Source organism: Sphingomonas fuzhouensis (assembly GCF_034659795.1).
In the GTDB taxonomy this organism is placed as follows: Bacteria; Pseudomonadota; Alphaproteobacteria; order Sphingomonadales; family Sphingomonadaceae; genus Sphingomonas; species Sphingomonas fuzhouensis.
This window is the reverse complement of sequence record NZ_JAXSQY010000009.1, coordinates 57,672-115,342: the sequence shown is the minus strand read 5'-3', so window position 1 is coordinate 115,342 and position 57,671 is coordinate 57,672. Positions and strand designations below refer to the sequence as shown.

The 57,671-nt window shown below is 61.4% G+C and carries 52 protein-coding genes and 4 pseudogenes (2 of these 56 cut by a window edge); 25 read left to right on the top strand and 31 right to left on the bottom strand.

Translation table 11 applies throughout. The features are described from left to right. From U1H82_RS16950 to U1H82_RS16940, 3 genes are all read right to left on the bottom strand, one after another. Nucleotides 1-2,253, bottom strand: partial view of an autotransporter outer membrane beta-barrel domain-containing protein gene (locus U1H82_RS16950; RefSeq protein ID WP_322966143.1) — the 5' end (the start) only. It extends 5,232 nt beyond the left edge of the window; only the first 2,253 of its 7,485 coding nucleotides appear in the window; it begins with the start codon at nucleotides 2,251-2,253; the stop codon falls past the left edge of the window. Between the two features lie 175 nt (nucleotides 2,254-2,428). Continuing rightward, the gene (locus U1H82_RS16945; RefSeq protein WP_322966142.1) at nucleotides 2,429-2,947 is read right to left on the bottom strand and encodes an RES family NAD+ phosphorylase; all 519 of its coding nucleotides are present in this window, start codon (nucleotides 2,945-2,947) and stop codon (nucleotides 2,429-2,431) included. Nucleotides 2,948-2,965: 18 nt separating this feature from the next. Next, complete coding sequence (locus U1H82_RS16940; protein WP_294204366.1) at nucleotides 2,966-3,316, bottom strand: antitoxin Xre/MbcA/ParS toxin-binding domain-containing protein; 351 nt, start codon at nucleotides 3,314-3,316, stop codon at nucleotides 2,966-2,968. Nucleotides 3,317-3,478: 162 nt separating this feature from the next. Between U1H82_RS16940 and U1H82_RS16935 the strand changes: the two genes are divergently transcribed. Further along, entirely contained in the window at nucleotides 3,479-4,465 is a 987-nt protein-coding gene (locus U1H82_RS16935) for a helix-turn-helix domain-containing protein (protein ID WP_322966141.1), read from the top strand. A gap of 34 nt (nucleotides 4,466-4,499) precedes the next feature. Here the strand turns inward: U1H82_RS16935 and U1H82_RS16930 are convergent, their stop codons facing one another. From U1H82_RS16930 to U1H82_RS16915, 5 genes and pseudogenes are all read right to left on the bottom strand, one after another. After that, nucleotides 4,500-5,120, bottom strand: a complete 621-nt coding sequence (locus tag U1H82_RS16930; RefSeq protein ID WP_322966140.1) for an MFS transporter — start codon at nucleotides 5,118-5,120, stop codon at nucleotides 4,500-4,502. 16 nt (nucleotides 5,121-5,136) lie between these two features. Next, a pseudogene (locus U1H82_RS18335) lies at nucleotides 5,137-5,640 on the bottom strand (MFS transporter); the annotation flags it as partial. Nucleotides 5,641-5,725: 85 nt separating this feature from the next. After that, on the bottom strand, nucleotides 5,726-6,424 hold the full coding sequence (locus U1H82_RS16925; protein ID WP_322966139.1) for an SOS response-associated peptidase family protein: 699 nt from the start codon (nucleotides 6,422-6,424) through the stop codon (nucleotides 5,726-5,728). Then, nucleotides 6,421-6,612, bottom strand: a complete 192-nt coding sequence (locus U1H82_RS16920; RefSeq protein WP_322966137.1) for a hypothetical protein — start codon at nucleotides 6,610-6,612, stop codon at nucleotides 6,421-6,423. Before U1H82_RS16920 ends, U1H82_RS16925 begins: the two co-directional genes overlap by 4 nt. A 165-nt stretch (nucleotides 6,613-6,777) precedes the next feature. Beyond that, complete coding sequence (locus tag U1H82_RS16915) at nucleotides 6,778-8,115, bottom strand: ABC1 kinase family protein (RefSeq protein WP_322966136.1); 1,338 nt, start codon at nucleotides 8,113-8,115, stop codon at nucleotides 6,778-6,780. A gap of 153 nt (nucleotides 8,116-8,268) precedes the next feature. Here U1H82_RS16915 and U1H82_RS16910 point away from each other — a divergent pair, with 153 nt between their 5' ends. Together U1H82_RS16910 and U1H82_RS16905 are read left to right on the top strand one after the other, a co-directional pair. Next, a complete protein-coding gene (locus tag U1H82_RS16910; RefSeq protein ID WP_322966135.1) occupies nucleotides 8,269-8,982 on the top strand; it encodes a tetratricopeptide repeat protein in 714 nt (237 codons plus the stop codon). A gap of 125 nt (nucleotides 8,983-9,107) precedes the next feature. After that, entirely contained in the window at nucleotides 9,108-9,944 is an 837-nt protein-coding gene (locus U1H82_RS16905; RefSeq protein ID WP_322966134.1) for a hypothetical protein, read from the top strand. 128 nt (nucleotides 9,945-10,072) lie between these two features. Here U1H82_RS16905 and U1H82_RS16900 read toward each other — a convergent pair whose 3' ends face one another. Continuing rightward, entirely contained in the window at nucleotides 10,073-10,513 is a 441-nt protein-coding gene (locus U1H82_RS16900; RefSeq protein WP_322966133.1) for a MerR family transcriptional regulator, read from the bottom strand. A 45-nt stretch (nucleotides 10,514-10,558) separates the two neighbouring features. Between U1H82_RS16900 and U1H82_RS16895 the strand changes: the two genes are divergently transcribed. The 8 genes from U1H82_RS16895 to U1H82_RS16860 all read left to right on the top strand — a co-directional run bounded on the left by U1H82_RS16895 (nucleotide 10,559) and on the right by U1H82_RS16860 (nucleotide 18,150). Further along, complete coding sequence (locus tag U1H82_RS16895) at nucleotides 10,559-11,296, top strand: MauE/DoxX family redox-associated membrane protein (protein WP_322966132.1); 738 nt, start codon at nucleotides 10,559-10,561, stop codon at nucleotides 11,294-11,296. A gap of 130 nt (nucleotides 11,297-11,426) precedes the next feature. Beyond that, nucleotides 11,427-12,617 (top strand): AAA family ATPase, encoded by a 1,191-nt coding sequence (locus U1H82_RS16890; protein WP_322966155.1) that lies wholly within the window; start codon nucleotides 11,427-11,429, stop codon nucleotides 12,615-12,617. Nucleotides 12,618-12,676: 59 nt separating this feature from the next. Next, nucleotides 12,677-13,720 (top strand): ParB/RepB/Spo0J family partition protein, encoded by a 1,044-nt coding sequence (locus tag U1H82_RS16885; RefSeq protein WP_322966131.1) that lies wholly within the window; start codon nucleotides 12,677-12,679, stop codon nucleotides 13,718-13,720. A 112-nt stretch (nucleotides 13,721-13,832) separates the two neighbouring features. Then, nucleotides 13,833-15,044, top strand: a complete 1,212-nt coding sequence (locus tag U1H82_RS16880) for a replication initiator protein A (protein ID WP_322966130.1) — start codon at nucleotides 13,833-13,835, stop codon at nucleotides 15,042-15,044. Between the two features lie 519 nt (nucleotides 15,045-15,563). After that, a complete protein-coding gene (locus U1H82_RS16875; RefSeq protein ID WP_322966129.1) occupies nucleotides 15,564-16,016 on the top strand; it encodes a hypothetical protein in 453 nt (150 codons plus the stop codon). A gap of 293 nt (nucleotides 16,017-16,309) precedes the next feature. After that, on the top strand, nucleotides 16,310-16,765 hold the full coding sequence (locus tag U1H82_RS16870; RefSeq protein WP_322966128.1) for a replication initiator protein A: 456 nt from the start codon (nucleotides 16,310-16,312) through the stop codon (nucleotides 16,763-16,765). Between the two features lie 605 nt (nucleotides 16,766-17,370). After that, a complete protein-coding gene (locus U1H82_RS16865) occupies nucleotides 17,371-17,598 on the top strand; it encodes a hypothetical protein (protein ID WP_322966127.1) in 228 nt (75 codons plus the stop codon). Between the two features lie 72 nt (nucleotides 17,599-17,670). Continuing rightward, nucleotides 17,671-18,150 (top strand): hypothetical protein, encoded by a 480-nt coding sequence (locus U1H82_RS16860; protein WP_322966126.1) that lies wholly within the window; start codon nucleotides 17,671-17,673, stop codon nucleotides 18,148-18,150. Nucleotides 18,151-18,335: 185 nt separating this feature from the next. On the opposite strand, the gene U1H82_RS16855 is transcribed toward U1H82_RS16860, so the two are convergent. Then, on the bottom strand, nucleotides 18,336-18,653 hold the full coding sequence (locus tag U1H82_RS16855) for a hypothetical protein (protein WP_322966124.1): 318 nt from the start codon (nucleotides 18,651-18,653) through the stop codon (nucleotides 18,336-18,338). A gap of 72 nt (nucleotides 18,654-18,725) precedes the next feature. Further along, nucleotides 18,726-19,817: pseudogene (locus U1H82_RS16850) on the bottom strand (IS3 family transposase). Between the two features lie 141 nt (nucleotides 19,818-19,958). Between U1H82_RS16850 and U1H82_RS16845 the strand changes: the two are divergent. Then, a complete protein-coding gene (locus U1H82_RS16845; RefSeq protein WP_322966123.1) occupies nucleotides 19,959-20,135 on the top strand; it encodes a hypothetical protein in 177 nt (58 codons plus the stop codon). 317 nt (nucleotides 20,136-20,452) lie between these two features. On the opposite strand, the gene rfbH is transcribed toward U1H82_RS16845, so the two are convergent. Genes rfbH through U1H82_RS16825 form a run of 4 tightly spaced genes read right to left on the bottom strand, consistent with a single transcriptional unit; the run spans nucleotide 20,453 to nucleotide 24,642 of the window. Further along, a complete protein-coding gene (gene rfbH / locus U1H82_RS16840) occupies nucleotides 20,453-21,766 on the bottom strand; it encodes a lipopolysaccharide biosynthesis protein RfbH (RefSeq protein WP_322966122.1) in 1,314 nt (437 codons plus the stop codon). A 15-nt stretch (nucleotides 21,767-21,781) separates the two neighbouring features. Beyond that, the gene (gene rfbG, locus U1H82_RS16835) at nucleotides 21,782-22,882 is read right to left on the bottom strand and encodes a CDP-glucose 4,6-dehydratase (protein ID WP_322966120.1); all 1,101 of its coding nucleotides are present in this window, start codon (nucleotides 22,880-22,882) and stop codon (nucleotides 21,782-21,784) included. Next, the gene (gene rfbF, locus U1H82_RS16830) at nucleotides 22,867-23,640 is read right to left on the bottom strand and encodes a glucose-1-phosphate cytidylyltransferase (RefSeq protein WP_322966119.1); all 774 of its coding nucleotides are present in this window, start codon (nucleotides 23,638-23,640) and stop codon (nucleotides 22,867-22,869) included. The genes rfbG and rfbF overlap by 16 nt, the downstream gene beginning before the upstream one ends. 12 nt (nucleotides 23,641-23,652) lie before the next feature. Then, complete coding sequence (locus U1H82_RS16825) at nucleotides 23,653-24,642, bottom strand: FAD-binding oxidoreductase (protein WP_322966118.1); 990 nt, start codon at nucleotides 24,640-24,642, stop codon at nucleotides 23,653-23,655. A 405-nt stretch (nucleotides 24,643-25,047) separates the two neighbouring features. Between U1H82_RS16825 and U1H82_RS16820 the strand changes: the two genes are divergently transcribed. The 13 genes and pseudogenes from U1H82_RS16820 to U1H82_RS18345 form a co-directional block, all read left to right on the top strand. Further along, nucleotides 25,048-25,830 carry an aldolase/citrate lyase family protein gene (locus tag U1H82_RS16820; RefSeq protein WP_322966117.1) on the top strand — a complete coding sequence of 261 codons (783 nt, stop codon included), beginning with the start codon at nucleotides 25,048-25,050 and terminating at the stop codon, nucleotides 25,828-25,830. Nucleotides 25,831-25,834: 4 nt separating this feature from the next. Continuing rightward, entirely contained in the window at nucleotides 25,835-27,691 is a 1,857-nt protein-coding gene (locus U1H82_RS16815; protein WP_322966115.1) for a thiamine pyrophosphate-binding protein, read from the top strand. Beyond that, nucleotides 27,673-28,380 (top strand): HAD family hydrolase, encoded by a 708-nt coding sequence (locus U1H82_RS16810; protein WP_322966113.1) that lies wholly within the window; start codon nucleotides 27,673-27,675, stop codon nucleotides 28,378-28,380. Before U1H82_RS16815 ends, U1H82_RS16810 begins: the two co-directional genes overlap by 19 nt. After that, nucleotides 28,373-29,314 carry an NAD-dependent epimerase/dehydratase family protein gene (locus U1H82_RS16805; protein ID WP_322966112.1) on the top strand — a complete coding sequence of 314 codons (942 nt, stop codon included), beginning with the start codon at nucleotides 28,373-28,375 and terminating at the stop codon, nucleotides 29,312-29,314. The genes U1H82_RS16810 and U1H82_RS16805 overlap by 8 nt, the downstream gene beginning before the upstream one ends. 144 nt (nucleotides 29,315-29,458) lie before the next feature. After that, nucleotides 29,459-30,418, top strand: a complete 960-nt coding sequence (locus U1H82_RS16800; protein WP_322966111.1) for a glycosyltransferase — start codon at nucleotides 29,459-29,461, stop codon at nucleotides 30,416-30,418. Beyond that, a complete protein-coding gene (locus U1H82_RS16795) occupies nucleotides 30,393-30,803 on the top strand; it encodes a GtrA family protein (RefSeq protein WP_322966110.1) in 411 nt (136 codons plus the stop codon). The genes U1H82_RS16800 and U1H82_RS16795 overlap by 26 nt, the downstream gene beginning before the upstream one ends. A 306-nt stretch (nucleotides 30,804-31,109) precedes the next feature. Next, a complete protein-coding gene (locus U1H82_RS16790) occupies nucleotides 31,110-32,789 on the top strand; it encodes a hypothetical protein (RefSeq protein WP_322966109.1) in 1,680 nt (559 codons plus the stop codon). A 59-nt stretch (nucleotides 32,790-32,848) separates the two neighbouring features. Beyond that, nucleotides 32,849-34,423, top strand: coding sequence for an ArnT family glycosyltransferase (locus tag U1H82_RS16785; RefSeq protein ID WP_322966108.1), 1,575 nt, complete (start codon nucleotides 32,849-32,851; stop codon nucleotides 34,421-34,423). Between the two features lie 133 nt (nucleotides 34,424-34,556). After that, nucleotides 34,557-35,431: pseudogene (locus U1H82_RS16780) on the top strand (integrase core domain-containing protein). A 149-nt stretch (nucleotides 35,432-35,580) separates the two neighbouring features. After that, nucleotides 35,581-37,497, top strand: coding sequence for an SLBB domain-containing protein (locus U1H82_RS16775; protein ID WP_322966107.1), 1,917 nt, complete (start codon nucleotides 35,581-35,583; stop codon nucleotides 37,495-37,497). A 5-nt stretch (nucleotides 37,498-37,502) separates the two neighbouring features. Beyond that, a complete protein-coding gene (locus U1H82_RS16770; protein ID WP_322966106.1) occupies nucleotides 37,503-38,618 on the top strand; it encodes a capsule biosynthesis protein in 1,116 nt (371 codons plus the stop codon). A 316-nt stretch (nucleotides 38,619-38,934) separates the two neighbouring features. Then, nucleotides 38,935-40,200: a hypothetical protein gene (locus U1H82_RS16765; RefSeq protein WP_322966105.1), complete on the top strand. Its 1,266-nt coding sequence runs from the start codon at nucleotides 38,935-38,937 to the stop codon at nucleotides 40,198-40,200. 258 nt (nucleotides 40,201-40,458) lie between these two features. Further along, nucleotides 40,459-40,635 (top strand): annotated as a pseudogene (locus U1H82_RS18345) (IS66 family transposase); the annotation flags it as partial. Between the two features lie 130 nt (nucleotides 40,636-40,765). On the opposite strand, the gene U1H82_RS16760 reads toward U1H82_RS18345, so the two are convergent. The 16 genes from U1H82_RS16760 to U1H82_RS16685 all read right to left on the bottom strand — a co-directional run. Beyond that, nucleotides 40,766-42,229, bottom strand: coding sequence for an oligosaccharide flippase family protein (locus U1H82_RS16760; RefSeq protein WP_322966104.1), 1,464 nt, complete (start codon nucleotides 42,227-42,229; stop codon nucleotides 40,766-40,768). Next, a complete protein-coding gene (locus U1H82_RS16755; protein WP_322966103.1) occupies nucleotides 42,230-43,276 on the bottom strand; it encodes a rhamnan synthesis F family protein in 1,047 nt (348 codons plus the stop codon). A gap of 3 nt (nucleotides 43,277-43,279) precedes the next feature. After that, entirely contained in the window at nucleotides 43,280-44,524 is a 1,245-nt protein-coding gene (locus U1H82_RS16750; RefSeq protein WP_322966101.1) for a rhamnosyltransferase WsaF family glycosyltransferase, read from the bottom strand. A 98-nt stretch (nucleotides 44,525-44,622) separates the two neighbouring features. Further along, the gene (gene rfbA, locus U1H82_RS16745) at nucleotides 44,623-45,492 is read right to left on the bottom strand and encodes a glucose-1-phosphate thymidylyltransferase RfbA (RefSeq protein ID WP_322966100.1); all 870 of its coding nucleotides are present in this window, start codon (nucleotides 45,490-45,492) and stop codon (nucleotides 44,623-44,625) included. Beyond that, complete coding sequence (gene rfbD / locus U1H82_RS16740; RefSeq protein ID WP_322966099.1) at nucleotides 45,489-46,376, bottom strand: dTDP-4-dehydrorhamnose reductase; 888 nt, start codon at nucleotides 46,374-46,376, stop codon at nucleotides 45,489-45,491. The genes rfbA and rfbD overlap by 4 nt, the downstream gene beginning before the upstream one ends. Next, nucleotides 46,376-47,425 carry a dTDP-glucose 4,6-dehydratase gene (gene rfbB / locus U1H82_RS16735; RefSeq protein WP_322966098.1) on the bottom strand — a complete coding sequence of 350 codons (1,050 nt, stop codon included), beginning with the start codon at nucleotides 47,423-47,425 and terminating at the stop codon, nucleotides 46,376-46,378. The genes rfbD and rfbB overlap by 1 nt, the downstream gene beginning before the upstream one ends. An 11-nt stretch (nucleotides 47,426-47,436) precedes the next feature. Then, nucleotides 47,437-48,003 carry a dTDP-4-dehydrorhamnose 3,5-epimerase gene (gene rfbC, locus U1H82_RS16730; protein ID WP_322966096.1) on the bottom strand — a complete coding sequence of 189 codons (567 nt, stop codon included), beginning with the start codon at nucleotides 48,001-48,003 and terminating at the stop codon, nucleotides 47,437-47,439. A gap of 59 nt (nucleotides 48,004-48,062) precedes the next feature. After that, nucleotides 48,063-48,896 carry a glycosyltransferase gene (locus tag U1H82_RS16725; protein ID WP_322966095.1) on the bottom strand — a complete coding sequence of 278 codons (834 nt, stop codon included), beginning with the start codon at nucleotides 48,894-48,896 and terminating at the stop codon, nucleotides 48,063-48,065. Further along, complete coding sequence (locus tag U1H82_RS16720; RefSeq protein ID WP_322966094.1) at nucleotides 48,893-50,017, bottom strand: glycosyltransferase family 4 protein; 1,125 nt, start codon at nucleotides 50,015-50,017, stop codon at nucleotides 48,893-48,895. The genes U1H82_RS16725 and U1H82_RS16720 overlap by 4 nt, the downstream gene beginning before the upstream one ends. After that, a complete protein-coding gene (locus tag U1H82_RS16715) occupies nucleotides 50,007-51,293 on the bottom strand; it encodes a hypothetical protein (protein ID WP_322966093.1) in 1,287 nt (428 codons plus the stop codon). The genes U1H82_RS16720 and U1H82_RS16715 overlap by 11 nt, the downstream gene beginning before the upstream one ends. Before the next feature lie 66 nt (nucleotides 51,294-51,359). Next, the gene (locus U1H82_RS16710) at nucleotides 51,360-52,286 is read right to left on the bottom strand and encodes a glycosyltransferase family 2 protein (protein WP_322966092.1); all 927 of its coding nucleotides are present in this window, start codon (nucleotides 52,284-52,286) and stop codon (nucleotides 51,360-51,362) included. After that, on the bottom strand, nucleotides 52,283-54,232 hold the full coding sequence (locus tag U1H82_RS16705; RefSeq protein ID WP_322966091.1) for a hypothetical protein: 1,950 nt from the start codon (nucleotides 54,230-54,232) through the stop codon (nucleotides 52,283-52,285). The genes U1H82_RS16710 and U1H82_RS16705 overlap by 4 nt, the downstream gene beginning before the upstream one ends. Further along, a complete protein-coding gene (locus U1H82_RS16700) occupies nucleotides 54,229-55,155 on the bottom strand; it encodes a rhamnan synthesis F family protein (RefSeq protein WP_322966090.1) in 927 nt (308 codons plus the stop codon). The genes U1H82_RS16705 and U1H82_RS16700 overlap by 4 nt, the downstream gene beginning before the upstream one ends. Nucleotides 55,156-55,160: 5 nt before the next feature. Then, nucleotides 55,161-56,474 (bottom strand): exopolysaccharide biosynthesis polyprenyl glycosylphosphotransferase, encoded by a 1,314-nt coding sequence (locus tag U1H82_RS16695; protein ID WP_322966089.1) that lies wholly within the window; start codon nucleotides 56,472-56,474, stop codon nucleotides 55,161-55,163. Between the two features lie 143 nt (nucleotides 56,475-56,617). Continuing rightward, a complete protein-coding gene (locus tag U1H82_RS16690) occupies nucleotides 56,618-56,920 on the bottom strand; it encodes a hypothetical protein (RefSeq protein ID WP_322966088.1) in 303 nt (100 codons plus the stop codon). Nucleotides 56,921-56,927: 7 nt separating this feature from the next. Next, nucleotides 56,928-57,671: the 3' portion of a tetratricopeptide repeat protein gene (locus tag U1H82_RS16685; protein ID WP_322966087.1), read on the bottom strand. It continues 519 nt past the right edge of the window; only the last 744 of its 1,263 coding nucleotides appear in the window; its start codon lies beyond the right edge, outside the window; the stop codon is at nucleotides 56,928-56,930.

Below are 57,671 nucleotides of genomic sequence, written 5' to 3'. Positions count from 1 at the left end.
CAGGTCTACCGTGCCCTGTCCAGCCAGGGTCAGCGGACGGCTGGCGCCCGTGCCGGTCAGGGTCAGCGTCGCCTTGTCGAACAGCTCGTAACCGACCGTGGTGAACTGGGTCGCGGTTGGAAGCGTCGCGGTCGTGTCGGTACGCACCCGCAAGCGCAGACCGGCCTGCGCGCCCGACACGGTGCCGGTGATACCCGCAAAGCGGTCGCCGCTGCTGCCTGCCAGTTCGGCAACCAGCAAGTCACCGTTCGACAGCGTCAGATTACCGTTCAGGACACCGCCCGACAGCGCGTAATAGATGTTGTTGTTGCCATAAAAGCTACCCGAAGAGGACGGGCCGAAGGTCACATCGCCGTTGATCGTACCCGCATTGGCGATGCGGGCATTGAACACTGCGAAATTGCCGTTCGGCCCGATGGCGCGGGTGCCCCCGGTGATGACGCCGCCCGCCTGGTTGGTCAGATTGCCGTAATAGCTGATGAACACGCCGGTGCCGGTCGCGGTAATCGTGCCGCTGTTGGTCAGGCTGCTCGATAGCTGGAGCCCGGCGGTCGCCCCCTCGATCCGGCCGCTATTGGTCCAGGTCGATCCCGACGAACCCGACAGGGTCACGCCGATCCCACCGGTGGAGCGGATCGTGCCCGAATTGGCAAAGCTCGGCCCGAACAGCGATACGGCGGTGCCGGTCGCGGTGATCGTCCCCGAATTGACGAAGGCGCCTTGCGAACTGAACGAGACGCCGTTCCCGGTCGCGGTGACCGTCCCGCTGTTATCGAACCGGTTCACCGAGCCCAGCTGGACGATGAAACCGCTGTTCTGGGACGTGGTACCAGTGATGCTGCCCGTGTTGGTAATACTGGGCGAGCCGGACGAGCCGGACTCGTCGGACAGGACAGTGCCGGTGCCAGCGCCGACGCCGCTACTGTTCAGGGCCGCGGCATTGACCACCGTACCGCTACCCGTAACACGGATGGCACCCGCAACCGTGAAGCCGTTGGCCAGCGTGACGGTCTTGCCAGCGTCCGGGGACAGGCTGAGTTGTTCAAATCCCGTCGGCAATGCCAGCGCCGAAGACAGTGCCGCATCGCTGTTGAACCGGACGCGCAACGTGTCGGTGCCTGAGCTGCCGTCAATCGTACCGCTGATCCCGGTACGGATGGCACCATCGACATAACTGACAACTAGGACGTCATCGCCCGAGCCAAAACTAAAGTTTCTAGGTCCGAAACTGACGTTGCCAATGATCGTGCCCGCGCTGTTGTCGATCACCGTGTTGCCGAACGTAACGGGATTGCCAGTGGAGATAATGTCACCCACGATTGTACCGGCGTTGGTCAACCGCGAACCGGCGGCCATCTGAATGGCGGTCGCCCCGGTGGTGGATATCCTTCCAGTGGCGGCGTTGGTCACATTTACAACCGAACCCGCAATAGCCGTGCCCGTCCCGCTATTGCTGATCGTGCCGCTGTTCGTCAGTGTGGTGGAGCGCAGGTTCGCCAGCGTCGCTGCGGTGCCGTTGTTGCTGATCGTCCCATTGTTCGTCCAGCTGCCGCTATAAACGGCCGAGCTGTAGGTCGCGCCCGCATCGATCGCGCTGCGGCTACCGCCATCGATGGTGCCCGCATTGGTCAGCGTGCCGACGGCGCCGCTGATCGCGCCGATCGTGCCGCCCGTGCGGTTGGTGATCGACTGGAACCCGGCATAGGACGGATCGGTCGACAGCAGCGCATAGCCATTCGTGCCGGTGCCCGTTCCACTGATCGTGCCGCTATTGTCGATCGTGGCGGTCGTGCTGCCATAGCTGGTGCCGGTCTGACCGACGACGATGCCGTTCGTGCCGCTGACGCTGCCGCCCGCCGCGACGGTCATGGTCAGGTCGAGGCTGGAATAGCTGTTGTTGCTCGTCTGGCGGGTCAACTGCACGCCCGCCTGGGTGCCACCATCGACGCGGCCGCCTACCGTCAGGGTGGAATAGGCATAGCTGCTGTTCGACACCGGAATGGCATAGCGAATCGCCGGGCCGCCGCTGTTCGACACGGTCGCGCCCGAAGCCACGTTGACCGTGCTGCCCGAGGTCGTGACGGTCAGGCCGTTGCTGTCGGTGCCGGTGCAGGTGGTGGTCGTGTTCGCCTGTGTCGGGTCGGGGGTGCATTGGGCGAAGGCGGGGCCTGCCACCATGACTGCGAGCAGAATCGCGCTCGACTGCAACGCGCGTGCCTTTACCTGCCGACCACGCGACAACGCCTTCACCATGTTTGACATCCCCCTGTTTGAGGGGCGACATCTAAGATGAAATCCCTTTCATGTCACGCGAAATCATGACGCCCATGTCATGACGAAATAGAGACAAGTCCGTGATTTCGTCATGTTCGGGATGACGTCATAGTCATGCTTTGACGGCCAAAGTATAGACCCCGCGCCAAAGGATTTAATGGCGGAAACTCAAGGCCCCATCCGGATCGAGCAAGTCCAGCGCGGCCCCTTCGCCCTCCTCGCCTTTGCGATGCCAGTGCCACAGGACCAGCGCGGTGCCGCCCGGATTTTGCGCGGAAGGAACCAGGGCGCCTTGCGCGCCGCCCGCGATCAGCGATGTCGCCAGCGCCCAGCTTGGCGGGATACCGGCTTCGATCCCGGCGATGCGTTTCCAGGGGGCGGCCATGGCCTGCGCCACATTGTTGTCGGCCGCCCGCCCCTGCCCATCGGTCAGGTCGGCGATCGCCTGTGCCTCCAGCCGATAGGGCGCGAGCGTACCGGGCTTGGCGAGGCCCTGATAGAATTCGGCGATGGCGGTGGCGTGGTCGGTGCCGAGATACAGCGCCGCCTGCCCCGGCGCGTTCCAGCGGCCGCCATGGAGCCGCGCGCCCTCCCCCGACCAGGGATCGCGCTGGTACCGGATGGTCAGCATCCGCCAGACCGGGCAGCATAAAGGGCGCAAGGGATAGGTCATGCGCCGTCCCTTCCGCGATCAGGAATAGACGCCCTCGGCCATGCGATCCAGGTCGCTGAGGACGAGCGCGGCATGGCCTTCCTCGACCAGTTGTTCGGGCGTCTTGCCGAAACCGGGCAGCGGCTGGTGCCGGAACCAGATAATCGCACGCCCCTCGTCGCCCGACAGCTCGGCCGCGCGGGCGATGATGCGGGCGATCTCGCCCAGCCGCGCCTGGACCGCCGGGCTGCCCGGCTTGGCGGCCATGGTGTTGCGATTGATCTGGGCGAGCTTGGCCAGCCGGGTCAGCGGCAGGCGCAACCGCTCGGCCATGCGGCGCGGTGCGATCATGTCGTGATCGCGGATATCGTCCAGAAAGGCAGCGATCATGTGCAGGCTCCCAACCGCAAACTTGGTGCCCATAATATGCCTGTTTTTTGCACGATCTTCAAGATGCGTCACAAAATGGGAGCCATTAGGGCCATGACGGATTGATCCAGATCACCCTATTCGGCGTCATAAACCGAGGGGCAGGCAGGGCGGGAGCAGGGTTTGAAGGAAGCGATCGGCTTTTCCAGCGAGGGCATGGATCAGGACCGCGCCTTTGCGGACTATCGCCAGCTTTACGCCAACGGTGCTGATGTCGAGCGGCTGGACGGGCCGTTCCACGCCCGCCTCACCGGCTGGCGGTTTCGCCATATGCTGTTGTTCGACCGGCATTTGTCGGGCGTGGCGCATGCCCGTGAGGAGCGGGTGCAGGCGGACGGGTTCGACCATATCGTGCTCCACCATGTCCTGTCGGGGCGACTGGTCGGCCAGGCGCGCAGCGGGTTCGATCAGGCCGGGCCCGGCGACATCGTCTTTCTCGACATGCGGCGCGGCCACCGGACCGAGGCCTATGACGTGCATATCATCACCGCCAGCCTCGCGCGCGATCTGGTGCTGGCGGCGCTGGGGAGCCTGGGGGCGCTACACGGGCTGGTCGTGCAGGCGCCCGAGACGGCGATGCTGAGCGATTTCCTGCAATCGCTGGTCCGCCATGCGCCGACACTGGACGACCGGCATGACGGGGCCTTGGCGCGTGCGCTGATCGAGCTGCTGCCGACCGCCTTGGGCGGCCCGCGCGATGTGGCCGTGGAGGCGCGGCGGCAGGACCATCTGCGGCGCGAGGCGGTCGAGCAGCTGATCGACCGCGAGATCGCCAACCGCCATCTGACCGGCGCGGCGATCGCCGAGCGGGTGGGGGTGTCGCGCGCGACGCTCTACCGGCTGTACGAGCGGACCGGCGGGATCGCGCGGCATGTCCGGCGTCGCCGCATCGATGCGGTCCGCCGCGCGCTGGAGGGGGCGGCCGAGCCCGATCTGGGGGCGCTGGCCAAGGCCTATGGGCTGGGCGATACGGCGACGCTGGTCCGGGCGTTTCAGGCGGACCAGGGGATGGACCCGGCCGCCTATCGCGCCCGCGTCCGCCAGGATCACGGCGACCCGGTCGAGACCGGCACGCGCCGGTGGAACGGCTGGATGCACGAGTTGGATTGAGGGGCTTCCATTCCTCCGCTGGAAGGGGAAGAATTTACACTGTGCGCCGCCCCGCGACCCAAGCCGCGGCGCAGCCCAGCAGGCAGGTCGCGCCCAGCACCCGGCCGATCGCCTCGGCCAGCCCGGTGGGGCCTGCGATCGCCTGGCTCGCCAGGCCGACCGCCCAGGGGCCGAGCGCGGTGCCCAGCAGCGTGACGATGGTCAGGAAGATCGCCGTCCCCTCGACCCTGAGCGCAGGCGGGATGCGTGCCTGGAGCCCGATCATGCCGTTGGCGAGGGCGATCGACAGCCCGGTCACCGCCACGACCAGCGCCGCGAGCGCCACCATCAGGCTGTCCGTCCGGGTCAGCGGCCAGAGCGCCAGCGTACACAGCGCCAGCCCGATCAGCATCAGCAGGGGTGCAGGCTCGCGCCCTCCCCTTGCCCGGCGATCGGCGAGCAGGCCGCCCAGCGCATGGCCCCCTGCCCCCGCCAGCATCATCGCGATGCCGACCCGGTAGCCCGCCTGGGGCGGGGTCAGCGCGTGCATCCGGATCAGCAGGCTGGCCGACCAACTCGTCAGCGATTGCAGCACCAGCACCCCGCACAAAGCCGCCAGGATCAGGGGCAACAACCGGGCGCGCGCGGCGAGCATATGGCGGAGCGCCGCGCCCATCCGCCCGCGCCAGCAGCGCGAGCGGCAGGCCAAGCAGCCCGGCGCCAGCGAAGGTCAGCCGCCACGGCGCGACCGGCAACGCCAGTGCCCCGAACAGCGCCAGCAGCCCCCCGCCCCCGATCATCGCCAGCCCCCGGCCGAGCGACGCGCCCCCGGTGAACAGGCTGATCCCGCGCCCGCGATGCGCCGGGTCCATGGCGGCGACGATCAGCCCCAGCGCGGCGGGCCCGATCGCGCCCTGCGCCAGGCCGAGCAGCATCCGCGCGGGGATCAGCGCCGCGAGCGATCCGGCAAATGCGCAGGCGCTCGTCGCCACGCTCGACCCGATGAGCGCGACCGCGAGCAGCCGGGCGAGCGGCCAGCGCCGCGCCAGCAGGACCATCGGCACCACCGCCGCGCCGTTGACGAAGGCGAAGGCAGGCCCCTGCAACAGCCCGATCGCACCGTCGCCCAGTCCCAGATCGGCCTTGATCGGCTCGACCAGGATCGCCAGCAACAGCCGGTCGCCCACCGCCAGCATATGGACCAGCGCCATCAGGATCGCGACGCGATACCCCGTCATGCGCGGCGATGGGGTCAAAGCGGCATCCTGTCCTTCTCTCGCTTCAGTTGCCCGCAGCGGTCCGGGGTCGGGGCCACAGGCTGTCATGATCGGCCAGGGCATAGGGCGCGGCGGGCATGTCGCAAAGCCCGATCCGGATCGGCAGCGCAGGCGACGGCACCTGCAATGCGGTCACATCCGCCCAGTCGCCCTCCAGCCAACGCGATCGGTCGCGCGGGGCCACGATCATCGGCAGGGTCGACCAGGGCCCCTCGCCCCCCGGACAGCCGAGCATCGCAAAGCAATGCGCGCCCGCATTGCGCCGCCACAGCCCCGCCACGGTGAAGACCGGCTGATCCTCGAGGGTGAACCACACCGACCGGTCCGCCCGCCCGTCCGGCGAGGACAGCCCCCCGCGCGCCGCGGTCATCGGGATCAGGCAGCGTTGCGCGGGTACCGCCGCCAGCCGTCGCCACCAGGGCAGCGACAGGCTGAAGATCTGGGTGGTCGGCCAGCACGCCTCACCCCCGTTGATGTCCCAGCGCTGGGTGTCGAGGCCCAGGCCCTGCGGCCCCTGGCGCAGGACGAAGGCGGGATGACCGGGCAGGAGATCGCGCAGATGCGGCCACGCGCCCCAGGATGCCGCCTGATGCGTCCAGGCGACGCCGAAGGCGGCGCGCAGCTCGTCCGCGCTGCGGTCCAGCATCGCGCGGTCGTTGATGGGGGGCGTCCCCCGGTGCATGGGGCCGGGCATGGCGATCATGACAGGTGGGTCCACAGCCATTTGCGGTGGCTCTGCGAATAGCGACGCCGCACCGACTGGCAGAGCAGGACATGCTGGCGAAGATCGTCCTGCAGCGTGACGACCCCGAACAGGACGAACACCGTCTTCCATTGGCGCGTCCGGGCGAACGGACGGGTCAGCGACATCGTTGGGAAGCGCAGGATCACTGTGGTTTCTTTACCTGGTCGAACGAGGCGGAGCGGGATAACGTGGCGACATGTGCCCCCGGCCCGGTCATGCTGATTTAGGTCAAGGCGGCGGGGATGACTATGACAGAGTTGTCAGTGTCTTACGGTTGAGACAGTCCGGTCCGGAACCGGATCGAATGTCCCCTAACCGATCGCCTGCCCGATCGCCTGCGCTGCCAGCCCGCGTATATCGACCCGCGCCTTCAACCGGGCGCAGAGCAGGGCGGTACCGCTGATCTTGCGCTGGACGAACAGCGTCTCGACATGGGGGACATGCCAGGTGTCGCGGTCGGCGATCATGGCGCGCGTTTCCTCGCGCACCACCGGCACGAAGGCGCGATCGCCGAAGTCGAACGGGCCGGGCCGCGCCATGGTGTCGTCGATCGCGGCGATGATCCGGTCGACCGCGGGGCGGTGCGCGGCAACCGCCGCTGCGCCCAGAAAGCCGGTCTCCACCGCGATCTCGCGAATCCGGTCGCAGTCATGCGCCAGCCCCGCCTCGATCAACCGGCGATAGGAGGCGGCGGTCTCGGCCGGCACGTCGCGCGCCGCGCCAAAGTCGAGCAGCACCAACCGCCCGGTTTCCGCCTGCCAGCGGTAATTGGCGAAGTTCGGATCGGTCTGCATCATGCCGAAGTCGAACAGCTCGCGCAGGACCAGTTCGATCAGGGCGGTCATCGCGGTGTCGCGTGTGTCCTGCGGTGCCTCGGTCAGCGTCTCGATCGACTGGCCGGGCACGAAGTCCATCGCCAGCACCAGCGGCGTGGTCAGCGCGCGCTCCGGCCGGGGCACGACATAGCGCGGATCGCCCGCCAGCCGGTCGCCATAGGCCGCCATCCGGTCGGCCTCGCGCAGATAATCGGCTTCCTCGGCCAGTTGCCGCTTGGCCTCCTCCAGCAGCGGCTTCAGGTCGATCGCGGGCGGGATCAGGTTCGACACGCGCAGCAGCGTCGCGACATTGTCGACGTCCGACCCGATGCTGTCGCGCACGCCCGGATATTGCACCTTGATCGCCAGTACCCGGCCATCGGGCAGGGTCGCGCGGTGGACCTGCCCGATCGAGGCGGCCGCCATCGGCGCAGCCTCGAAATGGCGGAAGCGGCGTCGCCAATCGGCACCCCACTCAGCGCGCAGCACCTTGTCGAGCTGCGCGGGCGGCATCCGGTACGCCTGGTCGCGCAGCCGGGCGAGGATGGCCTGGAGTTCGGGCGGCAACAAGTCGCCCGCATCCATCGAGATCATCTGCCCCAGCTTCATCGCCGCGCCGCGCAAATGCGACAGCCGGTCGGCGACCCGCGCGGCATTGCCCGGCGTCAGGATCAGCTCGCCCAGCCTGGGCCGCTCGCCCTGCGCCAGACGCCGCGCCCCCTCGGCCAGCATCCCGCCCGCGACCCCACCCGCCAGCCGCCCGAACGCGCCCGCACGGGCGAAGCGGCCGCTGGGGACGGCACGGTGGGTGGGCTTGTCGTCGTCATGGGCCATGCCAGGCATAGCGGTGGGGGTTCGGGATGGTTCCGTTGGTGGCACGTCGCGCCAAACCGTCACGCCGCTGTCAGGAACCTGTCGCACGCCATGCTATAGCCTGGGCCAGAGGCGCGCGGAGCGACCGCGCGCCTGTTAACGAAGGGGATATCGATGATCTTATCGTCTCTGATCGCGGCGCTGGCCCTGGCGGTGCAGGCGGCCCCGGTCCCAAAAACTCCGCCCCCCAAAACCCCGTCGCTCGACGACCGGATGATGCCGCAGCTTCAGGCCACCGCCCAGCTGGTGCGCAACCATCAGCCTCAGGCGGCGCTGGACAGCCTGACGCCGGTCCTCGCCGCCTATGAGGCGGATCATGCGGGGGAAACGCGCCGCCTCTATTGCGGCATGTCGACGCAGGAGATGATCCTCTATGCCGGGATGGCGGCGAGGGATAAGACGAGTGCCGTCATCCTGCCGCCCGGCTATTGCACCGCGCTCTATCTCAAGGGCTTCGCATTGATCGATCTCGGCCGGGTGGCGGAGGCCAAGGCGGTCTACGAACGGCTGCTGACGCTGGCGCCGATGTATGCGCAGTACCAGACCGAATATGGCCAGCTGATCCGGCTGGAAAAGGACTGGCCGCGCATGCTGGCGATCTGCACCAAGGCGAGCGAGGCCGCCCGGATCGCCGACCCCGCGATCAAGCCGGTGCAGGAGGGCGCGGCGCTGCGCTGCCAGGGCTATGCGCTGACCGAGCTGCGCCGGTTCGACGCGGCGGAGGCGCGCTACCGGGCGGCGCTGGCGATCGATCCGCATGATGCCAAGGCGCAGAACGAACTCCGCTATATCGCCGAGCAGCGGGCCAAGGCGAAGGCGGCACGCTGATCGTCATGGCCGCTTGCGCGGCGACAGCGGCCATCGCATCATGGCGCGGGACGGTCCTGTCCCCTCGGGCGATTCCCATGCGATGTCTGCTTTGGCCTGCACTTTTTCTCGCCAGCGTTCCGGGGATGGCCGCGCCCGCCCCCGTGCCGATCGGCCATTTCCAGACTTGGCCGCCGTCGAGCAAGGCCCCGATCGCCTTCACCTCGGACGGTGTGTCGGTGGAGGTCGTGCCCCTCCCCTGCCCCGCGCATCCCAAGGGTGATGGCGGGTGCAACGGCGACGGCTATAACAACCAGGCGCGGGTCACGGTGCAGGCACCGGGGATTGGCCCGGTATCGGTGACGACCGATCCCCAGAGCGGCTATGCCCGGATTGCTGTCGTGCGGTTCGGGCGCGGCGATCCCCGCCCCGGCGTCATTATCGAAAGCCAGTCGGGCGGATCGAGCGGCGACCTAAGCGTGCAGTTCCTGGTGCCGAGCGGGGCGGGCTATCACGTCCTTGCCCTGGGGGCGTTGCATGACGGGCTTTTGGAGGGCGAGATCGCCGACGAACCGCGCGACCTGTCGGGCGACGGGTTTCTCGACCTGAAGCTGGAGGACGGGGCATTCGACAGCGCCTTCGGCTGCAATGCCTGCACCCCGCGCCCGCCCCGGCTGTTCGCGGTCAAGCAGGGCCGCGTGGTCGATGAAAGCCGCGACCCCGCTCTGCGTCCTGTCTTCGTGGCCGACATGGCGCGGCTGGCACCGTTCTGCCTGTCCGGCGAGTCCGGTCGCAACGGCGCCTGCGCCGCCTATGTCGCCGATGCCGCCCGCGCGGGGCGCTTCCGGTCCGCCTGGACGAGGATGCTGGCGCATTACGAACGGGGCAGGGACATCTGGCAGCCGGACAAGGGACCGCGCTTCAAGAGCTTCCCCGCCTCGCTCCGCGCATTCCTGATCCGGGCGGGATATCTGCCAACCTAATCCTCCCCGGCACGGGGAGGTGGCAGGGCGAAGCCCTGACGGAGGGGGGCTTCGGCGCAGGACATCCCTTGTGGCGCGCCCCCTCCACCGCCGCTTCGCGGCGGTCCCCCTCCCCGTACCGGGGAGGATCAGTTCGCCTGCTCGAACGACACCAAAATCGGGCACGGCCCGTCCGCTCCACTCCCGCATTCCCGCGCCAGATGCGCGAGCGAGGCCCGCGCCTTTTGCAGGCCTGCGATCTGCGCATCGAGCGCGGCGATCCGTGTCTTCGCCAGTTCGCGCACCCGTGCCCGGTCGTCGGTCGCATCGAGCGCCAGCAGCTCGCCGATCTGCTCCAGCGTGAAGCCCGCCCCTTGCGCCGACCGGATGAAGCGCAACCGCCGCACATCCCCTTCGCCATAGCGCCGGATACGCCCCGCCCGGCCCGGCCCCGGCGGACGCTCGGGCAGGTCCAACAACCCGCGCCGCTGATAATAGCGGATCGTCTCCACCCCCACCCCGCCTTCGCGCGCCAGTTCGGCGATCGTCCATTGCGGCGTCCACTCGGCCATGTCTTGACTCCGTACCATGGTACGGATGCCATATGGCGCATGGACCCCAGCCGGAGAAGGACCATGACGCCCGAGCGCAAAGCAACCCTGTACCGCATGGTGATGCCCACCCACACCTGCCCCTATGGCCTGAAGGCCAAGGACCTGCTCCGCCGCCAGGGGTACGAAGTCGACGACCACTGGCTGCGCACCCGCGAGGAAACGGACGCCTTCAAGGCCGAGCATGGTGTGAAGACCACCCCACAAATCTTCATCGGGGGCGAGCGGGTCGGCGGCTATGACGATCTGCGCCGTTTCTTCGGCAAGCCTGTGCCCGATCCCAAGGCGACGACCTATCGCCCGGTCGCGGCCCTCTTCGCCATGACCGCGCTGATGGCGATGGCGACAAGCCAGGCGGTCTATGCCACCCCCTTCACGGGCCGCGCGGTCGCGTGGTTCATCGCGTTCAGCATGGCGGTTCTCGCCCTTTTGAAGCTCCAGAATGTCGAGAGCTTCGCGACGATGTTCCTGAACTACGACCTGCTCGCCAAGCGCTGGGTGCCCTATTCCTACGTCTATCCCTTTGCCGAAGGGCTGGCGGGGGTGCTGATGATCGCGGGGGTGCTCACCTGGCTGTCGGTCCCGATCGCGCTGTTCATCGGCAGCATCGGCGCGGTGTCGGTGGTCAAGGCGGTCTATATCGACCGGCGCGAACTGAAATGCGCCTGTGTCGGCGGATCGAGCAACGTGCCGCTGGGCTTCCTGTCGCTGACGGAGAATCTGATGATGATCGGGATGGCGCTGTGGATGGTGGTGTCCTGATCCTCCCCGTGCTGGGGAGGATTAAGTTTCCCCGGGGAAACATCCGCCCCACCTTGCCCGATTGAATGAACTTTGCCATTAACCATCCCCAAAAGCTTCAAGGGGTGCGCGAGTGGCGGAAGATCATGCAATGCTGTCCCAGATCGGGGATCTGGCCAGCGCGGGCGAGCGGATGATCGAGCGGTTGCGGCGCAAGGCGTTCCTGCCGGAAAGCCGCAAGGGTCTCCATGTCCGCTTCGGCATCGCGGAGGCGGCGCAGCTGCTCGGCTGTTCGACCAACCGCATCCGCATGGCCGAGGAGGATGGCCGCCTCCCCCCTGCCCCGACCGCCGACAATGGCCGTCGTCAGGGCTATACGGTCGAGGAACTGCTCCACATGCGCGAGGTGCTGGGCGCCTCCCCTGCCCGTGCGCCGCTCGATATTCCGGCGATCATCGCGGTCCAGAACTTCAAGGGCGGCGTCGGCAAGTCGACCGTGACCACGCACCTCGCCCATTATTTTGCGGTCCAGGGCTACCGCGTCCTCGTCGTCGATTGCGACAGCCAAGCGACGACGACGACGCTGTTCGGCTTCAACCCGCATTTCAACGTCACCCGCGAAGAGACGCTCTATCCCTATCTGTCGATCGACCCGACCCAGACCGACCTGGCCTATGCGGTCAAGCCTACCCCCTGGCCCAATGTCGACCTGATCCCCTCGAACCTCGAACTGTTCGACGTGGAGTATGAACTGGCCGCGGCGGGCAGTGATGGCGGCTCGGTGCTGGCCGCGCGCTTCCGCAAGCTGAAGCGCGGGCTGGCCGATCTAGCGCGCAATTACGACGTGGTGCTGCTCGACCCGCCCCCTGCCCTCGGCACGATCAGCCTGGCGGTGATGCAGGCCGCGAATGCGCTGCTGGTGCCGATGGCCGCGACGACGCCGGACTTCTGCTCGACCGTGCAGTTCCTGTCGATGATGGATCAGGTGCTCAACCAGCTGACCGGCGCCGGGATCGAGGTGGATTACCAGTTCGTCCGGCTGATCTGTTCCAAGTTCGACGGCAACGATCCCAGCCACGCCATGGTCCGCGCGATCATGGAACAGAGCTTCGGCCCCGCGCTGCTCCCCGTCCCCATCCTCGAGTCGGCCGAGATCAGCCATGCCGCGATGCGGATGATGACCGTCTATGAACTCGAAAAGCCGATCGGCACGCCCAAGACCCACAAGCGCTGCCGCGCCAATCTGGACGAGGCGATGCGCCAGGTCGAGCAGCTGGTTCGCCAGAGCTGGGGCCGGGTCGAACCCGCCAGCGAAGAAGCGGTGATCCATGCGGCGGCTTGATCCGACTCCCCTTTCCTACATGACAATGTTCTGCCTATGTTCCGGGCGGGAGGCATAAGATGGCGCGTAAACAATCCGATTATTTGGCGGCCCTGCTGGCGGAGGAAGAGGCGGAGGCCCCTGCCCCGGTTCGCGAGGCCGTGGCGGAACGCAGCCGTGGCACGACGCTGCTCGGGCGTGAGTCCGCGCTCGCCCGCGTCGCCAGCGGCGAGGTACGGCAGGTCACGCAGCTGCTGCTCGACCCCGCGCGGGTGAAGATCTGGTCGGGCAATGCCCGCAACTACGACCTGCTGACCGAGGCACATTGCCGCGAGCTGATCGACTCGATCATCGCCGAAGGGGGCCAGAAGGTCCCCGCCGTCGTGCGCCGGATCGAGGGCGATCCCGATCACGACTATGAAGTCATCGCGGGCACGCGCCGCCACTGGTCGATCAGCTGGCTGCGCGCCAACAGCTATCCCGACATGGTCTTCGTGGCGCAGGTCGCGCAGCTGGACGACGAGGCGGCGTTCCGCCTCGCCGATCTGGAGAACCGCGCACGTGCCGATGTTTCCGACCTGGAGCGGGCGCGCAATTACCTGGCCGCGCTGACCACCCATTATGGCAACCACCAGACGCGCATGGCCGAGCGGCTGAAGCTGTCCAAGGGCTGGTTGTCCAAGATGCTGAAGGTCGCCGCGATCCCCGACGAGGTGATCGCCGCCTTCGCCTCGCCGCATGAGGTACAGTTGAAGCCCGCCTATGCCCTGGCCCAGGCGATGCAGGACAAAGGCGAGGCGCAGGCGATCACCCGCATGGCCAAGCAGATCGGCCGCGAACAAGCAGAACGTCGCGCGGATGGCCGACCGCCCATTGTCGCCTCGGATGTGCTGCGCCGATTGCTGGATGCGTCGAAGACGCTGCTGGGGGAGGCAAGGGAGGCGGAGTTCTACCGCTATACCACCGCCTTCGGTCGTCCTGTCCTGACTGTGCAATCGGTCAATCGTCAGGGCGTGACCGTGCGTCTCCACGCCGGTTCAGGGGCGGACACCGATGTGATCGTGCAGGCGCTGCGTGATGCGCTGGCGCATCTGGAACACCAGGGCAGGGGGCTTCAGCGCTGATGTTTCCTCGGGGAAACTTGGACGGGAGGCCCCTGCCTGTCGATCATAGGCATGGCGAACATGCGCAGGAGCGAGCGTCCTCGGACGGCGTGTTTCCCCGGGGAAACATGCGATGACCCGCGCCACGCGCGACCAGGACAACAGCCAGTTCGAGCTGTTCCTGCCCTATCTCGCCGACCTGCCGCTGCGCGACCAGCGCGAGATGATGGAGCGGCCCTTCTTCAGCCTGGCCAAGTCGAAACGGGTCAAGCCGATCGATTATCGCTCGCCGGACGGCAAGCTGTGGGTGCATGTGTCGGGCAATCCCGATTATGGCATGGCGACGATCTGGGATGCCGACATCCTGATCTATTGCGCCTCGATGCTGGCCGACATGGCGCGACGGGGGATCAACGACGTGCCGCGCAAGCTGCACCTGATGCCCTATGACCTGCTCCGCGCGATCGGGCGCCAGCCGACGGGGCGCGCCTATGAGCTGCTCGGCCAAGCGCTCGACCGGCTGGTGTCGACCACGGTCAAGACCAATATCCGGGCCGAGAACCGGCGCGAGGCGACGTTCAGCTGGCTCGACGGCTGGACGCAATTGGTGGACGAAAAGACCGAACGTTCGCGCGGCATGACCATCGAGCTGTCCAGCTGGTTCTATGAGGGCGTGATGATGACGGGCGGCGTGTTGTCGATCGACCGCGCCTATTTCGACATTTCGGGCGGCCGCGAACGCTGGCTGTACAAGGTCGCCCGCAAACATGCCGGCGGGGCAGGGGAGGGGGGCTTTGCCATCTCGATGCCGACCCTGTTCGAGAAGTCAGGGGCGGAGGGGCAATATCGTCGCTTCAAGTTTGAGATCGCCAAGATCGCCGAACGCAACGAGTTGCCTGGTTACGCCCTGACGCTCGAACAGGCCGAGGGCAAGCGTGAGCCGAGCCTCCGGATGCGTCGGCGGGCCGAAGGGGAGGGGACCGCGCCAGCCGGGCCTGCGCCCAGAAAAAAGCCCAAGGCTGCTGCCACCCCATCGCCCATGGCGCCGATGCCGGAGGACATCCCGCCGCCTCCCGCCGCCCCCACCGACCGCGACCTAGACGCCAGCGCCCTGATCCGCCGCAGCGTGAAGAGCCTGTCGACCCGGTCGACCTTCGGGGAAATCACCGACGCGACCCTGGCGCTGCTACGGTCCGAATGTCCGGGCTGGGACTATCAGACCCTGCACGCCGAATTCAAAGCCTGGGTCGAGGGCGATCCCGCCCGTACGCCCGTCAGCTATCAGAACGCCTTTATCGGCTATGTGCGCCGCTTCGACGCCAAGAACCGGCATCTGCTCCGCTGACGAGAGGGGAGGGGGCTAAGGCAATGACGCCCCCTCCCCGACATTTTAGCCGCTAAAATTTGGGTGCACCGGGGATGCGCAGCCCATACGCGTTCCCGAAATATCGCGTGTTCAATCATCGCTACGATCGCGCGTCCCGACCGATTGCAACTTTGAACCTCACCACGCGGGATAGGTCGAAAACTGATTCAATCCGACCCACTCCAACGGCATCCATCACGCCTTTTCGATATATCGGGAACGGGCAACGATACTCCCGGAACGCTCGGGCGATACATCGGGAACGTCCATCACGAAACTTCAGGAACAGATACTCGATATGTCGGGAACGCGAAGGCCTCGAAAAAGCCAGCAAATTCGGCGTTTTAGCCTGTGGAAAACAGAGCTTAACCTTTTAAAACTCATCTAACGCTCTAACCCGCGAGATATATTTTTGAGCTTTTTTGAAGAGCTTGATGAGTTTTCTGAATCAATCCCCTTTTCGCTTTGGGTTCGCCGCGTATCGATTCACAAAGGGGCATGCCGATCGCACGCGAACATCGCTGGCTCTATCCGATCGACTGGCGCGAACTGTCCGCGCTGATCCGGTTCGGCCGCGCCAAGGGACAGTGCGAACATTGCGGGCGGCCGCATGGCCACGACATCGTCCATCTCGGCGACGGGACCTGGTGGGACGATAGCGCCGCGCGCTGGCGCGACGGACGGGGTAGGGGGGTGCGGCGGCTACCCAGCCCCACTGCGATGATCCATGCGCAACCCGGCCTGGCGGGCATCGCGCCGCCTCTGCCGTTCCGCCGGACCCGCGTGATCCTGGCCAGTGCGCATCTCAATCACGACCCCGGCGACAACCGGCCGCGCAACCTGGCGGCGCTGTGCCAGGCCTGTCACATGCGCCACGACGCGGGCGAGCATCGCCGACGGCGTTTGCGCAATCGGTTCCGGTCCAGTGCCATTCGCGATCTCTTTGCCTGAGGTGACGGCACGTTTCCGGGCGGGGCAGGGGGATGGCTCGGCCCCGATCGTGATCGGCGATTCATACTCGAAGGCACGAATGCAATAGGCGTTCGACCCGTTTCCCCAAGGACTGACCGGCTTGCCCTCCCCAAAGTTCGTGCTTTTGAATATGAATTCTCACATGACGCCAACGCCCACTTCTCCGCCCCAGAAAGACACTGCGCCCGCCCACTCGACCGGGTGCGCAACGCGAACTGTTCTATCTCGACAGCCCGCTGACCAGCGAGGTCCGCCCCTCGGCCAAGGGCGTAGTGACTATCTATGACAAGGAGATCGTGCTCTACATCGCCAGCCTGATGGCCGGGAAGATCGAGCGCGGCGAGGAGGTGGGGCAGGACTTCATCTTCACCGCGCACGACCTGGTTTCTGTTACGGGGGCGAACCATTCAGCGCGCTCCTACCAGCGGCTGTCCGAAGCGCTGGAGCGGCTGCAAGGTACCCAGATCACGACGAATATCGAGGCGGGCGGCGAAGGGGAGGAGGGCTTCTTCTCCTGGCTCTCCGAGGCGCGGCTACACTATTCCAAGACGCGCACTGGCGAGCGCCGCCTGAAGGCGGTGAAGGTGCGGGTGTGTGACTGGCTGCACCGCGCGATCCTGCGCGACAAGCAGGTGCTGGTCTATGCCGCCGCCTATTTCCAGCTCGGCCCCGTCGAGCGCCGCATCTATGAGGTCGCCCGCGCGACCGCCGAGGAGAGGCGACTGTAGATCGATCTGGCGACCTTCCGCCTCCAGGTCGGCTATCAGAACCCGCTCGCCAATTTCCGTGCCGCGATGAAGACGATCGCGCAGGCCGATGCCATCCCTGAATATACGGTCGCGATGGTCGAGGATTCGGAGGCCGAGGAGCCAGCAGAGGGCCGGGGCAGGGGGCATCCGCGCCTTCCGCCAAGGTCATCATGACCGCGCGTCCCAAGGCGCTGAGCGAGCCTTCTGCGAAGGATGCGAATCACATCGAAGTGTGATTCGCGAAAGACCCGTCAATTCCTACTCGAAAGCAAGAATCCCGACTGTTTTCCTTGTTGGAGATTTACTGTAAGGTTAACCCATATTGCAGGTCCGAGATCTGCGATGCTGCATTGGGGCGCATTTGGACACCATATGGGAGCGGTCGTGACCACATAAAGAAAAGCCCGGCACGAAGGCCGGGCATCCCAGGTTTAGAATGGAGCGACGTCGCCAAACGTCGATCCGGGGTGTCACTCACCTCCTCCTGATACGCCTGTCGCCCTTGCGGTTCAACGATGCGCGCTTCGCGCCACTCCCTTTCTTTGCCTTTTTCCGGTCCCCGCCCCGAAGTGAGGGGAAGGAAGATGACGGCGTTCACCTTCGGTGAAGCGACGGCGCGCGTGCTCGCCCAGGCGGCAAGAGAGCAGGGGGGCGGTGCGCCTCACCGTGCCCATGCCGGTGTGCGCCGCGGCAGTATCGAAGCAGGCACGTTCGAGGACAATTTCTTCGCCAAGCCCGGCAAGGGCGAGTGCGACCGCCTGATCCGCATGGCCCGCGTCGCGCTCGACACCGGCCGCCGGGTGAAGCGCTAGGCCAGAGGGGAGGGCAGAGACCTGACCGGCCCCGAACAGCTGCTCGCCAGCCTCACTGCCGGCGCGGTACGCGTGTACGAGGAGCTCTGCACGCTCGCCCGGCTGAACGGCGGCAAGGTCTATCCTAGCTACGACCGGCTGGCGTCCGCTACCGCCCTCGGCCGCGCGCTCCAAATCCTGGAGGACACTGGTTTCCTGATCCGCCAACGCCGCTTCCGCTGCGTGGAAGGGGCAGGCCCGTGTTGGGAGCAGACGTCCAATGCGTATCGGCCGGTCACGCCCAAACGGATCCTGTCCCTGCTTCCCCGCTGGCTCCGCCCCGCACCGGTGCCGGACGATGCGCTTCAGCATGTCGCGGATGAGGGGAAAGAGCAGGAGCGGCTGAAGGCGCAGCTATCATGCCGCGAACTGGCGCAGTTCATCGTTGGCGGACCAATGGGCCACGTCCTTGCATGCCTTGGGGCTGCGATCGATAACCAATCACTTCGACGTGAGTCTCATTCCCATCCGGAAAGCTATCCAGATTCATTAAACCATGAGGTAGTGGTCTGAATCCAAACTCAAGGGCACCGATTTAACCAGGTGTTTGATCCCTGTTGTTGCCCCTTAAATGCCTGACGGGGCCTTGCGGGTTTGCATAATATACGCGCAAGGCGAGGGTAACCCAGCGCCTTGTACGGGCAGACCTCGTGTAATAACTCATCCAGGCGGGTAGCTGCTCAATGGCGGTATTTGCGTCAGAAGGTGAAGCTTACCCGGATATCGTCGGGTTTGAGGGTCCAAACGAAGGCCTCCATTATGCCGTTCGATTGTGGGACGCTGACCGGAGTAATGCGCGGGACGAGAGCGATGGCGTGCGCGAAGTGCCTGGTGTCACCAGCAACATAAGCGCTGCCATTATCAATAAACCACTCGATCGGCTCGGGGAGGCGATTCACGGGAGCGAAGCGGCGGTCGACGGTGGCGACCACCAGGTTGCGGACGTCCTCCGCGGTGATGGTGACGTGTCCCATGGCTTCCCAGTCGCAACCGTCGAGCACGAAGGCGACGCGCACCGTCTCGCCGTTATTGCAAACAATTGACCTGCTCCCCATTTTCAGGCCGCTGATAAGTCAGCTTCGGTGTCCTCATGCCCGTGGCGGGGGGCGGTTGGTGAACTCGGCGGGTGACATGCCGCCGAGGCTGCTGTGCGGACGCACGGTGTTGTAGTCCGTCCGCCATGCCTCGATGATCCGTTTCGCCGCAGCTAGCGAGGGGAACAGGTGCTCGTTCAGGCACTCGTCGCGCAAGCGACCATTGAACGATTCCACGAAGCCGTTCTGCTGCGGCTTGCCGGGCGCAATGTAATGCCACTCGACGCCGGTGTCCTGGCACCAGGCGAGCACGGCATGACTGGTCAGCTCGGTGCCATTGTCGCTGACCACCATGCACGGCAGCCCGCGACGCTCGGCGATGGCGGCTAGTTCGCGGACGACACGCCGACCTGATAATGAGGTGTCGACGATGCACGCCAGGCACTCCCGGCTGTAATCGTCGATGACGTTGAGGACGCAGAACCGCCGGCCGCAGACCAATGCATCCGACACGAAGTCGAGGCTCCAGCGCTGGTTGGGTTCCTGCGGGATCGCCATCGGCGCCCGCGTGCCCAGCGCTCGTTTCCGGCCGCCGCGCTTGCGCACCGTCAGCCGCTCCTCGCGATACAGCCGGTACACCTTCTTCAGGTTCATGCCCTTGCCCTCACGCCGAAGCAGGATCGCCAGTCGGCGATAGCCGAACCGACGACGCTCGTTCGCGATCTCGCGCATCCGCTCGCGGACAGCATCGTCCTTCCCGCGAAGCGGCTCATGATTGCCACGCCGACCGGTTGACCCCCACCAGCCTGCAGGCGCGACGCTCGGAGAAGCCGTGGTCGGTCATCAGCTTCTCCACCGCAGCGTAGCGATCCGCAGGCCGGGTCAGTTTTTTCCTAGCAGATCCTTCAGCGCCGATACGTCCAGCATCGACTCCGCCAGCAGCTTCTTCAGCCGCCGGTTCTCGTCCTCCAGCGTCCGCAACCGTGCCGCTTCCGACACGGTCATCCCGCCGTATTTCGACTTCCAGTTGTAGAACGTCGCATCGCTGATGCCGTGCTTCCGGCACAGCTCGGCGGCCTTCACGCCAGCCTCGTGCTCACGCAGCACGCCTATGATCTGATCCTCGGTAAAACGGCCTCGCCGCATCGCTCGTCTCCATCTGACGAGCTAACTTATCAATGGCATGATTTCCGGGGAGCAGGTCAAGAATCCTGAGCCGCAGCGGCATCTGCCACGTCGTCAAGGGGCAGGCCGTCATTTCCATGATCCTGCCGGCGCCTGCTCGCGATGATCGGGGGCGGCACCTTTCTGGTGCTGTTTTGCCGCCTGGTCGGACCGATTACCCCGTGGCGGATGACGTTTATCGGCACGGGCGTGGTCGGGCTTCCCGCGGCGGGGCTCCTGCTGCCCCATATCCTGGCCGAGCTCTGCATGGTGCTGATGACGCAGTCACTTGCCTGTTGATCCGGGCTGGGGTCCTGCCGTTCGCCTTGTCCGCGCTGGGCGTGAGCGTGATCGGACTGTCGATCACGTTCGTCAACGGCATGATCGGGTCACAGGCGCGGGTGACACCCGTCTTGGGCTTCAAGGGGGCGGGCGATCTTTCCGACCCTTGTCACCCTGCTCGACCTTTGGGCGGTCGGCCTCTCCGATGCGATCGGCGGGATGCTGGACGTGACGGGGATTATCGGCTGCGTCGCGGCATTGATGGTGGGGCGACGAACGCAAGTCGCCTGGATGCGATGTCATGCCTCAACAGGCATGACATCGCATGACGGGCATCAGAAATTCAGGCCGAAAAATTCTTCGAGCTTCTCGCCGACATAGTCGAAATGGGTTTCGCCCAGTGCGGGGAAGACACCCAGCCAGAAGGTGTCGTTCATGACCCGGTCGGTACGGGTCAGGTCACCCTCCACGCGGTAGTTCACATGCTGGAAATAGGGCTGTCGGGTCAGATTTCCGGCGAACAATAAACGCGTCCCGATCTTGTTCTGGTCGAGGAAGCGAGTGACGTCGACGCGCTTGGCATCCACGCCTTCGCGCAGCATCACCGGATAGCCGAACCAGGACGGGTCCGAATTGGGCGTCGCCTCCGGCAGGATCAGCACCTCCTCCAGGCTCTTCAGCCGCTCGGTCAGCAGGCGGAAATTGCGCCGACGCGCCTCGATGAAGTCATGTGCGCGGTCGAGCTGGGCCAGGCCGCACGCCGCCTGCATATCGGTGATCTTCAGATTGTAGCCGATATGCGAATAGACGTACTTGTGGTCGTACCCATAGGGCAGCGAGCCGTGCTGCTGCGAGAAGCGCGAGCCGCAGGTGTTGTCGCAACCCGGCTGGCAATAACAGTCGCGGCCCCAGTCGCGGATGCTCTCGATGATCGGCTTGAGTTCCGCCGAGCGGGTGAACACCGCGCCGCCTTCGCCCATGGTCAGGTGATGCGCTGGGTAGAAGGACAGGGTGGCGACGTCGCCGAACGTACCCACCCACTTGCCGTCATAGGTCGAGCCGAGCGCGTCGCAGCAATCCTCGACCAGCCAAAGATCATGCTCGTCGCAAATCCGCCGTACCTCGGCAAGGTTGAACGGGTTGCCCAGCGTATGGGCCAGCATGATCGCGCCGGTCTTTTCAGTGATTGCCGCCTCGATGAGGCTTACGTCAATATTATAGGTGGGAATATCAACGTCGACGAAAACCGGCACCAGGCCATGCTGGATCGAGGGATTGACCGTGGTTGGGAAGCCAGCCGCGACGGTGATGACCTCGTCCCCCGGCTTCAGGCGGCGGTCGCCCAGCTTGTGGCTGGTCAGGCACGACAGCGCCAGGAGATTGGCCGACGATCCCGACGTGGTGGTCAGGACATGCGGCACACCCAGCATCTTCGCCAGGCCCGCTTCGAACAGCGAGTTGAACCGGCCCGTGGTCAGCCAGCCGTCGAGCGACGCCTCGACCATCAGCTCGATCTCGGGCGCGCCGATCACCTTGCCCGCGGGCGGGATGACGCTTTCGCCAGGTACGAACGGCTTTGGGGCGAACTGGGCCTCGGCATATTGGCCGACAAGCTGGCGGATTTGCTTGCGGAGATCATCAGCGGTCATGGGTAATCAATCCTGTCAGGAAGAATGGGGAGCGCTGGCGAAGCGTTCCAGTTCGGAAAGGCAATAGGCGCGCATGTCCGTACCGGACAGCCAAGCGCGATGCCATGCGACGATACGTTCCAACGCCTCGGCCAGTGTCCAGCGTGGCCGCCAGCGGAGCCGTTCCTGCGCCTTGGAGATGTCAAGCTTGAGGTAGCGCGCTTCATGAGGCTGAACGCTTTTATCATGCACCCATTCGGCGCCGTCGCCCCAAGCGGCGCACATATGCTCGACAATCCATTGGACGGGACGGGCATCCTCGTCACGCGGACCGAAGTTCCAAGCCTGCGCGACCGAGGGATCTTCCCACAATGCCTGCGCGAGAACGAGATAGCCGGATACCGGCTCGAGCACATGCTGCCATGGCCGGATCGCCAGTGGGTTGCGGATCAGTACCGGATCATTCGCGGCAACCGCCCGCAAGATGTCGGGCACCAGCCTGTCCACGGCCCAGTCGCCCCCACCGATGACATTGCCCGCCCGGCCCGAGGCGATCGCCGTCTTACCCCGATCATCGAAGAACGAACGGCGATAGGCGGAGGTCACGAGTTCGGCGCAGCCCTTGGAATTGGAATAGGGGTCATGGCCACCCATTGCCTCATCCTCGCGATAGCCCCACACCCATTCGCGGTTTTCATAGCATTTGTCGGTCGTCACCACGACGCAGGCCCGGACATTGCCCGCTCGGCGTACCGCCTCGAGCAGATGCACCGTGCCCATGACGTTAGTGGCATAGGTGCCGACCGGGTCGTCATAGCTGGCACGCACCAAAGGCTGCGCAGCCATGTGGATCACGATGTCGGGATCGGCGTTCACCAGGGCTTGTTCCAGAGCCTCACGGTCGCGGATGTCACCGATGATCGAGGTGATCCCCTCCGAGACATGGGCCACGTCGAACAAAGCGGGTTCCGTGGGAGGAGCAAGCGCGAAGCCTGTCACCTTTGCGCCCATCTGCTGGAGCCACAGCGTTATCCAGCTCCCCTTGAACCCGGTATGTCCGGTCAGGAAAACCCTTTTGCCCGCCCAGAAAGCCGGATCGACCATGCCGCGTCGATCCTCGGTCATCGCCAGACGCACCACGGTGCCTTGCCGTTTTCCCAAAGCGAGTTCAGCATCTGCTTCTCGCGCAGCGTGTCCATCGGCTGCCAGAAACCATGATGCTCGAAGGCCATCAATTCGCCATCGCTGGCCAGGTTACGCAGCGGTTCCTGCTCCCACAGCGTATGATCGCCCTCGATATAGTCCAGCACCTTGGGCGACAGGACGAAGAAGCCGCCATTGATCAAACCGCCATCGCCCTGGGGCTTTTCCAGGAAGTTGGCGACCCTGCCGTCCTCGATCTGCAACGCACCGAAGCGGCCGGGCGGGTAGGTGGCGGTCAGGGTCGCCGCCTTGCCATGACTGCGATGGAACTCCATCGTCGCGGTGATATCGATGTCGCCGACCCCGTCGCCATAAGTGAAGAAGAACAGTTCTTCATCCTTCACATGGTCGGCCACCCGCTTGAGACGCCCGCCCGTCTGAGACTCGTCGCCCGTATCGATCAGCGTCACCCGCCATGGCTCGGCCCGGCGTTCATGGACGATCATCTCATTGGCCTTCATGTCGAAGGTCACGTCCGACATGTGCAGGAAGTAATTGGCGAAATACTCCTTGATCACATAGCCCTTATAGCCACAGCAGATCACGAAATCGGTGACGCCATGCGCCGCATAGATTTTCATGATATGCCACAGGATCGGACGCCCGCCGATCTCGATCATTGGCTTGGGCCGAAGGCTGGTTTCTTCGGCAAACCGCGTGCCAAGCCCACCGGCCAGAATGACTGCCTTCATGGATGAAAAACCTCAGTTCGAGCTGACGAATGCGTCGGAGAAAAAGCGTCGGGGCGGCAGGCCCAGCCCAAGAAGAGCTTCACGGGCGGATGCGATCATGCTCTGCGAGCCACAGGCATAAACCACTGTGTCCTCTACATCGACACCCGCTGCGATTGCCGCATCCTGAACATAGCCGCGCCTGCCTGGCCACGCCGCCTGACGGTCGGACAGCAGATGGTGGACACCGATATCGAGCCCCAGGCCGACCGGGTCCCAGCAAAAGCTTTCGGCGGCCCGATTGCCCCAGAATACGCTGATCCGATGACGGGCGGCGCGCGCCGGGTCCGCCGCCAGTTCCTCCAGCAGCGCCTTGACGGGCGCGATCCCCGTGCCCGTCGCCAGGAACAGGATGTTGGTCGGGGCCTCGTCGCGCAGGAAGAAGGTGCCGAACGGGCCTTCGATACGGACCAGGTCGTTGGGTTTTGCGCGTTCGAACCAGTAATCGCTCAGGCGCCCACCGGGATAACGCTTGACGATCAGTTCGAGCAGCGCGTCCTCACGGGGCGCGTTGGCCAGCGAATAGCTGCGCCGGACACCGTCTGCGAGGACGTCGATATACTGGCCCGGCAGGAATCGCATCGGCGAGGCGGGCGGCGTCTTGAGAATAATCCTGACGATGTCCGGCGCGAGGCGATCAATCGTAACGACCCGGCTGGGCATCGTGCGAATCTCGAGCCCCGCAACACGATCAAGCGGCTCGATATCCAGGCTGACATCGTTGGTAGCAGACCGACAACAGGTGAGGATCAGTCCTTGTGCCACTTCATCGTCCGTGAGGCTTTCCTCCTCCGAGCGGAGGATGCGCGTCTCGCCTTTCAGAACGAGCGATTTGCAGATACCGCAACGCCCGGTCCGGCAGCTATACTCGAGCGCGACGCCAGCAGCGCGAGCTGAATCAAGGATAGACGTCGCGGAATCCGCGTCAAAGGAACGTCCATTGCTAAGGCTTATGATAGGCATGGGCGCTACGCTGATACTTGTTTATGCGTACTAGTCCAGCATCTAAAGCGACGAGCGCTGCCCTATTCGCGGTTGGTAGGCATTGACACGGGTTGCCAAAGCCGAGCAAGGGCTTTTTTCGAAAGTGAGGCCGTGCATGATTGGCTTTTCCGTCTTGCTCGAGGGATGTGTTGGTTGATATGTCGGTGTCGACTGCGAATGTCGCGCCTTTTAAAATCGTCTCTACAGGATGGACAGATTAATCGCTTTCACCCTGCCTTTTTGCCTAAATGTGCCGGAATAACCTTGGCCGAGATTGACTTAAGCAAGGCGGTAGGCGCCCATCGCCAGAACGACCACATTCCTAATTCATCAACAACCTAACGGATCATCGGGGGACCCGACGTGAATCAGTACGAAAAGCGGATGCAGGCCATCCTTGAAGAAGGTAAGGCGAAGTACGGCATTCTCGCGGTCAAGGCAGAGTTCGAAGCCGAAGGAACGCGGGTCGACGAGCTGCTGCGGCTGCTTGAGATTGCCCGGCGGGCAGGCGTTAAGGTCGCGATCAAGATCGGTGGATGCGAGGCTATTCGCGATCTGATCGAATGCCGTGTATATGGCGTCGACTATATTATCGCCCCCATGGTCGAAACTCCTTACGCGCTCAGCAAATATGTCGCCGCCAAGGACAAGGTCTATCCGCGCGACGAGCAGGCCGACGTCAGCTTCCTGTTCAACGTCGAAACCTATCAGACGTATGAGCAGCTCGACGCTCTGGCCAAGGTTGCCCAGGAAGGTCGGGTCGGCATGGTGTTCGGCCGCGTCGATTTCGCCGGTTCGATGGGTCACAGCCGTGATTTCGTGAATTCCGACGAGATGCGCGGCTACGTCGCCAAGGTCGGCGAAGCGGCGCGTGACGCGGGTGTCGAACTGGTCGTCGGTGGCGCCGTCAGCCCGGATTCGATCCCGTTCCTGGCGCATGTCCATACGAGCCGCCTCGACCGCTTCGAGACCCGCAAGGTCATCTTCGACGGTGCCATCGCCAATACGCCCGATGCGGCGCGCGCGGGCATGGAACTGGCCATTGAGTTCGAACTGCTGTGGCTCAAGAACAAGCGCGATTACTATCAGGCGATCGCAGCCGAGGACGAGGCACGCATCACCATGATGGAAAAGCGTCAGCAGACCACGATCAAGGCGGCTGCCTGATCCCATGGCCAAGATGCGCGTTGCCGACCTGATCGCCCGCCTTTTGGTGGAGCATGGCGTTACCGACGTTTTCATGCTCACCGGCGGGGGGGCCATGCATCTCAACGATGCGCTGGGCCGGGCGGAAGGCTTGAAGAAGGTCTTTGTCCATCACGAGCAGGCGGCATCGATCGCAGCGGAAAGCTATGCCCGGTTGTCCGGGCGCCCCGCAGCGGTCAATGTCACCACCGGACCGGGTGGAGTCAATGCGCTGAACGGCGTCTATGGCGCTTATGTGGACTCGGTCCCGATGATCGTCGTGTCGGGGCAGGTGAAGCGTGAAACCTGCGCTTTCAACTATCCGCTGCCGCTCCGCCAGTTGGGCGATCAGGAAGTCGACATTGTCGGGATGGTTCGCGGGATCACCAAATACGCCGTGGTTCTCGACGATCCGCTCGATGCGCGGCGTGTGGTCGAGAAGGCTATCCACCTCACACGGCGCGGGCGGCCGGGGCCGGTCTGGATCGACGTACCGATCGACGTGCAGGCGGCGCCGGTCGATTTCGACACGCTCGCTCCCTATGATCCGGCAAGCGACGACGATGCGCATGAGGCCGAGAACACTCGTGCGGAGCTTGGCGCCCTGACGGGTTCGGCCCTTGATCAAGAGGTCGCCGCGACGCTGACCGAGCTATGTGCGGCGGAGCGGCCAGTGGTTCTGGCTGGTGCTGGCGTGCGCCTGTCCGGACAGCATCAGGCATTCCTCGCTTTCGTCGAGCGGCTGGGTGTGCCCGTGGTCACCGGCTGGAACGCGCACGACGCGATCCCCAACACCCATCCGCTTTATGTCGGGCGCCCAGGATCGGTCGGCGATCGTGGCGGCAATTTCGCCGTCCAGACGGCGGATTATGTACTGGTGTTGGGTTCGCGGCTCAACATTCGCCAGATCAGTTACAATTGGAAGAGTTTCGCGCGCAACGCTCGGGTCGCCATGGTCGATATCGATCGGACCGAACTGGAAAAGCCGACCTTGTCGCTGCACCGCGCGATCCATGCCGATCTGGTCGACTTCTTCGCTTCTGCAGCTCAGGCGACGCTGCCCTCGGACGATCGGCACGAGGCGCGGGCCGACTTCCTGAAGCGCAGTGTCGAGCGTGCGGCGCGTTATCCGGTCGTCCTGCCCGAATATCGATCGGTGGAAAGCCCGATCAATCCTTATGTCTTCGGCGAAGCATTGTTTGCCGAACTGGAGGAGGGCGATATCATCGTGTCCGGCGACGGCACGGCCTGCGTCACGATCTTCCAGGCGGCCTATCTCAAGCCCGGCCAGCGGCTTTATACCAACTCCGGCTGCGCCTCTATGGGCTATGACCTGCCAGCTGCGATCGGTGCCTATTATGCGGGCGGCGGGCGGCGGATCGTCTGTCTGGCCGGAGACGGCAGCATCATGATGAACCTGCAGGAACTGCAGACTATCGTTGGTCAGAAGCTGCCGGTGAAGGTGTTCGTCCTCAACAATGACGGCTACCACTCGATCCGCCAGTCCCAGCAGAACCACTTTCCAGACAACATCGTCGGCTGCGGTCCTGATAGCGGGCTGAGCTTCCCCGAATTCGCGCGGCTTGCGGAAGGGTTTGGGTTGCCCGCTTCGAAGGTGGATAGCCATGCGGGGCTTCCCGCGGCGATCCGCGCGACGCTGAACAGCGACGGACCCCAGCTGTGCGAAGTCATGATCGACAAGCGGCAGGAATTCGCACCCAAGCTCAGTTCGCGTCGTCTGGAGGACGGCACCATGGTTTCGCCGACCCTGGAAGACCTGTCCCCCTTCCTGCCGCGCGAGGAACTGGCGGAGGCCATGGCACCGTGCGCGACCAACGACTGAGTCCGGTCGGTTCGGATAGCCCGTCGATCAGCCATGTCATCTTCGATCTGGACGGCACGCTGGTCGACAGCTGTGCCGTCTGCATCGATATCCTGTCCGAAATCATCACCGAACGTGGTTCGGTACAGTCGATCGATCCGATCGGAGCACGGACCTATATGAGCCGTGGCGGCCTCGATATGGTGTCGGGCTTGCTGGGCGATGCCTGCGGCGATCCCGCTGAAGATCTGGCTGAATTTCGGGCGCGGTATCAGGTGCGTCAGACGCCGGTCGAAACATTGTTTCCTGGCGTATCGGATGGCTTGGCGCGATTGCGGGATGCAGGGCTGACCCTGTCGATCTGTTCGAACAAGCCGCAGATCCTTTGCGAAAAGGTGCTTGAGGATACGGGGCTGGCCCACCATTTCACCGTTGTGATCGGTGGACAGCACGGCATGCGCCCAAAGCCTGCGCCGGATTTGCTTCATGCCGTGCTGAGCCACGTGGACCATCCGCCCGAAGCGTGTCTGTTCGTTGGCGACAGTGAACTGGACCACGCCGTCGCCGTCGCAGCGAACATACCGTTTCACTTCATGACATATGGTTATGCCGAACCTGGCTGGGCGCCGGAGCAAGGTGTCGCCTTCCACTGTTTTCAAACCATGGTGAACGCTATCCTGGCGTGCACATCGACCTCGACCCATGCTTGAGGCTTCCATCGGCCATGACTTGGTCGCCAGTGATCGCCACATCGCCATAACCGGCGCAAGTGGTTGGATCGGACTGGCGACGCTTGATCTGCTGGAGCGAACGCTTGGATCCGATTTTTCGTCACGGGTGAGCTGCTACGGCTCGGCCGCCCGCCTTCTCGATCTGGGGGCGGGGAGGACGGTGCAACAACACGCCTTGACCGATCTGGAGACGCTGGAAGCGAAGCGGATATCGGTCCTTCATTTCGCCTTCCAGACGAAGGACCGGGCGGAAGTGATGAGCGAAGCGGATTACCGCGGCGCCAACCGCGCCATCGCCGATACCGTGCTGGCTGCGCTGGATAAGATCGGCGCGGAGCGCGTATTCGTAGCTTCATCGGGTGCCGCGACCAAGGTCAATGACCCGACCGCCAGTCCGGCGATGCGCCTATACGGGCAGTTGAAGTGCGACGACGAAAACCGTTTTGCGGACTGGGCGGATTTGCGTGCTAGGCGTGCGGTCATAGGGCGGATCTTCAATATCACTGGTCCTTACATCAACAAGCATCAGGCCTATGCAATGGCCAGCTTTATCCTCGATGCCCTAGCTGGCCGGCCGATCACGGTAAAAGCGCCGCGCGAAGTCATCCGTAGCTATGTCGCCATCCGCGAACTGATGGCTTTAATATGGGCGTTGCTCGGCGAGTCAACGGACGGGGTAGCCCGGTTCGATAGCGGAGGTGAGGCGCTGGAGCTTGGTGAAGTCGCCATGATCGTTGATCAGACACTGGGCGGCAACGGCGTCATGCGGGCCACAATTACTGACTCTGTTGCCGATCGTTATATTGGAAACGGAGCGCATTATGCACAGCTTCTGTCCAAGCATTGTATTGCATCCGTGTCTCTTGGTCAGCAGATCAGTGAGACGGCATCTTATATTCGTCAGCAACTATAATAGTTCGGCAAAAGACGAATGCACAGAATTTGTCATAAAATATCACGGAATGTAATTCCGTATTTCAAAGATTGACATGTAAATAGAATCATTGGTTTTTCGATGCTCTAGTGAGCGTCTTTTTTATTTTGAAAGAGCGCTGGTATGACTATGTTAGCGATCCAAAGCCAGCGACCTGATATTTCGGTCGTGATCCCTTGTTACAATGAAGAAGACAATGTACAGGCGATCTGCGCTGCGGTGATCGCACAGCTCGAACCGCTTGGTATGTCGTTCGACGTCATCTTCATTGACAATGATTCAACGGATCGCACTGTTGACCTCGTCCGGGGTCTGTGCGCTGCCGATTCTCGAGTCCGACTGATCGTCAATACCCGCAATTACGGACAGATGCGCTCACCGACCCATGGTATCTATCAGGCGCGGGGGCGCGCGGTCATCGGCATGTGCGCCGATTTTCAGGACCCGCCGGAGTTATTGCCGGAATTCGTACGCCGTTGGCAATCGGGAGTGGATATCGTTCTAGCCCTGCGCAAGTCGGAGACCAAGAACGGGCCAGTCCTGCGCATGATGCGAGGTTTATCCTATTGGCTGGCACGGAATTTCGGCGACTATCCCATCTTGCCTGATGCCACCGGCTTTGGCCTGTACGATGCACGAGTCGTGCACGCGACGCGTCTTCTGTCGGAACCCGAACCATTTTTTCGCGGTATGCTGGTTGAAACTGGCTACAAGCTAGAAACCATTGCCTTTTTGCGCCCACCCCGTGCTGGTGGCAAGTCGAAGAACAATTTTTTTGCTCTGCTCGATTTTGCCATGTCTGCGCTGGCGGGATCATCCAAGCGCCTTTTACGTGTGCCACTGTATATCGGCGTCTTTGGCGCGTTGATGACGTTGGTCATGCTGCTGGGGGGGGCCCTGGCCTTTTTCCTCGACAAGCCGATCGCCGGATGGTTCATCGCAGCGATCGTACAGGCTGAACTGGCGCTGCTGTTCGGTTTCCTGGGCCTTCTTGGCGACAATGTCCGCATCATTTCCGAACGAACGCGTGGCACACCTTTGGTTTTGGAGCGTGAGCGTGTCAACTTCCCGTCGGATTATTGATATGCACTTTTCACGCGAACGTTTTCGCGAATTGTGGCGCTATTATCAGGCCGGTGTAGTCAACACGATTTTTGGCTTAGGGGCGTATTCGGCACTTGTATGGGTCGGACTTGGTATATTCGTCGCTCAATTCATCGCCCATACCATGGGCGTCGCGTTCAACTACCTTACGTATAGTCGCCATGTATTCCGCGATGCGAACCCATCACCGGGCCGGTTCCTGCTGTCTTATGTGGTCAATTATCTGATCGGTCTGATCACGTTGGCGCTAGTATCACGCTTCATCGTTTCTCCTTATGGCGCGGGGATTGTGTCTGCTGGCATCGTGTCGGTGGTCAACTATTTTATCCTGAAGCGTTTTGTATTTCTGACTGAAACGACTTAATCCCTTTCGACCAGCAGGGATACGGCATAGAACTACGCTGGCTTTTCGATGACGCCGATGGTCGGCAATGCTAATCCGATGATGGTGCAGATTTTAATATCGGCCACATCCGCGTGCGTCGGCGGTTTCTACCGCTGGTACGAAACTGTTCGGCCATGACGGTCCCTGGACCGTACATGGCCCATATCCGCAAATCTTTTGGCTTTTTAGCGCTGTCCGTACGATTGGCTAGTGATACCGGGCGGTTTGATCTTCAACCAATGGCACGGCAGGACGAGAGGCCATGCTGGTTATGAAAGGCCGACGTTGAAGCAGGACATTTCACGCCGCGCGCTGTTGCCCGTCGCGACTGGTATCGGATGGGGAGCAGTCGGGCTATTCGCTGGTAGCGCGCCCGCACAAACAAACCCGCAACCGCTGACGGACACGCCTCCCACCGTACTGACGCCTGGCGTCCACCGCGTTGACACCAATCTAACGATCCGTGGCGACCTTATGGTCCCGTCTGGCACGACGATCGAGATCGCGGCAGGCCGGACCCTTACCCTTCTGGGCAGCTTCATGGCACCGGTCGCTCATATCTTCACCGGGGCTGGCAAGGTGGATCTCAATCGCAGCAGAATGGTCGAAGCCCATCCCGAGTGGTGGGGCGCGGCCCCGGGCGATAGCAGACAGGATAGCTTGTCAGCGCTGACAGCGTGCTTAGCCGCGCATCCTGTCATGCGACTGCTCGCAGCGGACTACTTCATATCGGCAACGCTGGCGGTGGAACGCTCCTTCTGCCGGATCATCGGTAGCGGTTTCCGGGGAACGGAACAGGGGCAGGGAACGCGCCTGATCGTGACGGGGGGACGTGCCGACGTTTTACGCGTCGGGCCAGCCAGTCGCCCGAAGATGGTCAATGATTTCCTCCAGAATATTGACATTCGCGGCATTGCGCTGGCGCGCTCAGTCGCACCCGATACCAGCGGGGGGGCTCAGCCAGCGGGTCTGCGGGCACAGTTCCTATTGTTTGGGCGTATTGACGACGTCAGCGCTGCCGAGCATGCGGTTGGCTTTGTAGCGCGTGGACTGGTCCGAACGACTTTTACAAACTGTATCGCTTTTCGTTCCGTGCCGGGGCGACAAGACAACCAATATTGGCGTGGCTTTTTGCTGGATGGGTCCGCCGACATTGGCTTGGCAGGCGGCAATGCTTCGTTATCACTCATCGAGTGCAATGCATCGATTGGGGGAGAACCCAAGGTCGAGGATGGGGTAGGGTTGTTGCTCGACGGTGCTTTTGCCGACAGTTTCGTCCTCGGCTTCGAGACGACGGGCATCGCCACCGGCATCCGTGTGGATGGCCGCGCCGATGCCCTTGCGACGCGCGGCCGTAACGGTCATGTCAATCTTCACCTGACGATGCCCATCATCGATCAATGCGGGACGATAGGGATCGAAATCCGCAATACCTCCACCCATGCGATGATCGACATCACCGAACCCTACGTCGCCGTTGCCCCTTCCGCCGATGCGGCCATGCGGTTCGATCGGATGCGAGGCGCGGTAACTCTGACAGGTGGCCAATGTGTCGGCAACATGAATATGGCTGCAAAGGGCGATGCTGCAGGGCTGGAAGCCTTAGACAGTCATGGCTTGCAAGTGACGGGGCTTAAGATTTTGGAGCATTCGCGTCCAGTTGTTGTGACGAGATGCGAGGGCTTGTCACTCCGTTTGCTTATTGCGAATCCCTCCTCGCGGCCAGGGGGTGATGCCATCAGCGTCAGCAACTGCACCGCCGGAACGATTGCTCCCCTAATTTCGGGACAGGATGGTGCGTTTGCCACAGGCGTACGATTCGTTGGACGGTCGGCGCAGATGCACGTCGATGCCAGCGGAATAATGCCAGCCGCACTTGAAGGAAATCGCCAGCGCGTCATGAACGGCGATCGGGCGCTTTCGCTACCATCCCGTGAAGCATACATCACGGTCGACGGTATCTAATGAACGCCTTGGGTAGCCGCCATGGCTGGTATCTTTGTGCCATATTGATGGCGGCACTGATGATGCGACTGGCCACGATCGGGTTCGGCTTGCCCGCACTCAACGATCCCGACGAACTGATGTTCGAGATGGGGGCGATCCGGATGCTGACGGGACCGACGCTCAATCCAGGCTGGTTCGGTCATCCGGCAACGACCACCATGTATCTGCTCGCCGTCATCAACATAATGGTTTTTGCCAGTGGTTGGTTGAGTGGCCTGTTTGCATCTCCCGACGGCTTCACGAAGGCCGTCTATACCGATCCTAGCTGGATTATTCTGCCCGGCCGGATCGCGATGATGTTTTTCGGAATCGCGACGATCTGGCTCACCGCACGGTTGGCAGCGCGTCTGTTCGGCGACCGCACAGGCGTGATTGCAGCATTGCTCTTGGCGTTCAATCCGGTTCACATAGCATGGTCGCAAATTATCCGGTCCGACATGATGGCTTGCGTCTTCATGCTGATGTGCCTGGGAAGCGCCATGGACATCGCTGAACAAGGGCGCTGGCGCGATTATGTTCGTGCGGCCTTGTGGCTGGGTCTGGCGATCGCGACCAAATGGCCCTTTGCCTTGTCGGCCATCGGCATCGCATCTGGAACATGGCTCGCCATCCGTTCGGGTGTGCTGGGTAGGCGACAGGGAATGATCCGATTAGCCACAACGGGGTTGATGGCTATCGGTTTCCTGTTCGTGATCTCGCCCTACCTGCTGCTCGCCTATCCCACCGTCATCAATAATCTACGGGGTGAGGGACAGGCCCATCATCTGGGCGCTACTGGGGGTGGGTTCCTGGCGAACCTGTGGTGGTACGTCCGGGTGCCACTGGTGTCCGGTTTCAGCATAGTCGGCCTAGGACTGCTCCTATTAGGCTGGCTACGTCTGCCGCGCCAGCGCCAGGCTTTTGCGATGCTGGCACCAATGGCCATCGGTTTCATGATCGTTCTGTGTAGCCAAAGGCTGATCTGGGAACGGTGGGCCTTACCACTGATCATGATCGGTGCCATGGTTGCGGCGCACGGGCTGACGATCCTGACCGCGTGGTTGCGTCAGCGCATCGGCATGAATCGGGCGCGTCTCGCATCCGCTGGGCTATTAGGTTTGGCCTTGGCAATATCAGGCCAACGGGCCTGGGCTGATGGGAACGCCCGAACCCACGACACGCGCCAAATTGCGGCGGCATGGTCGCGCAGCCACATCCCGCCCGGCAGTACCGTATTGGTCGAGCACTTCGCTTTTGATCTGCTGGATCAGCCATGGCACTTTCTGTTCCCGATGGGGAATGCAGGGTGCGTCGATGCTGTCGCGATGCTGCACGGACGCATTCGCTACGCGACGATCGAACGCGCAAGACGTGGCCGTTCAAATGTCGACTATGGGACTGTCTCATCCCATATGCGCGCTACCTGCAGTGCCGATTTCGCCATTCTGACCCAGGCCGACCGCTACCACGCCGAGCGTGCTGTATTCCCCCGCGAAGACGAGGCTTATCGAAGTCTAGAGCAACATGGGCGCGTGGTGGCAACGTTCCGGCCGCTGTGGGGCAAAATCGGGGGGCCAACGATAACGATAATCGATCTCAGACAAGAACGGTAAAGAGACAGCGTTTTTTAGCAAAGGTGATCAAATATTCGATCCAGTTCGTGCATTTGGCGTCTTCCCTGTTTTTTCATCCAAGCTGAGTGAGAGTTTTTCGACCCTTTGAAGCCTGCGGGCAACGAACTGGGACATGAAGAAGCCGAGGTATACGGACGAGCAGATTGTGTTTGCGCTGAAGTAGGCAGAGACGGGCACGCCGGTGGCGGAGGTCATCCGCCGGATGGGTGCGTCGGAGCAGACATTTTACCGCTGGAAGAAGGTGTATGGCGGGCTGGGCGTCGGCGAGCTGCGGCGGGTCAAGCAACTCGAGGACGAGAACCGCAAACTAAAGCAGCTCGTCGCGGACCTGAGCCTGGACAAGCATATCCTGCAGGATGTCCTGGCAAAAAAGCTCTGACGCCTGGGCGACGGCGCGAGATCGTCGCGCACGTCCAGGCATCCCACGGCGTAAGCGAGCGGCGCTGCGGCTGCGCATTCATGATCTGGCGGCAGCACGGGTGCGCTATGGCTATTTTCGGATTTACATCCTGCTGCGCAGGGAGCGCTGGCTGGTGAACCACAAGCGGTTTTACCGGCTGTATCGGGAGGATGAATTGAGCCTTCGGTTCAAGCGTCCTCGTCGAGGGCGTCAGCGCGGCGGTGACGCGCATCGCGTCAGTGCGTGTTGCGCCGAAGACCATTCGGGTCGACAACGGTCCGGAGTTCATCTCGAAGGCGCTCGACCGGTGGGCGTATGAGAACGGCGTCACGCTTGATTTCTTGCGGCCGGGCAAGCCGACCGACAACGCCTTCGTCGAGAGCTTCGACGGCCGGCTTCGCGACGAGTGCCTGAACGAGCACCTGTTCCCCTCGCTGGCTGCGGCGAAACGGATCATCGAGGCATGGCGGATGGACTACAACACCGTGCGTCCGCACAGCAGCCTCGGCGGCATGTCACCCGCCGAGTTCACCAACCGCCCCCGCCAAGGGCATGATGACCCCGAAGCTAACTCATCAGCGGCTTGAAAATAGGGAGCAGGTCACCGGTTAGATGCCAGTTTCCTCGGCTCGCGATTCTGGCTAACAAGCCATTGTTTGATCCGGCTCAGCATCGCCTCCCTCTGCGCTTCGATGAGGGCTGGGCTGCATTAACGCCGTACGGGAGCCGATAGCTAGTGAAGCCTGTATTTTTCCTTTTGACGACATGCGGCATTTCGCCATGCCTGCTTGCAACCGTTGCGCTGACAGTGCCGATCGAAGCAGCCGCTCAGGCTGGCGATCAGCAGGATCGCGCAGTGCAGCAGCTTTCGCAGGATCAGGCTAACTCAAGTCGCTTAGCCGCGGCGAGCCAGAACCGGGCCGCCGAATCCGCTCGTTATGTACCTGATCAAATCAGCGTTTCAACAGGGCGTGGCGAGACCAACTCTACGAGAGATGACAGGCCCGATACTAATGACGTATCAAGAGAGCAGGTGGTTACTCGTCGGCCTTCGCCGCCAAGCGAGTTCGAACAGTTCGCGTCGGATATCGTTGACGCACCGTTACGACGTTTCGGCAGTAACCTACTGATACCGACGGCGCGTGATTTTACGGCACCACCGACCACCACCGTTCCGCCAGATTACAAGATCAATCCTGGCGATGAGTTGGCCATTGGCCTGACGGGTTCGATCCAATCGAGTGACATGCTGCTCACCGTAGACAGCAATGGCCGCATCTTCGTGCCTCGCGTGGGTGCGATTTCGGTTGGTGGGGTGCGCTATGGCGACCTCCAGCAGGTGATAGCGGGTCAGGTTTCGCGGCAGTACCGCGACTTTCGGGTTTCGGTGTCAACCGCGAGGTTGCATGGAATCACTGTCTACGTCACCGGTTTCGCACAAGCGCCAGGCTCCTACTCGGTCAGTAGCCTTTCTACGCTGGTAAACGCCGTATTGGCTGCAGGTGGCCCCTCTGCTGGAGGTAGTTTCCGCTCGATCCAGTTGCGCCGCGGTGGGCAATTGATTGCCGATTTCGACCTCTACGATCTTTTGCTGAAGGGCGACAAGCGAGCCGACGCTGTACTCGAAAACGGCGATGTCCTCTACATCGCCCCCGTCGGTGCCCAGGTTGCGGTCATCGGCAGCGTGAACAATCAGTCGATCTTCGAGACACGAGCGACCGATACGCTCGCGGATGTTCTGCTCTATGCGGGCGGCGTCAATACGGTTGCTGACGATAAGCGGCTGCTTTTGCTCGACCCTCTCAAGCCCGATAGCGGCTGGCAGCAGCTGAGCGTGCAGGACATGAGCGAGACGGTGGCGCGCCGTGCCCAAGTGATCCGTGTACTGTCAGCTATCGGCATCGCTCGACCACTGATGCAGCAGCCGGTCCTCGTCACGGTGAACGGCGAAGTTACCAAACCGGGCCGATATTATGTTCAGCCCGGTACCTCGTTGGGCGAGGTGGTCGCGCTGGCGGGCGGGCTGACACCGCAATCCTATGCATTTGGTACCGTATTCACGCGCGAACGTTTGCGCATCCAGCAACGTGTGAGCTTCGAACGCGCCCTGACGGATGCCTCCGTGACATTGACGGCAGAGGCGTTGACGTCAGCTTTGCGTCCGAGCACTGACGCCGTCCAGCGGGCGACGGCACTGAACGGAATCATCGCGGAACTCAGGCAGCGCAAGCCCGATGGGCGACTGGTGCTTGACGTAGCGCCTGATGCCTCTCAGCTCCCGGCTAACGTAACGTTGGAGAACAACGATACCCTCTATATCCCGCCTGTGCCTGTTGCAGTGGGCGTTTTCGGTTCGGTCCCTAGCCCTGCGAACTTTCGCTTCACTCCTGGACACAGAATCCGCGATTATATTGAGCAGGCGGGCGGCGTGCAGAAGATTGGTGATCGCCGTCACGTGTTCGTCATACGGGCAAATGGTAGCGTGATCGAACAAGGTCAGGGTGCCCTAAAGGCGTATGCTCTTCCGGGCGATCTCATTTTTGTGCCGATTAATGGATCGCGCGGCGAAACTTGGGCAAAATTGCGTGAAGTCACGCAGGGCTTGCTCACTACGGGGCTGACAGCAGCTACCATTGCCACGGTGTCAAAGTGACCGCTGTGGCTCGCTGGGTTCTGGAACCGCGCCGACGCCGGATTGGCTATATCGCGATCGCACTCGTGCTTGCCGTACTGTGTGTCGTGCCGCGGCCATGGGTCGCACGCGCTAAACTGCTGCCACAGGATGCCAATAGTGCAGGTCTAGGGCAGGTGCTCAATTCGCTTGGTGGCCAGCTTGCGACTTTTGCAAACCTGTTTTCAGGGGGGAAGCCACCTAACGACCTCTACGTCGTCATCGGGCGTAGCATGGCGGTCACGGATCGCGTGATCAATTCGTTGCAGCTTGTCGGTCCGGATCGACAATATGCCACGGTACGCGATGCGCGTATCGCTCTTGCCAAGGAGGTTGACATTCACCTGCTGCTTGGCGGTGTATTGGAAGTAGAGACGCGCACATACGACGCCGATACGTCGATGCGCATTACAAAGGCCTATGTGGATGCGATTAGCGATCGTATCGCGGCGCTGACTCGCAATACGATCGCTCACAAGAGTAAGATCGTGCACCAGCGCTTCCGTGAAGCAGGTGAGCGCGTCGTAAGGGCAGAGCAAGCACTGGATGCGTTCCGGCGTGCGAACCGTCTCGCCTCTCCGGAACAGGAATTAGGTAGTGCTATCGCTTTGAGGGCCTCGCTTCAGGCTCAGCTCGCCGCCAAACAGGTAGAGCTTCGATCCATCGAACAGGTTGCAGGTCCCGAGAACCCGCAGCTCGCCGCAGTGCGTGCGCAGGTTGCAGCGTTGCAGGGGCAAGTTGCCAGTACCGGTCGACCCACGAGCGGCGCTGGCGGACCTAATGTTGCAGGATTGGGAGCTGTGACCAGCCGCTACCTCGATCTCTACCGTGACTATCGCTTTGCCGAAGCGCTGTATGAGGTTTATGCTCGAGCGACCGAACAGGTAGAGGTCGAAAACCTTTCGGCAGAAAGCGCTAACTACATTCAGATCATCGAGCCTGTGAATGTTGATGCTGAGCGTCATTATAATGTGTCAGCGGTGGCGTTGCTTATTCTGATAATTTTGATGGCAGTTTTCACTGAGCTTTATGCGCCACTTACTGGTTTGGAATGGCAGCATGTCCTCGGTCGTGAGCATATCGACAACGGAAAAGATGGTTGACAAGCCAAAATTTTCACTGATCCAACTATGTTGGATCATGATGACGTCCGCTGTAGGTTTTATGGGGGCCTTGCTACTCAGAATTTTGGCTGCGCATCCTATTATAAAACATGTATTTGGTGTGTTTGATACGCGGTATCGGGTTCTCACCGAGCGGAGGCATCACGTGCAGTCAACGACAGGAGGATGTATCTATTTATTGATAAGCAAAGCCGCCTCGTCACAGCGTGATTACATTGACCTAGCCGAGTTTTCCTAAGTGATGCCTCTGCGCATGCCCGGCGAGTCCCGCCGACGTATTCCCGAACTGTGTTTGATGCTGTTGGTACTCGCAGGGTTGGTTTGGTGCATCAATTATTTTTCGGTGCATGGACGGCTTCCGCAACCCTTTGTTTTCGATCCCAATGACACATTCATGGATTGGTTCAACACCGCTTACTGGGCCCACCACCGCGGTGCTTTTGACGTGTGGAAGACGGTTTATCCTCCACTATCATTCGTATTTCTCAAGCTAGCTGGCGATCCCTCCTGTTACGTCAGCGATGCTTTTGCTGCGCGCGACTGTGACGTTTACGGGCGTATTGCCATCCTGGCCTGCTGGGCGATTGGTAGCGCGGTAGCGACCTACGCTTTTTGGAAGGCGGATCCACGTACGGCGTTGTTCCGGGGCGTTGGTTTTACTTTCGGACTACCGTGGTTATTTACGCTAGAGCGTGGCAATCTCATCCTTGTTTGCTTCATTTTCTTTGTGATTGCATTCGGCGGGATTGCCCGGTCGCGTTGGACTCGCGCGGTAGCAAGTGCTTTTTTGATTAATTTCAAGCCATACTTGCTCGTGCCTGTTATTACTACTGCAATAGGTCGCCGGTGGCGTGACTTGGAATTAGCTGGTTTTGCGACACTGGGTCTCTATCTGCTCACTGTAGCGTTGCTTGGTGACGGTACCCTGGGGCAACTCATCGCTGGCGCCGCAGCCTTTATCAAGCTCACCGGAAACCAAGTTTGGGAAAGCGTCTTCTACTCGACAAGCTATGCGCCATTTCTAGGCTTTGATACATATCGCTTTCCAACGCGCGACTTCCTACCGTCACGTACAGTCGACCTGATCATGACGACTATTCCAATCATCATAAATGCAAGCCGGATCATAGGGCTCATCACCATAGTGGGGAGTTTTCTGCAGCCGAACGTCGTCAGTGAACGGCGGATAGCCCTGATTCTTTTGGGCACCTATCTTATCGGCTCGTCTCCGGGTGGTTATACTGCAACTTTTATCGTATTTTTAGTATTCTTGGAGCCATGGCGTCGTCCGGGGCCAATTGTCGCGATTTTTGCTGCTTATCTATCCTGCGTCCCCTATGATAGCGTACTTTCGACATTCATCGAAATATCCAGTCCGGCTTGGCTCTCGCAACGCCCAGTCACGGAAGAAATCGGCATCTCACTTGGAATTTTCCTCCGCCCAGGGTTAATGTGCTTTATGGTATGGGGGATAGCACTCGACAGCCTAGCGCAAATCATGGCGGCGCACCGCTTTCGACGGCCGACAATCGATCCTCATCCGCACGTTCTGCAGTCGTAGATAGAGGCAATGACCGGTAAAGCCTGAGCGGCCTCCCGGCACCTCCCAGTATTCGATGGCACGCAGGCCCCAGCTATAGAACGACGCCGACTGATGGTTTGACGCCCGAACTTCGCCGAAATGGTTGTTTGAGTTCGGTAGCCCTTTTTTTTGCCTGGGGTGGCATAGCTGTTGTACCCGAGGTGGCCAACCCCGGCATAGCCGCCCGGAGTCTGCCGGGCACCGGCCGGGCGAGGAGGTCATTTACGAGCCGGCGTCCATCTGCCGCTCTACCGCCAGGCCGAGATGATGGCGGCGCAACGGCTCGACATCGCCCGTTTGACGCTAGCGGGCTGAACCGGACAGGCTGCGGCACTCCTCGACCCCATCGTCAACCACATCCGTGACGAGGTTCTCAAGGCCGACAAAATCCGTGCAGCCCGGCAAATCATCCCTCCATCAACCGAAGCAAGTTCGTGCGCCAACGACCTGCGTCAACCCAGTGATGGCCATGGGCTACGACAAAGTCGAACCAATGCCAATCCGACGTTCATGGCCTGTAATGGCGGATCGAGATCATACCATATCAACTCGAGTGACCAGTTGCGGAAGCAGAACGCTTGAACAGGCGAGCTGTAAGTATCAGAATCTCGTTCGCAATAGGATGCCGCTTATATCGTAGCAATAGAAACCACCCAACGATACCCGAGACGATAGCGATTGCGATCAAAGGTAACGGAACATGGGGTGACCAGTTCCACCATCCCATTAACAGGATGGAAGGGGTAATTGCTACGGCTGTGAGTTGCAGGCTTTCTCGGTAGACACGGTCGACCTCGCCAGGCTCCGTTCCAGCCAAACGATCGATATGCGGTCGGTAAAGAATATAGCCCACAATAGCCTCGCCAATTCGCCCTATCGCAGCGGCAGCCAAGCCAAAAAGGCATCCTATAGAAAAAATTGCGGTTCCGATAATAGCCCGGGATACCTCAATCCATATTTGCCGCTTTGTTTCTTTGCGCAAAACGAACAACTCCCAGTTCATACCAAATCCAAGTACGATGAACTGCGCAATCATTAATAATGCCAAAGGAACAGCAGCAGGAAGCCACTTCACGCCATATAACATCAGAACCAATGGCCCTGCTAACGTGGCGATACCCAGCAGGATCGGCCACATGGCTCCCGTGATCATCCGCAACGCCCGGATGAAGGTTGCATGGAGCTCGCCCGTCTCGCGTAGATCCCGCGATAGCTGGACAAATATAACGCTGGTCGCCAAACCGTAGACATTGATAAAGATCAAAGTCGCCAGGCCCGATGCACGCGAATAAAGGCCCAGCGCAACTAATCCCAACATGTTGCCGATAATAATATCGGAACTACGTGCAGCCAGCTGTGCCACACCACTAATCGATAGCATCTGGATACCGAAGACCAATATCTCTCGAAAGCGGTGTAGGCCTGGACGGAAAATGAGATCACGGGGTCGGGCAGCCATATAGACGAGCGCGCAGACGAGATTCGCGATTACTGGCCCGACCGCAAGACCAGGCGCGCCTGCACTCCACCAAAGGCAGGTCAACGTTACGAAGGATGTGATAAGCGCACGCACTATGCTGATCATAGAAATTGTAGAATAGCGCATTTCCCGCATGCACAATGCTGCAGGTACGAACTCAAGCGCGGAGAACAAAGGCCCGGCTGCCATGATTAGGAATACGGCTGATATCTCGTTATGCTGCCGCACCAACAGGCTGAACAGGCCGGCGCATAGCAGGCATAGCGCTAGAAGACTGCTCAAGGCCAGATTGACCGTAAAGGCAGACCTGACGGTTTGCGTGTCGATTGTCTTTTCTCGGACGAGAAAAGCCTGCGTGCCGAAGGCAAGAAAAACACTCAGTACACCTGATATTGCCAGTGCAAGAGCATAGATACCCATTTCGCGCGGTGAAATCAGGCGGGCAACGATGACCGATGTCGTGAAAGTGATTGCCAGTGTGATTAGCTGGCTGCCATATGACCAAAATAAGGAACGACGTACTGACATCTAGCTCGCTTTCCGCGACTCCCTTCGGGCGATGATCCGAGCATGTACTCGTCGTGGCACAACGGCGAACAAAGCCAGAGTCCGCAGCGCCATGAAGTGTAACGAGGCCTTCCAACCCCTTCCGTCTGAGGAAGATCGATAATCAGATAAGACCGTTTTCCGCAATTCGGGCCAGTAAATGAATGGCCAAGCGCTCATGGCACCGAAGCGGGGCAGCGGTTCCACCCCGCGATGGTCGAGATCTGCCTGGATCATTGATACGAGCGATGGAGCATGGGACGCAACGACCGTCTTCCACTTGATTGTATCTACCACACGCATACGGTTAAGTCGTAGCAATTCGACTTTAAGGAAGGGAACGCCATTATCTATAATTTCCCTCCAAAGTAGATGGGCCGGATTATAAGGATAGCGTCGGGCAATTCCCTGTCGTTCGTCAAATGAAAAGGCAGAATGATAACGCAATCCAGAGGCAACTAGCCTCTGGCTTAAGCCAATCTCATACTTCGTGACGAGCGACAACTTGTCAGGTAAGTCGGGCATCGGAGTACACATCAAGGCAGAAAAGGCTGATGATTGATATGCCTCTGGACGTAATAATAAAAACCAGCTTTGCAGGTGCGGGGCAATTTCAAGTGACTCGACGGCGCCATAAAAATCAGCGTCATGGGTCAACAACTGATCTATAAAAGAAGATAGATCGGTCAGTGGCCCGTAAACGCTGTCATTGGCGAGAAGAAGAAGTTGCGCTTTAATAGGAAAGAAGCGCATGCAGGCTTCGATCCACCCGCCAAAATCCATTCCCGTATTTTCACGCAGGATGACTTCGGCACCTACTGTCCGCAAATCGTTCAACGCATCAGATGTGAGTTTCGCCGTCGACAACACCACGGTGACAAAGCCCGCGTCTTGCAACGCCCGTAGATAATGAAGCGTATGCTCAGCGACCCACCCGTCCTGATGATAATGCGCGAACAGGCACAGCCGAGCCGTATCACGAATCCGACGCTCGTCGATTGCGGGAATGGAAACAGATGCTGTCACCATCTTCTAGAGCCGCGGAAAGTCAGCCAGCGACGCCAAGACGGGAGCGAAGGATGTCGGCCAATCGCGGTTCAGACGAGCCGAGGCATACGCTGCTTTACGGGTGGCGTCATCGGCTACACGAGCGATACCGTGGCGCAATCCATCTAACAATGCATCGGTATCAAGCGGTCTGTACAAGATATTGTCGCTGTAATGCGCAGCTTTTCCTTTGGGACCAAAGGCGTTGGTTACAACCACCGCGCCACTTGCCGCAAGGTCGAGCGGCGGATAGCTCGGATGGGGAGTGTACATCAGCGAGAAACCGAGATCTGCCTTGCGGACAAGGGATGCATAGTCTGCCCAGGATAAGCCATTATGATACTGGATCGGCCGACCGGGAAAGACCACGTTCTGGATATTGATACCGAAGAAATGAACATCCCATTCGTCGACCGGAAACAGACCTGCGGCAAAGGCCTTGTCGAGTACGGTGATCCCCCGGAGGAACAGGTTTCGAGGATGATCGGGACGAGCATAGAAGACAAGATTACGCCGACCTTCATGGGCGTCAGGGTGGTAGATACTAGTCGGGAAAGCAGGCTCGAAGGCAATGCCGTGCCGTGCCGGACCAGCGGTATCGGTCGCCTGGAAGTGCGCCATCAACAAGTGGCTGTTGACTATATAGCGGATGCCAACATCGTTGAGTGCTTCGTCGCACAGCAACTGCTGATCGCCACCAGCATAGAACATTCGTTCGTCTTCCTGCAGCAGGTAGACGATCTGATGGGCGGGTACGGTCTGTCGCGCTGACCATGTTCCCCACCATGACGTAGTAAGAACCATGTCGTCCGGTCCCAGCGGGACACCGGGATCGCTCTCGGAACCATCCGAGAAAATCATGTCGATTTCCCCGTCATATGATAATCCCTGAAGTTCAAGCAGCGCACGAAGCGCCGTGTCGTTACAAGGGCGTTCGCGGGTTACGATACGCAGTGAACGCTGTTGGGCCTGTGCGATACTGACGGCGAGTAATACGGCGGTGCCGACACCTCCCATCAACTGGCCTGATGCGACACTGTCCGTAATTATCGTGACATGGTGATGGCCGGATTCAGGTCGAGTCTTCAGCGGACGCAGATTATGAAATGCCTGCTGCATCGACGCAGCGACCGATCGGGGCTGTGCCGCTTTCCAGCGTGCGACTTTTTGCCGCACTGCCCGGCGCCAGTGCGGTGGCGGGAATGCGGCAAGAGAATGCAGGTTGATCATAGTTGTACTGACCGCTCCTGCCGCTGCACCAATGCGGTTTCGATCATCTCAGCCAAGGACACCGCCGTGTACGTTCCGCCGGATCGGCATGCCAATCCTCAACGACCGTTTACCGCATTCAGAATTGCGCGACCGTAATTGGTCTTTTTGAACCGTTCTCCCGCAGCACGCGCCATGTCGGCATCGATAAAGCCCATTTCGAACGCGATCTCTTCGAGGCACGCGATCTGGATACCTTGGCGGTGTTGAAGCGTGCGGACAAACTCTCCGGCCTCCAGCAGACTGTCATGGGTGCCGGTGTCCAGCCATGCATAACCGCGGCCCATCTGTTCTACATACAGGTCGCCCGCCTCCATGTAGAGGCGGTTCAGGTCGGTAATCTCCAATTCGCCTCGTGCTGACGGCTTCAGGTCACGTGCCAGTTGCACAACGCGATTGTCGTAGAAATACAGGCCGGTGACGGCGTGATTCGACCTGGGCTGAACGGGCTTTTCTTCCAGGCTGATGGCCTTGCCGTCCGCGCCCAGTTCGACCACGCCGTAACGTTCCGGGTCATCGACGCGATAGCTGAACACCGTCGCGCCCTGTGCCCGCGCGACCGCACGTCCCAACAGGTCGGTGAGATGCGCGCCGAAGAAGATGTTGTCGCCCAGTACCAGCGCAACATTATCGTCACCGATAAAATCCGCGCCGATCGTGAACGCCTGCGCCAGCCCTTCGGGGCGTGGCTGCTCGGCATAGGAAATGGACAAGCCGATCGCGCTGCCGTCGCCGAACAGACGCTGGTAGTTGCCGAGATATTCGGGACTGGAAATGATGAGCACGTCCCGGATTCCCGCCAGCATCAACACCGACAGCGGATAATAGATCATCGGCTTGTCATAGACCGGCAGCAACTGCTTGTTGACGGCTAGCGTCGCCGGATGGAGCCGGGTGCCCGATCCACCTGCCAGGATGATACCCTTCACTTCTTGGCTCCAATCAGTTCGTCGAGGATGTCGCTCAGTGCGTCGTGCCACGCCCGGGGAGTAATACCATAAGCGCGTTCTATCGCGTCATGGTCTAGCAGCGAATTGGCGGGACGTCGCGCAGGCGTCGGGTACTCGGCGGTGGTGATCCCTTCCACCTTCGCGCTAGCACCGCCCCGCACGCCGGACTGGCGGAAGATTTCCTCCGCGAACCCTGCCCAAGTCGTCGCACCGGCATTGCTGAAATGGAAGGTGCCGGTCGGCGCATTGGCGTCGTCGGCCAGCCGTACCGCGATGCGCACCAGTATGTCGGCGAGGTCCGCTGCGCTGGTCGGACTGCCGTGCTGATCGGCGACGACGCGCAGGGTCTCGCGCTCCGCGCCGACGCGCAGCATCGTCTTCACAAAATTATGGCCATGGGCCGACACCACCCAGGCGGTGCGAACGATCGCATGGCGTGCGCCGCTGGTACGCACCGCCAGCTCACCGCCCAGCTTCGAAGCGCCATAGACGCCGAGGGGGGCGACCGGATCGTCGACACCCCAGGCGCCGTCACGGTCGCCGGGAAAGACATAGTCGGTCGACACCTGCACCAAGGGCACATTTGCCGTCGCACAGGCCGAAGCGAAGGCGGCGGGCGCCAGCGCATTGACCTGCCACGCCGCGACCTGATCATGCTCCGCCTTATCGACCGCAGTGTACGCCGCACCGTTGATGACGGCCGCCCAAGGCCGCTCCGCCACCTTTGCCGTGATCGCTGCGGGGTCGGTCAAGTCGAGCGTGCTACGGTCCAGTGCCACCACCCGCCAGCCTTCGGGCAAGTTCACGCGTTGCAGCTCACGTCCAAGCTGTCCGTTCGCACCGGTGACCAGTAATTCCCGCATCACGCGATCCCGCGCCGCTCGGATGCCTTCGCCGCGACCAGTGGCCGCCACCAATCCTCGTTATCGAGATACCAGGTCACCGTCTTCTCGATCCCGCTCTCGAACGTCTCCTGCGGGTGCCAGCCAAGTTCGTTGCCGATCCGCGCCGCATCGATCGCATAGCGCTTGTCATGGCCAGGGCGATCGGCGACCGAGGTGATCTGCTCGGCATAGCTCACCCCATCGGCACGCGGGCGCAGCCGGTCGAGGATCTTGCAGACGGTACGCACCACCTCGATATTCTGCTTCTCGTTATGGCCGCCGACATTGTAGGTTCGCCCTACCTGTCCACGCTCGAACACCGCCTGCAAGGCGCGGACATGATCCTCGACGAACAGCCAGTCGCGTACTTGGTCGCCCGCGCCGTACACCGGTAGCGGCTCGCCAGCGAGCGCCTTGACGATCATCAGCGGGATCAGCTTCTCGGGGAAGTGATAGGGTCCGTAATTATTCGAGCAATTGGTGATGAGAACCGGCAGCCCATAGGTATGGCCCCAAGCCGATACCAGATGGTCCGACCCCGCCTTCGACGCCGAATAGGGCGAGCGTGGGTCGTAGGGTGTCTCCTCGGTGAACAGCCCGGTCTCACCCAGCGACCCGTACACTTCGTCAGTCGAGATATGGTGGAAGCGGAACGCCGCCTTGCCCCCCTCGTCGAGCGACAGCCAGTAGCCACGCGCCTCGGCCAGCATGACATAGGTGCCGACGACATTGGTCTGCACGAACGCGCCTGGTCCGTCGATCGAGCGATCGACATGGCTCTCAGCCGCCAGGTGCGTGATGACGTCTGGGCGGAAATCCGCGATTGCGGCACGCACTGCCTCCGCGTCGCAGACGTCGCCCTGAACAAAGCGATAGCGGTTCGACGACGCGACGCGCTCGACCGTCGACAGCGTGCCCGCATAGGTCAACTTGTCGAAGTTTAGCACTTCATGCTCGGTATGTTCGATCAGGTGGCGGACCAAAGCCGAGCCGATGAACCCGGCCCCGCCGGTGACGAAGATGCGCATGTAATCGTTCCTCAGGCGAGCGGCGTCAGGGGACGGCCGTCATAAGCAAATGGACTGTCGAACTCGGCCAAGGTCGGCTGCACCTTGTCCTTCTCGCTTAGTTCGGGAGCGATGCCTGTCGGGATCGGCCAGTCGATGTCGACACTGTCCCACCGTATGCCGCCGTCATGCGCGGGGGCATAGGTGTCCGAGCATTTGTAGGTCACCTCGCACTCCGGCTCCAGCGTGACGAAACCGTGCGCGAAACCGATGGGAATGAAAAGTTGGTGCCCGTTCTCGGCGGATAGTTCTGCGCCGACCCACTGACCATAGGTAGGCGATCCCGCCCGGACATCGACCGCGACGTCGAAAATCCGTCCACGAATGCAGCGTACTAGCTTGTCCTGTCCGCGCGTCGGCGTCTGAAAATGCAGGCCGCGCAGCGTGAAGGCGGGCACGGACAGCGAATGATTGTCCTGTACGAAGGGGCAGTCGATGCCGAGCGTAGCGAAAGTCGGCACCGAATAGACTTCGGTGAACCAGCCGCGGGCATCGCCGAAACGGCGCGGGCGGATGAGCTGGACGGGGGAGGCTGCCATGCGCGCTCGATAGACAGGAAGAGGCGGCATGGCAATCCGCCACGACTTGGCGCGAGCGATCAAGATCGCGCGTGATTAATCGCGATTAGTGTTTCAGCATTGACGCGCTTTCGATGAGGATCGAAAAGCCATCCCCATTTTGAAAAATAGCGAAAACCGCTTCCAATCAAGTATAGAATTAGCTTTTTATTCTTAGAAATTTTTGATCTATACAAATGTGTAATAGTACAATCTGGGATAAACAGCGTAGTATAGCGACTATTTATACGCCTAGAAAGATCAAGGTCTTCAAAATACAAGAAATAGCGTTCGTCGAATTCACCTACCTCTTCGAGAACATCGTGTTTAGAAAGCAAAAAACATCCAGAAAGAAAGGGAATGTTTGCCTCTGAAGCATAATCCCACTTCTTCAATTCATATTCATCATTTCGTTGACGTCCCCAGGAGGACCACCCAAAGAAACGCTTGCCGATAAGGTCGGCCGGGCGCGGCAAGAGCCGGCAAAGATATTGTAGCTTTCCATCGGGATACACGACGCGCGGTGCGACCATTCCTATCTCGTTCGATCGCTTCAACCGGTCGACCAAGGTAAGAACGGCATCGCCCGCAAAAAGGACGTCCGTATTGGCAATCAGATGGATGTCGGCAGTCCCGCGCGCTTGGCGGATCGCGATATTATGCGCTCGGCCATAGCCGAGATTGGCGCCGGTGACGATGGTCGTGACATTGCCCACTGTCGAAAATCCTGGCCGCAGACCAGGACTGTTATCGACGAGGTACAGGTGGGTACGCAGCGGAATGGCTGCGACCTGCTCGCACATCATCGCGACCTCGGCAGGATCGGTTTTGTACAGCACGCAGCTGACGGTCAGGTCGACAGGTAGGCTGCTCATAGAATCTCGTCGAAGATCGCCATGGTTTCCCGGGCCACCCGGCCCCAAGACATGGAAGCGGCATTGCGGTACCCGCGCTCACGCAAAGAATCGCGTAGCATGGGCTCATCCAAAAGACGCATCAGGTGCGTCGCCAGTTGATCGGGAGCCTTGGGATCGTAGAACAGCGCGCCGTCCGTCCCTGCGGCCTCGACCAGCGCAGGGTGATGCGAACTTATCAACGGCGCGCCCATGGCTTGGGCTTCGACTGCGGGCAGCCCGAACCCTTCGTACAGTGATGCGTTCACGACCGCGATCGCATCGTGATACAAGCCGGCCAGTGTGGCGTCACTCACCTTGCCCAGCGCAACGACCGGGGCGGACGCGTCGTCGCGCCAACGGGCCAAACGATCGTCGGGATCCCGACCGATATGTACGAGCCGCAGGTCATAGCCAGCGTGCCGGACCGCCTCCAGCGCAGCCAGAATCGTTTCGACATTTTTGTTGGCGGTCAGATTGGCCACCATCAAGATATAGGGACCGGCGATCGTTGCGGGCTCGATGGCTTGACCCGGCTGCATCCGACTGGCCAGCTTCGTCACGCGTACCTTGCCGGTTGCGGCGGGCAATATGCGTTCCAGGTCCTGTCGTGTCTGCGTAGACACCGCGATCAGTCGCTGGCAGCGACGGACCGTCAGCGGAATGAACATCTGCCAATACCGACGCTGGCGTGGATCGATGAGATCCGGGATAACGGCGTAATACATGTCATGGATGCAGGCGGCGTATTGACGGCTGCCCCACATCGGCGAAATAAAGCCGGGGCTGAACAGTAGGTCGGTACCGGCGCGGCGCGTTAACATCGGTAGTCGTAATTGCTCCCACGCCACCCGCGCTACCCGCCCACCCGGCAGATCGTCGACGACGTGCAGCGCCTCGTGAAGGTGAACGGGGAAATGCACCAGTGCGCAACGCTGGACAAAGCCCAGCAGTGCGCGATCCGAGCGTGCGGCGACGATCGGGTGCAATTCGGCGAACAACTGCACCGCGTAATAGCCAGGTCCGGTCAGGGGGGCTCCATCGAGGAAGCCCAGGTTGAAGGCGATCAGACGCCGATCGGTAGGAGATGCATCAACCGACATGGGAGAGGGTCGATGCCTGCGTGTTGCGTACGCGCGGGAGGAACTTGACGACGGCAACGACTCCTAATGATGCGCAGGCCATGGTGAAGGTCCCGCTGAAATATCCAATTCCTCGCACGAATAGTTCCACAAAGAACGACGCGTAGACGCAGAAGGCGAAGGTCACTGCAACCGGGGCCAGAGCCCTGCGTCCCGCGACCAGGCGGAGGTCGATAATGACGCCGACGAGCTTAACGAGATAGATCAGGAGAATTGCCAACCCCAGGATGCCGAATTCAGCACCGAACTTGACGGCGAGGAAACTGCCGTCGGCCAGGTTCTGCTCACCTCCTCCGACCCGGCGGATCATCTCTGTCGCCAGGACATTCGTGGGAGCGAAACCAAGTTGCTGAAGGGCGATTCCCCAGCCGTGCGTCTTTTCCAGCGCTTCTTGGATCAGCTCCGTACCCTGAAGATAGACAAGCGCCGAAAGGTTGGTGCTGGTGTAACTGATGTCGAGCCGCTGGGTGTAGTAGGACAGGTCGATAAACTGCAGTCCCACTATCCCGGCGATCAGAAAGGCGATCAGCTCGGCTGGCCCCAGCGAGCAAATGGCCATGATGACCAGCCCGACGGACAGCGAGAGGCTTTTCAGCAATAGCACGATCAACGCCACAACCCCCAGCCATGCCCAGCGCATGAGCCGCGAAGAACGGACTGCGGCGTCAATGAAGAACGGCATTGCGGTCAGCGCGAAGTGCGACGGTTCCGTGAACGGCCAGACCGGACGTTCGGAGGCAAGCGGGCCGGGCGGCTGATAGTTCAGGATCGATAACACCACCATTACGAGCAGCGACACCCGCACGATATGGAGCGTGTCCGACAGCACCGCATCGTCCGCGCAGAATATTGTGTAGAATATGATCGGCACAGCCGTCGCCATCAGTGCGAGCGCCGCCAGTGAAAAGACGGCACGGCTCATATCGACGGGGAATTGGAACAGCGACAAGCCCAGATGAATTGCGATCACGCTCAATGTCAGGAGGCCGAGCAGCCAGCCTGGGTTGAGCACGCGCAATGGGATACGCCCGAATACGCCGACCGGGCCCAATATCGTTACCATCAGGCAACCGGCAAGCACGCCTGGTGCATAGGATGAGAAATTGAGGTGGTAACGGAGCGCGGATGGAACAAAGAGGATCAGCGCCAGCACCGTCAGGCAGCGTAGCACTGCCAGCAGATGGCGTTCCCTCTGCCGGAGCTGTGCCACCGTTGTGACAGGGGGTGGGGTGATCATAACGCTTTGCCCGACATTCTACGGAAGGCTGATGGCACAGGGCGTCGGCGAAGCCAATGGCCTGTGTCAGAAGCGGCCGACGTGGGAGGAGGGCAGGAGCGCCGGAGCGGAGGCTCCGTCCCACATCCCGCGCAGCTTTGCCTTCGTCATGCTCGGTGGATCGAGCCGCAACAGTGCACGAACCGCGATCCGGGCTAGGGACGACGCGGCGGTCAGCGTGACGGTTCCTGCGCCGAAATGCTTGCGCGCGAACCGCAATTGATTCTTGTGATATTGGCGGTTGGAATAGATCGAACCGAAACCACCCGACGACTGGCTGACCTTATGGACGATCGTCGTGCTCGCATTCACCCAGATACCATATCCGGCTCGCCGCAGCCGCCACATATAGTCGGCGTCTTCCCAATAGGCGAAATATCCCTTGTCGATCTCTCCCACTGCCTTGATCGCCGCACGGTCGAAAAGCACGAAGGTGGTTGGCGCATAGTCGGTGGGATAGACGGACAACGCTGGCGAGTCGCCCGCCGCGACGTGCAGACATCGCACTCCGAAGCGCGTCCTGATCTCTCCGCGTTCGAACCACATGGCCGTGCGGTCATCCTCGAATACCATGAGAGGGGTCACGGCGCCGAGCGGCAAGGCATGCTTGGCTCTAGCAAGATCCTGCAAAATATCAGGTCCGAACAGAATGTCGTTGTTACACAGGACGATATAATCCTGCGTGTTGCGCAGGGCGTGGCGCAACCCGATATTGTTGCCCTCGGCCGCGCCGGTGTTCTCGGTGCAGCGGATCACGGTGACCCGCTGATCCTGCTCAATCGTTGCGAGCTTATCTAGCGTGCCGTCGACGCTGGCGTTGTCGACGATGATTAGCGACCAGTCGACACCCCGTTGTGCCTTCAGCGAGGTCCAGAAATCATCCAGTACACTGGCAGCGTTGTAGGTGACCGTGATCAGCGTCAGCCGCGGTAGGGAAGAAGGAGAAAGGGTCATATGATCTTCCTCGCCGTTCCGTTCACATAGGCGAGCGCATCCTGGCGGCGCTCGAACGCCATCATTTCATAACGGCCGATCTCCACCGCTGACCCATCGGTATCCGCCCCCGCCAGTTCGATATGCAATGCACCAACTGGGGCGTCGCACCATGTCATGCCAGCGACGCTGCGCAGGGTGGTGTGTTCGATGGGGAAACCTGCGGAGACGCCACTCGTCCCGGTCACGCTCAGCGCCACCGGCGGTCCAGCGGCGAGCCGACAGTCGATGATCCATGCGATCCAGCGATTGCGCGGGGCATCGCCTTGGGGGAGCAGCTGAACATGTTCGCCAGCAGCAACGCGTACGACCTGGCTGACGGATTTCTGTCCTTCGGCATGTGCCGAGGAGATGGCGGGGCTGCCCGTCGACGCGATCCGACCATCGCGATGCGACAACAGCGTCTGCCCGTCGGTCGCGCTCACCGCGCGCCAATTGCGCGGCGGCATAGCGAACGACAGCGCCCGATTGGGACCAAATTGATACGTGGCAGCGATACTGGCGACCAACCCCTTGGGAGCGAAGGTGCCGAACCCCCGGGCATCGTAATGGACCAGTGTCGACATCCGGTCGGCAGTGACCGATTTCAACAAATCCAGTGCGCAGTCTCGCGTCACGACCGTGGCATTCGCCAGACGCAGGTCGCCGACTGGCGTGTCCTCAAACCGGACTAGGCCAGTGTCCTTCAGATAGGCGTAGACCGGCCTTTGCGGCCGGTCGATCGTGACAGACTCGGCAGTGGCATTCTGCTCGTTCCAGCACGATCGCACCAGCATCCCCGGCACGCCCTCGACGCCATTCAACGCATTGATGTAGAAGACGTAACCGGGATTCAATTCCATGATGCAATGGTCAAGCGTGATCTGGCCGGTCCCGATAGCGGAGCTGTTCATGAAGAACACGGCCTTGGCTGCCCCTGCGAAATGACAATCGCGGGCGACCAGATTGCCCGCATGCATCGGCTCGCCCGGTGTCATCGTACCAACCGAATGAAGGTGGTAATCTGCCGCTCCGAATACGCAATTCTGCAACCATAGCCCAATCTGGCCATAGGGTCGGCTGATACAGGTCTGTAACCGGTCGAAGCGGACATTGCGGAAAACGGTGCGTCCGGCAAATTCATCGAGCGGCTTTCGGGGCAGGTGTCCCGCCTGAAAGCCGATGCCCGCGCCAGTGCCTATGATCGACAGATCGGCGATCTCTACGAGCGACCAAGATCCGGAGTTGTAACACGCCTCGAGTACCGGGCGATCCGCCGCAATGGGGGTCAGGATCGTCGCCCCCATGCCTGCCCCTGCGATGCGGACCGCGCGTGAAGTCAGCACCAGCGAGACGTGGTGCGTCCCCGCTGCGAAGAACAAGGTACCTCCGCCACTGGCTGCTAACGCATCGTACATCTGTTGAACGCGTTGCGCCGCACTGCCCGGAGCGACCACGGTGGTCGCTGGTGGAGCGGGGCCAGCGGGTTCGAAGGATACCGTGGCGAGGCGGACCTCATCGCCTGTCGGCACGAAAACGAACTGAGCCGCACCGATCAGCCCCCCTGTCACCTTTCGGGCATCCGGCAGTAGGACATCGACACGCTGCTCGTCGGGGTGTATCAGATACGCCCCCTCCACCAGCGTAAGCGGGACGCCCTTTAGTCGTGCCAGCAACGAGGTACCGCGGGCATCGTTCAGTCCTGCTATGCTCGGTCTTGGCAGGCCGAGACCATCAAGATGGTCTGAAAGGCGACCCTGGCGGATTGCATCAAGCAAAGCCCGTATCGGCACTGTATAGCGTTGCGCTGGCGCTGCACCTTGCGCTGAGCAGCCGGAACTGAGAGCGGTCGCGCCTCCGATAACCAGCGCAGTGGCAAGGGCCGCACGGCGGTTGATCCCATCTGGTGTGTTGACCGGATCGTTCATGCGGCCTCCGCCATGTCGGGCAGCGGATGGCCGCGCTCTGCCAGAGCTTTTTGCAGCAACCTCACGTCCTGTATCCCCCGGCTACGCCCAAAGAGGGATTTTTTCAGGAACGGAAAACCCTGTGCCAACAACTCGGGCGCGACATATAGTGATGGGTCGCCGCACACTGCAGCGTCAGCATACCATAACGCCCCTACCGTCATATGCCGTGCCGCGGTCCGTGCGAAGCGCGTCTCTTGCAGGTAGATTACCGAGCGATAGTCTTTGAACGCCCAGCGACCGGGCATCACTGTGCGCAGCGCACGCAGGCGTCGAGGCGTCACGTTGCGCATCTGGAAGGCATAGGACTGGATATGGTTTTCGATCAGCGAGAAAGCCGTGAACCCGGTCAGGTCCCAGGGTGCGCTAGCCAGTAACGGCTCCAGGTCGGTAAATGGCCCATAGATGGAGTCGTTTAACACCAACACGTCAGCATGCGGCGACGCAGACGCAATCACCTCTAATCCAAGGCGGTACGCCGAAAAATCATATCCGCCGAGCCCCTTCCAGTACAGCGCGTCGGCATGATCGCGCAGGGTTGGCGGCACTTGGTCGGGATGCGGCGCGGCGCATATGACCAGCAATGGCTGCGCCATCGCACGCAGGCGCGCCAGCGTGAAAAGATGGGCCTCCGACAATCGGCCCTCGGGGGCGTAGATGAAATAGCAGGTCCAGCGTGGCGCGGGAAAGACCGGCATGATCGTAACGGATCGCGGTCGACGCTGAAGACCGTTCAGCAGGGAGTATAGGCGGATCGCCTGCACACTGGCGGGCGCCCGACCGGACTTGAACGTCCAGTCCCGCTCCAGGCGATCAAGCGGCGCCTTTTCAAATGTCTGTGGCTGCTTGCCACGCCACCGCCTGAGGGTGGCCATCAATTCCATTCGCTTCACCGTGCGCCATAACCCGTCAGCATCGTCTTGACTGTCTTCGCGATGATCAAGATGTCCATCCAGAGCGAGAAATTCTTGATGTAATAGAAATCATAGTGCAGCTTGCTTTGCACGTCCGCTACGTCGGCGACATGGCCCTGAAGGACCTGTGCCCAGCCGGTGATGCCCGGACGTACGATATGGCGATAGCGATAAAAGGGAATTTGATCCTCGTACCAGCGAGACAGGACTGCCGCTTCAGGGCGAGGTCCGATCCAACTCATCTGCCCCTTCAGAATATTCAGGATCTGCGGCAATTCGTCGATCCGCGTCCGACGGAGCATCATACCCAGCGACGTAATCCGTGCGTCTCCGGTGCGCGTCATCGCGGTCTCCCGTTCAGACATCGCGCCTGGTTCCTCCACCCGCATCGTCCGGAACTTATACACCATGAACGGCTCGCCTCGGAAACCGATGCGCTGCTGCTTGAACAGTGCGGGACCAGGCGAGGTGAGCCGGATGGCAAGTGCAACCGCCAGCAACATGGGCAGGAGCACGAGTCCCATGATCACGGCCACGATCCAATCCACCAGACGCTTGAGCATCAGAAACGACGTATTGGGGATCAGTGAGCCAAAGCTGTTCTCTGACAGATGCTCGAGTTCGACGCGGCCTGTCAAAGACTCCGCCAGATGCTTCACATGATACACAGGAGTGCCGGCGAGCGCGAAATCGCTGAGCGTGCGTTCCCATTGATCCGGAAGGTCGATCCTCAGGTCGGCCGCGATCGCATCAAGGCGCCCGACGATTGGATCGTGGTGGGTAGGACAGCCATCGACAGGTAGTCGCACCCAGTTGATATGCGGTACCTGTGGCAGCTTGTCGAACGCCCCGAATGGTAGATAGCCGATGCGCAGCCATTGATGGCGATTCAAGGTAGAGTGGACGAAATAGAACCACGCGATGCTCAAGACATAACCAGCGATTAACTGCGTGCGCGCATATTCGAATCGGCCGACTGTCAGAACAATCGCAATCGCGGTGAACGAGACGGTAAAGGAGGGCAGGAGGAATGCGCTCGCCTCGACGCCTGGATAGATGCTGACGTTGCGGAACAGCCAGTTACCCAGAATCACCGCACAAGCGCACCACAGCAGTGTAAGATGGAGTTGGCGCATTCCGATTTCGTCGTTCGCGATCATCAGGCGCACAACATAAGGAACAAGCGTACTGACCAACAGTCCGCCAATCGCCTGGTAGCGCCATCGGGACAATACTCCCGCCAGCGAATGAGGGCGTGCGGCACGCGTGTTGATGGGCGCAATCAACATTAAACGCCTGTGCCGTGCGCCGGAGTCAAAAGCGTCATGATAACCCTCGTTATTCGGTACATGCATCGGCAATCGGCACCGTGGTTCTGCCCGCGGTGCGCAGGAGACCGTCTGCATGCTGCATGGCAGCGGTCTGATGCAACTCAAAAACGACTGGATACCCCACCGGGACGACCGACAGCGGCTTTGGCATCCTCATGTGTCCGCGCGGCCTCATTACCCTGGCCAAGCATGATGAGTTTTTCCCGCGTGATGCGCGTGTCTATCCGCGTCTCACGGCGTGATAGAATTCGTCCGGTCGATACGCGGCCAGTATTGCTGTTGTCTTGCTCGCTGATCGCTGTCTGCTGACCGAGGGGCGTCGTTTCCTGAGCCTGCCCGCCCTCTGACGGATCGAATGGCCCTAACGCGGCGAGGAGCAGCCATGCGGCATAACAAGTGCTCATGCGAACTTTACCTCACCCGACCCAAGTCAATGTCGCTGACAGCACCAGCAATCCCGTCGGGATCGTCTGTCGCCGACAACACCAGTTCCAACCATTGCGCCGGGCATCCGGCCACTGTGACCAGCGCGTGGACATGCTGCGGCGCGCCCGTGACGACCGGCAGCGGCATCGCCCCTAGATTCTCATTCTGGCCGACGCAGCGCAACCGCCAGACAGGCGCGCTATCACCAGCATGGTTGTTCGACACCACCGTACTTGACAGCCGATAGGTGCCGGGGGGGAGAAGCAACATCTGGCGGGCGACGATCCCGCCGGTGCCGACCGGCGCATTATATCCGAGCCGGCGACCATTGCGGTCGTCGATCACGACGCCGGTCGCGCTGCCGTCGACGTCGAAGGACCAGCCGAAGGCCAGCCCCTCGCTGACCATGTCCTGAAAACGCGGATTGCGGATGGTATCGCGCCGCGCCGAAGGAAAGGCGGCAGCGAAAAGCGCCCAGGCATCTTTATAGTCGCCAGCCTGGATCAACCTGCCTTCCAGCGATTGGATCGCCAAGGGCGTCACCGGATAGCCTGCCGCCAGCAACATCGAGATCAGTCGGACCATGTTGCCGGGAGCGTTGGAAGTGGACGCGGCCTGCAGTAGGAAGGTGTTGCCCCATGGCGGCTGCCGCGCGATCGTCTGCGCAAGCGGGGAGATAAGCGCTGGATCACTGGTTGCGACGGTCAGCGGGCCGAACAGGATTTGCGG

Coding starts and splice junctions, on each gene's coding strand:
- U1H82_RS16945 (WP_322966142.1), bottom strand. CDS start 2,947: ATGACCTATCCCTTGCGCCCTTTATGCTGCCCGGTCTGGCGGATGCTG.
- U1H82_RS16940 (WP_294204366.1), bottom strand. CDS start 3,316: ATGATCGCTGCCTTTCTGGACGATATCCGCGATCACGACATGATCGCA.
- U1H82_RS16930 (WP_322966140.1), bottom strand. CDS start 5,120: ATGGGCGCGGCGCTCCGCCATATGCTCGCCGCGCGCGCCCGGTTGTTG.
- U1H82_RS16925 (WP_322966139.1), bottom strand. CDS start 6,424: ATGATCGCCATGCCCGGCCCCATGCACCGGGGGACGCCCCCCATCAAC.
- U1H82_RS16915 (WP_322966136.1), bottom strand. CDS start 8,115: ATGGCCCATGACGACGACAAGCCCACCCACCGTGCCGTCCCCAGCGGC.
- U1H82_RS16910 (WP_322966135.1), top strand. CDS start 8,269: ATGATCTTATCGTCTCTGATCGCGGCGCTGGCCCTGGCGGTGCAGGCG.
- U1H82_RS16905 (WP_322966134.1), top strand. CDS start 9,108: ATGGCCGCGCCCGCCCCCGTGCCGATCGGCCATTTCCAGACTTGGCCG.
- U1H82_RS16900 (WP_322966133.1), bottom strand. CDS start 10,513: ATGGTACGGAGTCAAGACATGGCCGAGTGGACGCCGCAATGGACGATC.
- U1H82_RS16895 (WP_322966132.1), top strand. CDS start 10,559: ATGACGCCCGAGCGCAAAGCAACCCTGTACCGCATGGTGATGCCCACC.
- U1H82_RS16890 (WP_322966155.1), top strand. CDS start 11,427: ATGCTGTCCCAGATCGGGGATCTGGCCAGCGCGGGCGAGCGGATGATC.
- U1H82_RS16885 (WP_322966131.1), top strand. CDS start 12,677: ATGGCGCGTAAACAATCCGATTATTTGGCGGCCCTGCTGGCGGAGGAA.
- U1H82_RS16880 (WP_322966130.1), top strand. CDS start 13,833: ATGACCCGCGCCACGCGCGACCAGGACAACAGCCAGTTCGAGCTGTTC.
- U1H82_RS16875 (WP_322966129.1), top strand. CDS start 15,564: ATGCCGATCGCACGCGAACATCGCTGGCTCTATCCGATCGACTGGCGC.
- U1H82_RS16865 (WP_322966127.1), top strand. CDS start 17,371: ATGACGGCGTTCACCTTCGGTGAAGCGACGGCGCGCGTGCTCGCCCAG.
- U1H82_RS16845 (WP_322966123.1), top strand. CDS start 19,959: ATGATCGGGGGCGGCACCTTTCTGGTGCTGTTTTGCCGCCTGGTCGGA.
- rfbH (WP_322966122.1), bottom strand. CDS start 21,766: ATGACCGCTGATGATCTCCGCAAGCAAATCCGCCAGCTTGTCGGCCAA.
- rfbF (WP_322966119.1), bottom strand. CDS start 23,640: ATGAAGGCAGTCATTCTGGCCGGTGGGCTTGGCACGCGGTTTGCCGAA.
- U1H82_RS16825 (WP_322966118.1), bottom strand. CDS start 24,642: ATGCCTATCATAAGCCTTAGCAATGGACGTTCCTTTGACGCGGATTCC.
- U1H82_RS16820 (WP_322966117.1), top strand. CDS start 25,048: ATGCAGGCCATCCTTGAAGAAGGTAAGGCGAAGTACGGCATTCTCGCG.
- U1H82_RS16815 (WP_322966115.1), top strand. CDS start 25,835: ATGGCCAAGATGCGCGTTGCCGACCTGATCGCCCGCCTTTTGGTGGAG.
- U1H82_RS16805 (WP_322966112.1), top strand. CDS start 28,373: ATGCTTGAGGCTTCCATCGGCCATGACTTGGTCGCCAGTGATCGCCAC.
- U1H82_RS16800 (WP_322966111.1), top strand. CDS start 29,459: ATGACTATGTTAGCGATCCAAAGCCAGCGACCTGATATTTCGGTCGTG.
- U1H82_RS16785 (WP_322966108.1), top strand. CDS start 32,849: ATGATGCGACTGGCCACGATCGGGTTCGGCTTGCCCGCACTCAACGAT.
- U1H82_RS16765 (WP_322966105.1), top strand. CDS start 38,935: ATGCTGTTGGTACTCGCAGGGTTGGTTTGGTGCATCAATTATTTTTCG.
- U1H82_RS16760 (WP_322966104.1), bottom strand. CDS start 42,229: ATGTCAGTACGTCGTTCCTTATTTTGGTCATATGGCAGCCAGCTAATC.
- U1H82_RS16755 (WP_322966103.1), bottom strand. CDS start 43,276: ATGGTGACAGCATCTGTTTCCATTCCCGCAATCGACGAGCGTCGGATT.
- U1H82_RS16750 (WP_322966101.1), bottom strand. CDS start 44,524: ATGATCAACCTGCATTCTCTTGCCGCATTCCCGCCACCGCACTGGCGC.
- rfbD (WP_322966099.1), bottom strand. CDS start 46,376: ATGCGGGAATTACTGGTCACCGGTGCGAACGGACAGCTTGGACGTGAG.
- rfbB (WP_322966098.1), bottom strand. CDS start 47,425: ATGCGCATCTTCGTCACCGGCGGGGCCGGGTTCATCGGCTCGGCTTTG.
- rfbC (WP_322966096.1), bottom strand. CDS start 48,003: ATGGCAGCCTCCCCCGTCCAGCTCATCCGCCCGCGCCGTTTCGGCGAT.
- U1H82_RS16725 (WP_322966095.1), bottom strand. CDS start 48,896: ATGAGCAGCCTACCTGTCGACCTGACCGTCAGCTGCGTGCTGTACAAA.
- U1H82_RS16720 (WP_322966094.1), bottom strand. CDS start 50,017: ATGTCGGTTGATGCATCTCCTACCGATCGGCGTCTGATCGCCTTCAAC.
- U1H82_RS16715 (WP_322966093.1), bottom strand. CDS start 51,293: ATGATCACCCCACCCCCTGTCACAACGGTGGCACAGCTCCGGCAGAGG.
- U1H82_RS16710 (WP_322966092.1), bottom strand. CDS start 52,286: ATGACCCTTTCTCCTTCTTCCCTACCGCGGCTGACGCTGATCACGGTC.
- U1H82_RS16705 (WP_322966091.1), bottom strand. CDS start 54,232: ATGAACGATCCGGTCAACACACCAGATGGGATCAACCGCCGTGCGGCC.
- U1H82_RS16700 (WP_322966090.1), bottom strand. CDS start 55,155: ATGGAATTGATGGCCACCCTCAGGCGGTGGCGTGGCAAGCAGCCACAG.
- U1H82_RS16695 (WP_322966089.1), bottom strand. CDS start 56,474: ATGTTGATTGCGCCCATCAACACGCGTGCCGCACGCCCTCATTCGCTG.
- U1H82_RS16690 (WP_322966088.1), bottom strand. CDS start 56,920: ATGAGCACTTGTTATGCCGCATGGCTGCTCCTCGCCGCGTTAGGGCCA.